Origin of the sequence: Streptomyces sp. NPDC058579, from assembly GCF_042718575.1 — a bacterium.
Classification (GTDB): domain Bacteria; phylum Actinomycetota; class Actinomycetes; order Streptomycetales; family Streptomycetaceae; genus Streptomyces.
This window is the reverse complement of sequence record NZ_JBHXPI010000023.1, coordinates 16,480-71,804: the sequence shown is the minus strand read 5'-3', so window position 1 is coordinate 71,804 and position 55,325 is coordinate 16,480. Positions and strand designations below refer to the sequence as shown.

The window sequence follows — 55,325 nt, the reverse complement described above, 5'->3', positions numbered from 1 at the left end:
TCCGTAGTCGTAATCGGTCCTTGACGGACAGTCTCTCAGTTTCTTGGTCCGTGGTCTGTCTCAGGCCCCCATTAGGCTCGGGCGTGTACGCCCAGACACCCCGAGGAGAGCCATGAGCGAGCGACTTCAGCCCGGCGACACCGCCCCCGCCTTCACCCTGCCCGACGCCGACGGCAAGGAGATCTCGCTCGCGGACCACAAGGGCCGCAAGGTCATCGTGTACTTCTACCCGGCGGCGCTCACCCCCGGCTGCACGAAGCAGGCCTGCGACTTCACGGACAACCTGGACCTGCTGGCCGGCGCGGGCTACGACGTCATCGGCGTGTCGCCCGACAAGCCGGAGAAGCTGGCGAAGTTCCGCGAACAGGAGCACCTGAAGGTCACGCTGGTCGGCGACCCGTCGAAGGAGACGCTGGAGGCGTACGGCGCGTTCGGCGAGAAGAAGCTGTACGGCAAGACGGTGACGGGCGTGATCCGCTCGACGATCGTCGTCGACGAGGACGGCAAGGTCGAACGCGCCTTCTACAACGTGAAGGCGACCGGCCACGTCGCCAAGATCATCAAGGACCTGGGCATCTGACCCCGCGCCTAAAAGGAACGGCCCGCACCCGATTTCGAAACGGTGCGGGCCGTTCCGTATTCCGGACACATTCCGAGGTGACCGTCCGATATTCGGCTCGTTACTCCGTACGAGACCACGAACAGGTGGCCGGGGCGGAGGGGTGCTGGGATGCCGGAAAGTCCGTACACGAGGGAACGGCTCGCGCATGCGGCGGGCACGTCGAGGACGCTGTCGGAGGCGCTGGGGAAGCTGGGGGTGGACCCGAGGAGCGGGACGCGCAGGTATGTGCGGGAGCGGATGAGGAGGCTGGGGGTGGACACGTCGCACTTCCAGCAGGAAGGGGTGCGGTGGACCAGGGAAATCCTGGAGGAGGCGGTGGCCGAGTCGACGAACATGTGGGACGTCCTACGGCGCCTGGGGGTGGAACTCGTCGGCGGGCAGCACACCCACATCAGCCGCCGGATCCGGGCGTACGGCATCGACACCTCGCACTTCGCGCCGCCTGCCCGGACCGAACGCATGAGAGACAACCGGCGTCGACGCACGCCGGCCGAAATCCTGACGATGGACACCTCGGCCCACCCTCTGCGCGCCCAGCGCGACCGACTCAGGAGCGCGATGCTCGAGGTCGGCGTCGAGGAGCGGTGCGCGCTCTGCGGCATCGAGGCGGTGTGGCTGGGCGAGCCGCTCCCGCTTGAGGTCGACCACGTCGGCGGCGACTGGCGCGACAACCGGATCGAGAACCTGCGGCTGCTCTGCCCCAACTGTCACTCGACGACGGACACCTACCGGGGGCGCGGCAAGAGGCGCACCGGATGACCAGTGGCATGCGGTACACCCGCGAGTGCCTGGCGGAAGCCGCAGCGCGGTGCGCCGACATCGACGAAGTCATCGCCTTCCTCGGCACCCGCCCCTACGCGAACCTCGCTCGCTACCTGATGCGGCGCTTCGCGCACCTGGGCATCGATGTCTCTCACTTCCCGCCCTTCGGCAGGCTCGCGCGGCCGAGCACCTGCGAACTTCGGGACGTGGTGGCTGCATCGTCCTCCGTCAGGGAGGTCCTGCACCGTCTGGGCCGGGCGGACAACGGCGCTCAGCGCGCCGCCCTACGACGATGGATCGCCGAAGACGGCCTGTCGACCGCCCATTTCCTCGGGCAGGCCCATCGGCGAGGCAAGGCGAGCGCGACCGCCAAGCGCCCCGAAGAGGTGCTCGTGCGGCACGACAAGAGCAACCGAACGACCACCAAGGTGCTGCGCCGCGCGCTGCGCGGGATCGGTGTGCCCGAGCAGTGCGCTCGGTGCGGCGTCGGACCTGAGTGGCTCGGCAAGCCGATGACGCTGGAGATCGACCACATCGACGGCGACTGGCGCGACGATCGACGCGAGAACCTGCGACTGCTCTGCCCCAACTGCCATGCGATCACCAGCACCTGGTGCAGGGGAGGGGCCCGGCGGAAAGGCTCCTAGCGCCCACCCGATCACCGCAGCCGCCTGTCCCGGTACGATGACAGGCGGCTAGCGGCGGTGGCGCAACGGCGACGCAGCAGACTTAGGATCTGTGGCCCGTGAAACGGCTTGAGGGTTCGAATCCCTTCCGCCGCACCAAGAAGGCCTGCGAATCGAAGGTTGATTCGCAGGCCTCTTTTCGTAAGCGGTCTCAGCCCAGCAGCTCCCGGACCACCGGCACGAGCGCCCTGAACGCCTTCCCCCGGTGGCTGATCGCGTTCTTCTGCTCCGGGGTCAGTTCGGCGCATGTCACGTCGTAGCCGGCCGGCTGGAGGATCGGGTCGTAGCCGAAGCCGTTCGTGCCGGTCGGGGTGGTGCGCAGTAGCCCGCGCAGTTGGCCCTCGACGACGCGCTCGCGGCCGTCCGGGAGGGCCAGGGCCGCCGCGCAGGCGAAGTGGGCGCCTCGGTGGGCGGTGTCGATGTCGGCGATCTGGGCCAGGAGCAGGTCCAGGTTGGCGCGGTCGTCGCCGTGGGTGCCGGACCAGCGGGCCGAGAAGATGCCGGGGGCGCCGTTCAGGACGTCGACGCACAGGCCGGAGTCGTCGGCGACCGCCGGCAGGCCCGTGGCCTGTGCGAGCGCGTGGGCTTTGAGGAGAGCGTTCTCGGCGAAGGTGACGCCGGTCTCCTTGGTGTCCGGGACCTCCGGGTACGCGTCCGCGCCGACGAGCTCGTGAGGGAGGCCTGCGTCGGCGAGGATCGCGTGGAGTTCGGTGATCTTCCCGGCGTTGCGGGTAGCGAGGATCAGACGGGTCATGCTCCCGATTATCCCGGGGTGCAGACCTTGCCGATCTCGGTGGCCGCGTCCGTGATCGGCTTGATGTCCGGGGTCGTGTCGCCGTTGTTGACGGCGGTCTTCACCGTTTCGACGCCCTTGGTGAGGTCGTCCACGGCCTTGGACAGGTCGGCGTTGTCCGTCGTGTCCTTGAGGTTGCCGAGCTCCGTGGAGATCTCGTTCAGGGCATCGTTGAGCTGCGTCGGGTCGTTGGAGGCGTTGGAGACGGCCTGCGAGAGCTTGTCGACGCTGGTGGCTATCGCGTCGGCGGTCGCGACACAGTCCATCGCCTTGTCGAGTGCTCCGCAGCCGACGAGGGTGGTGGAGGCGAGTACGGCAGCCGAGGCCACGGCGATTGCAAGACGGCGCTTCAAGACGGGTCCTCCCCAGAGATGGAAACAAGTACAGGTACGGATACAGGTGCGGACACCGGTACGGCAACGGGCGCACGGTCCATGCCGTGCGCCCGTCCATGAGGACGCCGTAGCGGGCTACAGAGTTCCTTCGAGCGCCTTGCGCTGGATCTCGGCGAGGTCGGCGCAGCCGCCGGACGCGAGGTCGAGGAGGGCGTTGAGCTCCTTGCGGTCGAAGGGCTCGGCCTCGGCGGTGCCCTGGACCTCGACGAAGCGGCCGTCGCCGGTGCAGACGACGTTCATGTCGGTGTCGGCGCGGACGTCCTCCTCGTAGCGGAGGTCGAGGAGGGGGGTGCCGTCGACGATGCCGACGGAGACGGCGGCGACGGTGCCGGTGAGCGGCTTGCGGCCGGCCTTCACCAGCTTCTTGGTCTGGGCCCAGGCGACGGCGTCGGCGAGGGCGACGTACGCGCCGGTGATGGCGGCGGTGCGGGTGCCGCCGTCGGCCTGGAGGACGTCGCAGTCGAGGACGATGGTGTTCTCGCCGAGGGCCTTGTAGTCGATGACCGCGCGCAGGGAGCGGCCGATGAGGCGGGAGATCTCGTGCGTGCGGCCGCCGATCTTGCCGCGGACGGACTCGCGGTCGCCGCGGGTGTTGGTGGCGCGCGGGAGCATCGAGTACTCGCCGGTGACCCAGCCCTCGCCGCTGCCCTTGCGCCAGCGCGGGACGCCTTCGGTGACGGAGGCGGTGCAGAAGACCTTGGTGTCGCCGAAGGAGATGAGGACGGAGCCCTCTGCGTGCTTGCTCCATCCGCGTTCGATGGTGACGGGGCGGAGCTGTTCGGGGGTACGGCCGTCGATACGAGACATGTCACGAGCGTAGCCGTCGGGGAAGGGGGCTTGGTCCCCCGCAGGGGGACAGTGGCCTGGCCCTCGCGCAGGGGCCGTACGGGATCCAGGCCCCGCGCCCCGACAGTGCCCTCGCCCTCCCCCCCTACGCGACGAAGGCCCGGTCCCCTGTCGGACCGGGCCCCCTTCGGGGTGACTCAGCGGTGAGTCGAGCGTGCGTCAGGCGTCGCTCACATCATGTCTTCGATGTCGGCGGCGATCGGGTCGGCGTCCGTGCCGATGACGACCTGGATCGCGGTGCCCATCTTGACGACGCCGTGCGCGCCGGCGGCCTTGAGCGCGGCCTCGTCGACGAGGCTCGCGTCGACGACCTCGGTGCGGAGGCGGGTGATGCAGCCCTCGACCTCTTCGATGTTGTCGATGCCGCCGAGGCCGGCGACGATCTTCTCAGCCTTGCTGGCCATGTCTTTCTCCCTGTCCGTTCCTGTTCGAAGAACGTGAGTCTCGGCGCACCGGTGGTCCGCTTTGTCACGGTAACGCACGGTTGGCCCAACTTCGCGAGCGAGTGCCCTCGTTCTGCCGAATGATGACGATCACCGGCAGCCTGCCCCAGGGGGCTCCGGGAGCCTATCGCAACTGGTCTACACCAGTGTGCAACGCGATTCGGGCCCGGATCGTTCCGGGTCAGGGAGGACGCCGATGAGTACGGACAGCCCGGCCGCCGCGCCGAAGAAGTCGATGTGGGGCGGTCTCTTCCAAGGGCTGCAGAAGATGGGGCGGAGCCTCCAGCTCCCCATCGCCGTACTGCCGGCGGCCGGCATCCTCAACCGTCTCGGCCAGCCCGACGTCTTCGGCGCCGACGGCCTGGGCTGGGACAACGTGGCCAAGGTGATGGCGGGTGCCGGTGGCGCCCTGCTCGACGGCAACCTGGGCCTGCCCCTGCTGTTCTGCATCGGCGTGGCGATCGGGCTCGCGAAGAAGGCGGACGGCTCGACGGCGCTGGCGGCGACGGTCGGCTTCCTCGTCTACTACAACGTGCTGCGTCAGTTCCCCGAGGACTGCCCGGCAGGCACGGCGGACATCAACGGCGGCTGCCTGGCGCCCGAGGAGATCTTCAGCGGGTACACGTACCAGAACCCGGGCGTCTTCGGCGGCATCGTCATCGGCTTGCTCGCGGCCTGGTTCTGGCAGCGCTACCACCGGGTGAGGCTGGTGGACTGGCTGGGCTTCTTCAACGGCCGCCGTCTCGTGCCGATCATCATGACCTTCGTCGCGATCGCCTTCGCGTCCCTGTGCCTGTGGGTCTGGCCGCCGATCGGCGACGGCCTGGAGAACTTCAGCGACTGGCTGGTGGGCCTGGGGGCCTGGGGTTCCGGCATCTTCGGTGTCGCCAACCGCGCGCTGCTCGTGATCGGTCTGCACCAGTTCCTGAACGTGCCCATCTGGTTCCAGTTCGGCACGTACACCAGGCCGGACGGCACGACGGTCCACGGCGACATCCCGATGTTCCTCGCCGGGGACCCGGAGGCCGGTCAGTTCCTGACGGGCTTCTTCCCGATCATGATGTTCGCTCTGCCGGCGGCAGCGCTGGCGATCACCCACTGCGCGCGGCCGAACCGCCGCAAGGAGGTCGGCGGCCTGATGCTGTCGGTCGCCCTGACCTCGTTCGTCACCGGTATCACCGAGCCGATCGAGTACTCGTTCCTCTTCATCGCCCCGGTCCTGTTCGCGATCCACGCCGTGCTCACGGGTGTCTCGATGGCCGTGACGTGGGCGCTCGGAGTGAAGGACGGCTTCAGCTTCTCGGCGGGTCTGATCGACTACGTCATCAACTGGAACCTGGCGACCAAACCCTGGCTGATCATTCCGATCGGCCTCGGCTTCGCGCTCGTGTACTACGTGATCTTCCGGTTCGCGATCACCAAGTTCAACCTCCCGACGCCGGGGCGCGAGCCGGAGGAACTGGCGGAGGAGATGGACAAGGACGTGACCAAGGCGTAGTCGCAGCCGGCCGCTCCCCCACGACTCGGGCCTTTCGTCCCGAGTCCTGACGCCCCGAAAGGCCCTCGGACCTCATGGTCCGGGGGCCTTTCGTCGTTCACGCCGAGCGATGGTCCGGGCACGGAGAATTCGCAGGTTCCTTATCTAAGTCTCACGTGCTAAAACTGGTCTACACCACTCATTGGTGTAGACCACGCGGTCCAGACCACCGCGTTCCACGAGACGCCGCCGTCACCCCCTTTCACTGACCTCTGGCGGCGCCTTGCCTACTGGAGGAAGTTGATGAGTACGGCCACCGCCCAGGCCGCCGCTCCCGCGAAGAAGCGCGGATCCGGCCTGTTCCAGGGCCTGCAGAAGGTAGGTCGCAGCCTGCAGCTGCCGATCGCCGTGCTGCCGGCCGCGGGTATCTTGCTCCGTCTCGGCCAGCCCGATGTCTTCGGCAAGGACGGCCTCGGATGGGACAAGGTCGCCTCCGTGTTCGCCACGGCCGGTGACGCAGTCTTCGCCAACCTGCCGCTGCTGTTCTGCATAGGCGTGGCCATCGGCTTCGCCAAGAAGGCCGACGGCTCGACCGCCCTGGCCGCCCTCGTCGGCTTCCTGGTGTACAGCAACGTCCTCAAGGCGTTCCCGGTCACCGAGGCCATCGTCAACACCACCGAGAACAACGGTGTCGACGTCGCGGCGACGTACAACAACCCCGGTGTCCTCGGCGGCATCCTGATGGGTCTGCTGTCCGCGGTGCTGTGGCAGAAGTACCACCGCACCAAGCTGGTCGACTGGCTCGGCTTCTTCAACGGCCGCCGTCTCGTCCCGATCATCATGGCCTTCGTCGGCACCCTCGTCGGCGTGATCTTCGGCCTGGTCTGGGAGCCCATCGGCAACGGCATCTCCAGCTTCGGCGAGTGGATGACCGGCCTCGGCGCCGGTGGCGCCGGCCTCTTCGGCCTCATCAACCGCGCGCTGATCCCGGTCGGCATGCACCAGTTCGTGAACACCGTCTCGTGGTTCCAGCTGGGTGACTTCACCGACGCCGCCGGCAAGGTCGTCCACGGCGACATCGGCCGCTTCTTCGCCGGTGACCCGACCGCCGGTCAGTTCATGTCCGGCTTCTTCCCGATCATGATGTTCGGCCTCCCGGCCGCCGCGCTCGCCATCGCGCACTCCGCCCGCCCGGAGCGCCGCAAGGCCGTCCTCGGCATGATGATCTCCCTCGCGCTGACCTCCTTCGTCACCGGTATCACCGAGCCGATCGAGTTCACCTTCATGTTCATCGCCCCGGTGCTGTACGTGATCCACGCGGTCCTCACCGCCATCTCGATGGCCGTGACCTGGGCGCTCGGTGTGCACGCCGGCTTCACCTTCTCGGCGGGTGCGATCGACTACCTGCTGAACTGGAACCTGGCCACGAAGCCCTGGTTGATCATTCCGATCGGTCTGGTCTTCGCCGCGATCTACTACGCGGTCTTCCGCTTCGCGATCACCAAGTTCAACCTCCCCACGCCGGGCCGCGAGTCCGACGAGGAGCTCGAGGACCTCACCAAGGCGTGAGCCTCGCCCCGCACGACGGAAAGGCCCCGGAACCGCAAGGTTCCGGGGCCTTTCCCGTACGTCCGCAGCAGCTCAGATCTCGTACACCGCTCCCGCGTACGCCAGCTCCGAAGGCCCGTCGTAGACCGCGCGGGCGTCCGCGAGGTTCTGGGCGCCGTCCGTCCACGGCGGGATGTGGGTCAGGATCAGGCGGCCCACCGAGGAGCGGGCCGCCTCCGCGCCCGCCTCGCGGCCGTTGAGGTGGAGGGCCGGGATGTCTTCCTTGCCGTGCGTGAAGGACGCCTCGCAGAGGAAGAGGTCCGCGCCCTCCGCGAGTTCGTGCAGGGCGTCGCAGGCTCCCGTGTCGCCGGAGTACGTCAGTGAGCGGCCGCCGTGCTCGATCCTGATGCCGTACGCCTCCACCGGGTGGCACACCTTCTCCGTACGTACGGAGAACGGGCCGATCTCGAAGGAGCCCGACTTCAGCGTGCGGAAGTCGAAGACCTCGCTCATCGACTTGTCCGAGGGGGTGTCGGCGTACGCCGTGGTCAGGCGCTGCTCGGCGCCCTCCGGGGCGTAGACCGGGATCGCGTCGCAGCGCCCGCCCTCGTGGCGGTAGTAGCGCGCGACGAAGTACCCGCACATGTCGATGCAGTGGTCGGCGTGCAGGTGGCTGAGGAAGATGGCGTCGAGGTCGTACAGACCGATGTGGCGCTGCAGCTCGCCCAGGGCTCCGTTGCCCATGTCGAGGAGCAGCCGGAAGCCGTCGGCCTCTACGAGGTAGCTCGAACAGGCCGAGTCCGCGGACGGGAACGACCCGGAGCAGCCGACGACGGTGAGCTTCATGGAGCGTGAACCTCCGAGGGCGGAGAGCGGCGGGGGAGGTCGTGCGATGCGTCGAGCGTAAGGCGCGACTCCGCTCGTCGCTCCTCCGCGGCGGCCCGTTGTGGGCGAACTCACGGGCTCTGTCACCGGTTCGGATGGACCTGGGGCGGGAGAGCGACGGGTACGGGCGGCCGGTAACGTCTTGGGGTATGGACACGTCCTGGTGGCCGGCGCTCGTCGCGGTCGTGGTGATCGCGCTGGTCGTGGCGCTGGCGGACGGCCGGAAGCGGTCGGCGCGGCGGCCCGGTGGCCGGACGCGCCCGTCGGCGCGGCCCTCCGGGCGTCCACCCGTTCGGCCGAAAACCCCCCGTAAGGCGCCCGGCGGAGCTCCCGGCAAGGCGCCCGCGCGGCTCCCCCGGGCGGGCGAGATCTGGTGGGCGGACGTGCCCTACGAGGACGGGCCCGGGTCGAAGGACCGGCCGTGTCTGGTGCTCGCGCTGCGCGGGGACTCCGCGCTGGTCGCCAAGATCACCAGCAAGTACCACGACGAGCGGCCGGGCGTCATCGCGCTGCCGCCGGGGTCCGTGGGGGACGCGCAGGGGCGGCCGAGCTTCCTGGAGACCGATGAGCTGCGGGAGGTCCCGGTGTGGGAGTTCCGCCGCAAGGTGGGGACGGCGGACCCGGTCGTGTGGGACCAGGTCCGCCATCTGGCGTCGTGAGCGACAGGGGCCTTACGCCCCAGGCTGAGAGACGGGCGCCTTACGCCCAGAGCTGGCCCTGGACCGTCTCGATCGCCTCTTCCGTCGTCGCCGCCGTGTACAGGCCCGTCGACAGGTACTTCCAGCCGCCGTCCGCGACCACGAAGGCGATGTCCGCGCTCTCGCCGGCCTTCAGCGCCTTCTGGCCGACGCCGATCGCGGCGTGCAGCGCCGCGCCCGTGGAGACGCCGGCGAAGATGCCCTCCTGCTGGAGGAGTTCCCGGGTGCGGGTGACCGCGTCGGCCGAGCCGACCGAGAAGCGGGTGGTGAGGACCGAGGCGTCGTACAGCTCGGGGACGAAGCCCTCGTCGAGGTTCCGCAGGCCGTAGACGAGGTCGTCGTACCGGGGTTCGGCGGCGACGATCTTGACGTCCGGCTTGTGCTCGCGCAGGTAGCGGCCGACGCCCATGAGGGTGCCGGTGGTGCCGAGGCCCGCGACGAAGTGGGTGATGGAAGGGAGGTCCGCCAGGATCTCCGGGCCCGTCGTGGCGTAGTGCGCGCCCGCGTTGTCCGGGTTGCCGTACTGGTAGAGCATCACCCAGGTGGGGTTCTCGGCCGCGATCTCCTTGGCGACCCGTACCGCCGTGTTCGACCCGCCCGCCGCCGGGGACGAGATGATCTCGGCGCCCCACATGGCGAGCAGCTGGCGCCGCTCCTCGCTGGTGTTCTCCGGCATGACGCAGACGATGCGGTAGCCCTTGAGCTTGGCCGCCATCGCCAGCGAGATGCCGGTGTTGCCGCTGGTCGGCTCCAGGATGGTGCAGCCGGGGGTGAGCCGGCCGTCCTTCTCGGCCTGCTCGACCATGTGGAGCGCGGGGCGGTCCTTGACCGAGCCGGTGGGGTTGCGGTCCTCCAGCTTGGCCCAGATGCGGACGTCGTCCGACGGGGAGAGCCGGGGCAGGCGGACCAGGGGCGTGTTGCCGACCGCCGCGAGCGGGGAGTCGTAACGCATGGTGGATCAGACCATGCCGCCGGCCACGGCCGGCAGGATCGTGACGCTGTCGCCGTCGGCCAGCTTGGTCTCGATGCCGTCGAGGAAGCGGACGTCCTCGTCGTTGAGGTAGACGTTGACGAAGCGGCGCAGCTGGCCCTTGTCCACGATGCGGTCCTCGATTCCGGCGTGGCGCTTCTCCAGGTCGGCGAAGAGCTCGGCGAGCGTCCCACCGCTGGCTTCGACGGACTTCTCGCCGTCGGTGTAGGTGCGGAGGATGGTCGGGATGCGGACCTCGATGGCCATGGCGTGGGCTCCTGTTTTCGGGAGTCGGGAGTGGCGTGAAAGGCGCGCGGCTCTGGGCCCCCGCGCGGGGTGGTGCTTCGTGGGGCGCTGGTCGGTACGAGCGCCCCCGCTCACATCGCGCTGGCGAGACGGCACAGGTCGACGTGCAGCCGCGCCACGAGCAGCGCGCTGCCCGGCGTCGTCACTTCGCTCACGTCGTGGGAAACCATGCGGTCATCGTATCGATTCCCGGTCCGGGTTCCGGAATGTGATCTCACATGGCGGACGCTTCGTGCTCGACTGGCGGACCGGGGACGTAGACGACGGTCGGCGTGCCGGTCCTCGGATGCGGGATGACCTCGGCTTCCACACCGTAGACGTCCGCGAGCAGGGCGGGGGTGAGGACCTCGGCCGGCGGGCCCTCGGCGACGACGCGGCCGCGCTCCAGGACGTACAGCCGGTCGCAGTAGGCGGCGGCGAGGTTGAGGTCGTGGAGGGCGAGGAGGTTGGTGGTGCCCAAGTCGCGGACGAGCCGGAGCACTTCGAGCTGGTAGCGGATGTCCAGGTGGTTGGTGGGCTCGTCCAGGACGAGGAGCGCCGGGTCCTGGACGAGGGCGCGGGCGACGAGGGCGCGCTGGCGTTCGCCGCCGGAGAGGGTGGGGTACGGCCGGTCGGCGAGCTCGGCGATGCCGACCCGGGCGAGGGCGGTCTCGGCGCGCGTCCGGTCGGCGGCCGTGTCGCCCTCCCAGAAGCGCTTGTGCGGGGAGCGGCCGAGGGCGACGAGTTCCTGGACGGTCAGCTCGAACTCGGTGGAGCCGTCCTGCGGGACGGTCGCGATCCGGCGGGCGCGGGCCTTGGGCCCGAGGGCGGACAGGTCGTCGCCGTCGAGGAGGATGCGGCCGGAGGTGGGGGTGAGGGTGCCGTAGACGCAGCGCAGGAGGGTGGTCTTGCCGCTGCCGTTGGGGCCGACGAGCCCGATGGTCTCGCCGGGGCGGGCGGTGAGGTCGGCGTCGTACAGCCGTGTCTCGTACGAGAGTCCCTGGACGCGCAGCTCCGTCGTACCGGGCCGGGAGGTCATACCGGGCTCCCTTCCGCGCGGTGGCGCATGAGCCAGAGGAAGAAGGGGCCGCCGATGAGCGCGGTGAGGACGCCGACCGGGATGTCCTGGGGCGCGGCGACGGTCCGGGCGGCGAGGTCGGCCAGGATCAGGGCGAGCGCGCCGCCGAGCGCGGCGACCGGCAGGAGGCGGCGGTGCGGGGCGCCGACGGCCATCCGGGCGGCGTGCGGGACCATCAGGCCGACGAAGCCGACGGCCCCGCTGACGGAGACCATGACGGCGGTGACGAGCGAGGCCAGGACGAAGACGGCGGCCCGGAAGCGGGCGGTGTCCAGGCCGAGGACGGTCGCGCCCTCCTCGCCGACGAGGAGCAGGTCGAGCGGGCGGGCGAGGGTGACGAGGAGCGCGGTGCCGAGGGCGACGACGATCGCGGGCAGGGCGAGGGAGTCCCAGCGGGCGGAGCCGAGGCCGCCGAGGGACCAGAACATCGCCTCCTGGACGTGCTCCGGCCGCCGGGACAGGACGAGGAGCAGGGTGGTCAGCGCCGACAGGATGTAGGAGACGGCGACGCCCGCGAGGACGAGCCGGGCGCCGGTCATCGTGGAGCCGCGCCGGGCCAGGGCGTAGACCAGGACGAGGGCGAACAGGGCGCCCGCGAAGGCCCCGGCGGGCATGGCGACGGTGGTGGTGACCCCGCCGCCGATGCCGAGGACCAGGACGAGGACGGCCCCGCCGGCCGCCCCGGAGGAGATCCCGAGGAGGAAGGGGTCGGCGAGCCGGTTGCGGACGAGGGCCTGCAGGACGGCGCCGACGACGGCGAGTCCGGCGCCGACGACCGCGCCGAGCAGCACGCGCGGCAGCCGGACGTCGAGCACGATCGTGCGGTACGGGGACGGGGCGGCGCGGCCGGTGAGGATCTCGACGACCTGGCCCACGGGTATCCGTACGGAGCCGAGGGCGACCCCGACGACGACGGCGACCGCGAGGGCCGCGAGGAGGCCGGTGACGACGAGACCGTACGGGAGCGGCCCCCGTACGGGGGCGGCCGCCTTCACCGGCGCCCGCCCCGTCACCGACGTCACCGGTTCGGGTGGAGCTGGGCGGAGAGCTTGTCGACGGCGGCCGGGACGCGGACGCCGAGGACCGCGTCCGAGAGGGGCATGACGGCGAAGCGCTTGTTCTTGATCGCCGGGACGTCCTTGAGGGCGGGGTCGTCCAGGAGGCGCTTCTTCTTCTGTTCGACGGTCGTGGAGCCGTAGTCGTAGATGACGATCACGTCGGGCTTGCGGGCGACGACCTGCTCCCAGGTCGCGTCGCCGAAGGTCTTGTCCAGGTCGGCGAAGACGTTGCGGCCGCCGGCCCGGGTGATCAGCTCGTTGCCGATGCCCTTGCCGCCGGCCGTGAACGCGGTCTTGTCGCCGCTGTCGTAGACGAAGACCGACACCGGGGCGACCCCCTTGAGCCGCTTCTCGGTCGCCGTGACGGTCTTCTTCGCTTCGGCGGTCCAGTCGGCGCCGCGCTCGGGGACGCCGAAGGTCCGGGCGACCTCGTCGACCTCCTGGTAGAGGTCGGCGAGGGAGGAGGCGCCGGAGGGGCAGTACTCCATGTTGAGGCGGCTCTCGATGCCCGACTTCTTCAGGTCGTCGCGGCCGCGCCCTGCCTTGGCGTCGAAGGCGCTGGCGTAACCCCCGTAGACGAAGTCGGGGTTGGCGGCGAGCAGGGCCTCCTTGGAGGGGTACTCCTTGGAGAGCACCGGCACCGCGTCGTACGCCTTCTTGTACGCGGGCAGGATCCGGTCGTCGAGGTAGGCGGTGCCGGCCAGGGACTTCTCCAGGCCGAGGGCGAGCATGACCTCGGTGACGTGCTGGTTCATGGTCACGGCCCGCTTCGGCGGCGCCTGGAAGGTCGTCTTCACACCGCAGTTGGAGACGGTGTACGGGAATCCCGGCGCGGACTTCCCCGCGGGGGCGGCCTGCTCCGCGGGGGCCGCGCAGGCGGCGAGCAGCGGGACGAGGGCTGCGGCGGGCAGCAGGGTACGGCGGTGCCGGGTGAACACGGACGTGCCTCCTCCGGGGATTTCCACGTCCCCAGTCGGTGGTGAGAGGCGGCAGGTCAGTTCCTGGCTCCCAGCGAGCGAAGTCGCTGGTCACAGTGGCGGGACCGCGCCGGATTGCACACCGGCTTCCTGGGTCCTGCCGCCCTTGATTGTCGCGTCAGTCTCTCAGACGGTCATACGACCTTCGCGGGTATCCCTCACACGTACTCCTCGACCACCTTGATGTCCTCTTCCGTCACGACGCCGTCGACGATCGTGTAGGAGCGGAACTGGAAGGGGCCCGCGCCGTCGGTGTCGGCGGTGGAGACCAGGACGTAGTGGGCGCCGGGCTCGTTCGCGTACGTGATGTCGGTGCGCGAGGGGTAGGCCTCGGTGGCGGTGTGCGAGTGGTAGATGATCACGGGCTCCTCGTCCCGGTCGTCCATCTCGCGGTAGAGCTTCAGCAGGTCGGCCGAGTCGAACTCGTAGAACGTGGGCGAGCGCGCCGCGTTCAGCATCGGGATGAACCGCTCGGGGCGGCCGCTGCCGGCGGGACCCGCGACCACGCCGCAGGCCTCGTCGGGGTGGTCCGCGCGGGAGTGTTCCACGATCTGGTCGTACAGGGCCCGGGTGATGGTCAGCATGGCGACAGGATAAGCAGACGGGCCGCCCCGTACCGAGGAGTGGTACGGAACGGCCCGAATGCCGAGACGGAGCAGGTCAGGAACGCTTCACGAAGGCCGCGCCCTGCGGGTTGCGCGCCTTCAGGATCAGGTACGAGACACCCAGGAGCAGGCCCCACAGGGGGGCGCAGTACAGCGAGATCCGCGCGTCCTTGTCGATGCCCATCATCACGATGACCATGCCGATGAAGGCGAGCGAGAAGACGCTGAACCAGATGCCGCCCGGGGCCTTGAAGGAGGACTGGGGCAGCTCGCCCCGGTCGGCCTTGAGGCGGAAGCGGATCTGGCAGACCAGGATCATGATCCAGGCCCACATGCCGGAGATGGTCGCGAAGGAGACGACGTAGTTGAACGCCTCGCCCGGCCACTGGTAGTTGATCCAGACGCCGACCATCATCAGCCCGGCCGAGAAGGACGTACCGGCCAGCGGCAGGCCGTTCTTGGTGAGCTTGGTGAAGAACTTCGGGCCCTGGCCGTTGAGCGCGAGGTCGCGCAGCATGCGGCCGGTGGAGTACATGCCCGAGTTGCAGGAGGACAGCGCGGCGGTCAGCACGACGAAGTTCACGATCGCGGCGCCGATGCCGAGGCCCATCTTCTCGAAGGCCGCGACGAACGGGGAGATGCCCGGCTGGAAGTGGGTCCACGGGACGACCGACAGGATCATGATCAGCGCGCCGACGTAGAAGACGGCGATGCGCCACGGCACGGTGTTGATGGCCTTGGGCAGGACGGTCTTCGGGTCCTTGGACTCGCCCGCCGTGACACCGACGAGCTCGACGGCGAGGAAGGCGAACATGACCATCTGCAGGGTCATCAGGGTCGAGCCGATGCCCTTGGGGAAGAAGCCGCCCTCGGACCAGAGCAGGCTGACCGAGGCGGTGTCACCGGCGTCGGAGAAGCCGATGGTGAGGACACCGGCGCAGATCAGGATCATGCCGACGATCGCGGTGACCTTGACCATCGAGAACCAGAACTCGAGCTCGCCGAAGAGCTTGACGGAGATCAGGTTCGCGAGGAACAGGACGACCGTGAAGATCAGGGCGAAGACCCATTGCGGCTGATCGAGCCAGCCGTTGGCGTTCTTGGTCCAGTACTGCATGTACGCGGAGGCCGCGGTGACTTCGGTGATGCCGGTGACGACCCAGAAGAGCCAGTACGTCCAGCCGGTCACGAAGCCCCAGAAGGGGCCGATGAACTCGCGTGCGTACTCCGAGAAGGAGCCGGACACGGGCCGGTACATGAGGAGCTCGCCGAGCGCCCGCATGATGAAGAAGATGACGAGGCCCGCGATGGCGTACGCGAGGATCAGGCTCGGTCCCGCCTTGGAGATGCCCTTGCCCGCTCCGAGGAAGAGGCCGGTGCCGATGGCGCCGCCGATCGCGATCATCTGGATCTGGCGGGCGCCGAGTGCCCGGTGGTAACCCTCGCCGTCGGCGGAGTCCGCGGCCTCATTGCCGTCGTGCTGCTTGTCGACCTGCACTGAGGTCATGTTGATGCGCCTTTCTCCACGCTGATCCCCCCGGATATGGCTGGAGTGCTACCGGCGGTCAGCCGGCCAAGCGCCCCCGGGGACATGGGTGGCGTCCCCGAGTGGTCGTGAAGATTTATCACGGGGGAAACAGTGATCGAGGTGGGGCGTTGTGGCGCACGCCACATGAAAAAGGGGTCAAAAGCCACTCAACAGGACCAGTAAGAACACTTTGGTGACGTATTCGTTATCCGGATTTGAGTGTCCGCTGAGCGAACGGCGCGCTACCGGCCGGTATCAGGCGGCGGGCATCAGGCACCTGGCATCAAGCGCCCGGCACCCGGCATCAGGCGCCCGGCACCCGGCATCAGGCGCCCGGCATCAGCGTCTCGACGAGCGACTCCTGGAGCGCGCCCAGCCAGAGGTACGCCATCACCATCGGCTTGCGCGGGTCGGAGTCGGGCAGCCGGTACAGCTCCCCGCTCTCGTCCTCGTCGGTGACCTCGAGGCGCGTACCGATCGTCAGCCGCAGGTCGTTGAGCGCGCCGAGCCAGGCCCGGGACTCGTCGGCGGTGAGCTTGAGGACGGCGCCGCCGTCCTCGTCGGTCGGGGTGAGCGCGTCGAGGGTGCGGATCACCATGAGGGTGTCCTGCCGCTTGCGGGCGCGCAGGTCGTTCTCGGTGAAGCGGCGGAAGTCGGCCGCCGCCGAGCGCAGCTCCTCGCTCTCGTCCGCGTACGCGTCGGGGAAGAGCCGCTTGAGCGCGGGGTCGCTCGGGGCCTCGCTCGGGCCCTCGGCGAAGAGCGCGGCGAGCGGGTCCTCGCCCTCGACGGGCTCGTCGCCCGGGCCGATCAGCTCCATGAGCTGGACGGCGAGGGAGCGCAGGATGGCGATCTCGACCTCGTCCAGCGCGACGGCGGCGCCGCCGCCGGGCAGGACCTCGAAGTGTCCGGCCATCAGCCGCGGTCCTGGGTGAGGGTCGCCCACAGCCCGTAGCCGTGCATCGCCTGCACGTCCCGCTCCATCTCCTCGCGCGTACCGCTGGAGACCACGGCCCGGCCCTTGTTGTGCACGTCGAGCATCAGCTTGTGCGCCTTGTCCTTGGAGTAACCGAAGTACGCCTGGAAGACGTAGGTCACATAGCTCATCAGATTGACCGGATCGTTGTGGACGAGAGTCACCCACGGCACGTCCGGCTCCACGACGGCGAAAGTCTCTTCAGCCGATTCCGTGCGTTCGATCTCAATAGGCGCGACGCTCACTTACCCCATGCTGCCACCTCGGGAGGGGGGTCGCACAAACGGGTCAGCCCTGGTGCGCTCGAACGGAGGGGGCGCGGAGCCGGCCTGCGGGCGACCCGGAGCCGGCCCCGAGCCGACCCGGAGCCGACCCCGAACTAGAAATCGTCAATCTGACGATTTCTGCGGTAGCATCGCTGACATGAACGCTGCGGACCTTGGGCTCCCGGTGGACGTGCCGTCGACCGCGCTCTTCACCGACCAGTACGAGCTGACCATGCTCCAGGCGGCCCTCCGGGCCGGCACCGCCGAACGACGCTCCGTTTTCGAGGTCTTCACCCGCCGCCTGCCCGAGGGCAGGCGCTACGGCGTGGTGGCGGGCATCGGACGGGTCCTCGACGCCGTCGAGAACTTCCGCTTCGACGCGGACGTCCTCGGCTTCCTGCGCGAGCAGGCGATCGTGGACGAGCCGACGCTCCGGTGGCTGGCCGGCTACCGCTTCTCGGGCGACATCTGGGGCTACCCCGAGGGCGAGGTGTACTTCCCCGGCTCCCCGATCCTGCGGGTCGAGGGCTCCTTCGCGGAGTGCGTGCTCCTGGAGACCGTGATCCTCTCGATCCTCAACCACGACTCGGCCATCGCGGCCGCGGCCTCCCGGATTTCGGGGGCGGCCGGCGGGCGGCGGCTCATCGAGATGGGCGCCCGGCGCACCCACGAGCTGGCCGCCGTCGCCTCCGCCCGCGCCGCCTACGTCGGCGGCTTCGACGCCACCTCGGACCTGGCCGCCGGGTTCCGTTACGGCATCCCGACCGTCGGCACCTCCGCGCACGCCTTCACCCTGCTGCACGACAGCGAGCGGGACGCGTTCCAGGCCCAGGTGGAGACCCTCGGCCGCGGTACGACGCTGCTCGTCGACACCTACGACGTGGCCGAGGCCGTCCGTACCGCCGTCGAGGTGGCAGGACCGGAGCTCGGCGCCGTGCGCATCGACTCCGGGGACCTGCTGCTCGTGGCGCACCGGGTGCGGGCGCAGCTGGACGAGCTGGGCGCGACGAACACCAAGATCGTGGTCACCTCCGACCTGGACGAGTACGCCATCGCCTCGCTGGCGGCGGCTCCGGTCGACGCGTACGGGGTCGGCACGCAGCTGGTCACCGGCAGCGGGCACCCGACCTGCTCGATGGTCTACAAGCTGGTCGCCCGCGCCCAGTCGGCCGACCCGAAGGCGCCGCTGACGGCGGTGGCGAAGAAGTCGCTCGGCGGCAAGGCCTCGGTCGGCGGCCGCAAGTGGGCGGCGCGCCGGCCGGACGCGGAGGGCGTCGCGGAGGCCGAGGTCGTCGGTACGGGCCCGGTGCCGCCGGAGCTCGCCGACCACCAGCTGCTCGTGGAGCTGGTCAAGGGCGGCGACGTGGTGGCCCGCGAGCCGCTGGAGGCGGCGCGGGCGCGGCACATCGCGGCGCGTGGCGGGCTGCCGATGTCGGCGATCCAGCTGTCGCGGGGCGAGCCGGTGCTGCCGACGGAGTACGCGTAGCCGGTACGCCCGTACGCGTGGGGAGTACGTGTAGGGAGTACGTGTAACACCCTGCGAGGCCCCCTCCCGAAGGGAGGGGGAAGTCTCTAGGCTCGAAGCCATTCCCCCCGCCCGACGCCTCGCCCGACCCCCGTCCGTAACCCAGCTCCCCTCGCCGGCCCACCGAAGGACACCCGCCATGCACCGCGCATTGATCGTCGTGGACGTTCAGAACGACTTCTGCGAGGGCGGCAGCCTCGCGGTGGCGGGGGGTGCGGATGTCGCCGCCGCCATCACCGACCTGGTCGGGGAGGCGGCGGGCGCCGCGTACCGGCACGTGGTCGCGACCCGCGACCACCACGTCGACCCGGGCGACCACTTCTCCGACGAGCCGAACTACGTGACGTCCTGGCCGGTGCACTGCGTGGCCGGGACCGAGGGCGTCGGCTTCCACCCGAACTTCGCCCCCGCGGTCGCCTCCGGCGCGATCGACGCGGTGTTCGACAAGGGGGCGTACGAGGCGGCGTACAGCGGCTTCGAGGGGCGCGACGAGAACGGGACGACCCTGGCCGAGTGGCTGCGGGCGCACGACGTGGCCGAGGTCGACGTCGTGGGCATCGCGACGGACCACTGCGTCCGGGCGACGGCGCTCGACGCGGCCCGGGAGGGGTTCCGTACGCAGGTCCTGCTCGACCTCACGGCGGGCGTCGCCAAGCCGACGACCGAGCGGGCCCTGGAGGAGCTGCGCGGGGCCGGGGTGGAGCTCACGGGCAAGCCCGTGGTCTGACATACCCCTGGTCTGGCATCCCCCCCCCAGTGCCCTACGAGGCCGTGGGCAGGCTCCGTATCGAGTGCCACAGCTCCTGGGTCGTCGTGCCCGCCGCGGAGCGCCACAGCAGGCCGTCCGGGTGGTGGAGGACGGCGGTGATCTCGTCGGGGGTCGGGGGCTCCGCGTTGCCCCGGAGGTAGACGGCGCGCAGGCCCAGGTTCCGCAGCCGGGTCAGGGCGCGGGCGCGGTTCGCCGCGTGCACCAGGAAGCGGACGGTGACCCCGTCGCCGGCCGGGCTCGGGAGCCCTATCGCGACGACCACACTGCCACCTGGCAACTTGCAGAAGCCTCCACCGGGCATGCCGAAACCACTCCCCCTGTGCGTTGGATGTCAATAAGGAACGTCAAAAGCATGGTCAGGGGCACTCAAACACGATCGGCCGCCGCCCGCTAGAGGGCGACGGCCGATCATGGTTTGACCTGCGGTAATGCTGATTACTTCGTGGACGGACCCACCTGGACGGTGATCGTCTGGCCGTTCTTCGGCTCCTTGACGACCGCGATCTTGGTGTTGGTGTCAGTTACCTTGACGCCGGCCCGCTCGGTCTCCTGGTACCAGTACGTACCCTTCCGGTCGTCGAAGACCGGGTTGCCCGCCAGCGGCTTGATCTTCGCCGGGGCGTCCGCGCTGTGCAGCGTGAAGCCGTCGGTGCGGTAGGTGCCGAAGGGCGCGTCGTGCGACTGGATGCGGTTGCGCATCAGGGTGCCGTTCGACCACTTCAGCGGCGTCGGGTGCGCGTCGACCGGGAGGACGAGGCCCTGGCCCGGGTGGACGGCCGTGTTGTTGTCCTTCTGCGAGGTGTCCCACAGCCAGATCAGCAGGCCGTTCTGGTACGGGTAGTGCTCGACCCAGCTGGCCTTGTCACCCGCGAACCCGAAGTTGTACGGGCCGACCTTGAGGGTCGCGTCGTACGACACGTACTGGCGGTTCTCCGCGAGGTAGTACTGCTCGTACTCCTTCGTGAAGCCCTTGCCGATGCGCGAGAAGCCCTTCGCCGCCCAGCCGTTGTCGCCGGCCTCGACGGTGTCCGAGAAGACCGGGGCACCGTCGGCGGTCAGCGTGATGGCGTCGGCCGCGAAGCCCTTGCCGCCCGCGCCGCCGTCCGTCTGGTAGCGGAAGCGGAGGTCGAACTTCTTGCCCGCGTAGGCGTCCAGCGGGAAGACCAGCGGCTTGTACGCGCCGGAGACGTCGGTCAGCGCCGGGGCGCCGCTCGCGTCGCGCGGCAGCGGCTTGCCGTCCACCGTGCCGTCCAGGGCGGTCCAGTTGGCGCCGCCGTCCGTCGACACCTCGGTGTAGAGGTAGTCGTAGTCCAGCTCGATGTCGTACCAGCCCTTGAGCTCAAGGGTGGCCTTCGACTTGCCGGTCAGGTCGACCGAGCGGGTCAGGGTGTTCTTGAGGTCGTCACCCATGCCGCTCCACCACTGCGTGGCGCCCTCGGCGGGCGCGACGACCTCGGTGGTGACCTGCTTCTTCGGCAGCTCGACGACGAGCGCCTGCGGGTTCTTGGTGTTGTACTCGGCCACGCCCAGCTTGTGGGTGGACTTCGTACCGCGCTGCTCGTTGCTCACCTTGGTGTAGTTGAGCCAGCCGAGCTGCAGCTTGTCCCAGGCGGTCATGTCGCCGGGCAGGTCGCCGATGGACTCCTTGCCCCGGCCGAGCCAGGAACCGGAGGACATCAGGGACCAGAAGCCGGTCGAGTTCTCGGCGCCGGGCTTGCCGGAGGTGTCGTACAGGTCCGGCAGACCGAGGTCGTGACCGTACTCGTGCGCGAAGACGCCGAGGCCGCCGTTCTCCGGCTGCATCGTGTAGTCGCCGACCCAGATGCCGGTGGAGCCGACCTGCGTGCCGCCGGACTTGTTGTTCGCCGGGCCGGTCTTGCCCGCGTCCGTGCCGTACGCGTACCAGCGGTGGGCCCACAGGGCGTCGCCGCCCTGGACGCCGCCGCCAGCCGACTCGTCCTCGCCCGCGTGGACGATCTGGAAGTGGTCGATGTAGCCGTCGGCCTCGTTGAAGTTGCCGTCGGCGTCGAAGTCGTACCGGTCCCACTGGTCGTACTGGGCGATGTCGGCCTTGATCTGGGCGTCGGTGCGGCCCTTGGCCTTCTGGTCCGCGGTCCACGCGGTGACACCGTCGCGGACGGCGTCCCAGACGTTGGCGCAGTTGCTGTTGCCGCAGTAGTTCGAGCCGTAACGGGCCTCGTTGTACTCGACCTTGACCCAGTCCGAGACGCCGCCCTCGACCGAGTACCGGCCCGAGGAGGTCTTCTCGTAGTACGTCTTCAGGGACTCCTTCGGCTGACCGGTCTTCTTGTCCTTGCCGGTGCCGAAGTACAGGTCCTGGAAGTGCTTCTGGTTGTAGTCCTTCTGCCAGGCCGTGGAGTTGTCCTTCGCACGGTCCGGCTGGGCTATCTGGTTGTGCAGCGGGCCGGGCGTGCCGCCGAACTTCGGCTTCGGGTCGGCGGTGTCGTCGTCGGCGCGGTCGACCAGCGTGGTGTTGTCCACCTTGTCGCCGAACTCGACCAGGATCGTGAAGATCTTGTCGGTCTTCTCCCGGCCCAGCTCGACGTACTTCTTGCTGTCGAGCTTGACGACCTGGGAGCCCCCGCGGCGCTCGACCTTGGACTCGCCGCTCAGCACCTGCTCCAGGGCGGCCTTGCGCTGCTGCTCCTGCTGCTTGCTGTACGGGCCCTCGAGGTCGTGGTCGACCGCGGTCTTGTCCACGCCGGCTCCCGGAGCCGGGTCGTGGCGCTCGATGGGGGCGGGTGCGCCCGGCCCCTTGTCGTCGGCCCACGAGGTGGTGAAGGTCGAGGCGGTGGCGGCGGTAGCCGCGAGCGCCACGACGACTGCGGACGTTCTGATCGCCCGTCGTCTGCTGGTCACTTGATGTTTGTCCTCCCCGGCGCCCCTCGGCCCACGGACCTGAGGTGGGGTGTCCGCAGGCGGGTACGCGCGTCACAAGTGACGACATTCGACCGGAGTTACTCCGGAAAAGACAGTCCTTGACTTGAACAGGCCAACTGCACTATGCAGAAGTCGATTTCCGTTATCCGGACGGTCACCGGGCGCACCAGAACGGGTCATTCGGGGAATCGGTGACTCCATGCGCCCCCCGTGCATCCGCACCGTGGGTTAGGTCACGCTTACTACCCGTTTCGCTCGGGCATCCATCGACGTAGAGTCGCTCGGGAGTGCGACCAGCCGATGCTTCGAGGGACGGTACCCGTCATGCCGCGTCCGAACGCCGCACAGCTCGCCTACGGTTCGGCCACCGTCGTCTTCTCGACCGTCGCCCTGCTGTTGCTGTCCCGCACCACCGAAGCGCTGGGCATCGTCGTGATCAGCGCGGCCGGGCTGCTGCTCGGCGTGCTCGTCGCGATCACACTGCCGGCCACGCACCGCCGCAGGGCCCCCGAGCCGGTGGCGCCCGCGGCCCCCCTGACGGACGAGATCCGGGTACCGGCCGTCCGCGTGGGCGCGGGGGCCGATACCCGGATCGGTTCGAGCTCGTAGCGCTCGTCGCCGCCTGGCGCTCGTCCGCTACTGCTGCACGGACACCACCACGGTCTTCGCCGCCTTGTCGTGCAGACCCTGCTTGTAGGGCTTGTCGACCAGGATCAGGATGAGCAGGAGCAGCGGCCACAGGCAGGCGCAGCAGATCAGCGCCGGCAGCCACAGCACGACGGCCCGGATCAGCGAGGCGTTCGTCGGCGGCGTGGAGCCGTCGTTGAGCATCGCGACGCGCAGCTTCATCCACTTCTTGCCGAGCGTCTGGCCCTTCTTGGCCACCATCAGGGTGTCGTAGGCGACGAACGCGACGATGGTGATCAGCTGGAAGACCAGGCCGCTGCCCGTGCTGGTCGCGGTGATCGCGTCGCCGAAGTCGTCGCTGCTGTCGGTGGCCCGGTCGTAGACGTCGAACGGGATGCCGATGATGGCGAGCGGGATGGCGATGAGCAGCCAGTCCATGATCCTCGCGAGGATGCGCTTGCCGGAGTCGGCGAGCGGCGGCATCCCGGCGAGCGGATCCGCACCGCCGTAACCGCCTCCGCCGCCGTAGGGCTGACCGTACGGCGGGGGCGGCGGCGGAGCGTTGTCGTACGGCGACCCCCCGGGCGGGGGTCCCGGCGGCGGGCCACCGGGGGGCGGGCCGCCCGGTGGCGGGCCTTCGGGGGGAGGCGGCTCGCTCCCGTAAGGGGACCCCGCCGACGGCGGCGTGGGCTCCTGCGGCTCCTTGGGCCTCTTGAGGAACGGGTCGTCCTCGGGCCGCTCACCGGGCGTCGGCTGATCGTTGCTCATGTGGGCAGTGCATCCCGGGCGGCGGGCGCCCGCAAGGATTCGCAGCCCGTTCGAGGGACCGCCGGGCGGGTGCCGTAGGGCCTCTCGCCTGGATCAGGCCGGATCAGGGAGCGGGGTCTGGTGCCGTGCATCGCAAGGCGGAGGAGGGAGTCAACGCGGAGCGTTGGCGACCGACGACAACGCGGCGAGGCACGGTGCCAGGGCCCGCGAGCCCGGCATGATCCAGACGAGAGGCCCTAACCCGCCACGAAGGTGCGGGCCGCCTTGTCGTGCCAGCACTGGCGCCATGGGCGGTCGAAGACGCACCAGAGGACGTTGAGGACGCCGAGCACCAGGAGCCCGAGGACGCTGTAGACGAGCCAGCGGCGCAGGGCCGCGCCGAAGGTCGGCGGCTCGTGCGCCTCGATGTCCCGTACCTGGAGACCGCAGAGCTTCTTGCCGAGCGTACGGCCCCACTTGGCGGTGGGCAGCGCCTCGTACAGGACGCCGAGGACGAAGAAGGCGCCGAGCGCGATCCCGAAGTTGAGGGAGGTCGTGCCGTCCAGGAGCCAGACCTGGACGGTGACGCCGGACTGCTTCGCCGCCTCGATCTTGGCCTCGATGTGGTCGAGCGCGGTCGTGACGAAGGGGAACGCCGCCGCGCCCGCCAGCGCGCCGAGCACGAGGGTGTCGACGAACCGGGCGACGAGGCGCTTCCCGAGCCCGGCGGGCCGCGCGGCCGCCTGGGCCCGGGCCGCCTGCAGGAACATGTCCTCGACGGGCGGCTTCCAGGGCACCACGGGCGGCTCGCCCACGCCGGAGGCCGCCGGAGCGGGGGTGGGCGCGGGCTGCGCGAGCTGCTGCACCTGCTGCGGCCACGAAGCGGCCCCACCACCGGGCCCGGTCGCGACAGGGGCGACGGGGGCGGGGGTGACGGGGGCCGGCGTCGGGGCGGGTGCGGGCGTCGGCGCGGGGGCCGGTGCCGGCACCGGTGAGGGGACGTGCGGGAGCGGGGCCGCGGGAGCCGCCTGCACGGCCTGCGGGGTCTGTGCGGCGTGCGGGCTGGGCGCGGCCTGGGGGCCCTGCGCGGGCGGGGAAGCCTGCGCGCGGATGGTCATCGTGCCCTCGGGGACCGGAGCGCCCGGCCTGCGTACGCCGGGGAGCGCTCCGCCCGTCGGGTCGGGGGACTGCGAGGCCGGGGTCACCGGCATCCCGCCGAGCCGGGCCTGCGGCCCGGGGTCGGCCGCCAGGCGGGGGTCCCGCGCACCGGGGACAGGAGCGGCGGACGGACCCGCGGACGGGCCGGGCGTCGCCGACGGCTCGGGCGCGCCCCAGGAGACCTTCTGGTCGCGGTCGCCGCCGAAGCCCGTCTGCCGGGAGGCGTCCGCCTGCCACGCGGAGGCCGGCTCGGGCTCGGACGCGGCGAGCTCCTCGTCGAAGAAGACGGGTCCCGTCTCCTCCACGGCGGGCACCACGGGCGCGGGCGACGGGTTCGGCACCAGCGCCGGACCCGCGGGCGCGGTCGAGACCGGCGCGCCCGGCGGGAGTTCGCCGTCCTTGGGCGCGGGCCGACTCGTCCCGGGTACCCAGGCGCCCCCGTTCCAGTACCGGATGTATCCGGGAATGGAGGGGTCCGGGTAGTACCCGGCGTGCGGGACCTCCCCGCCGGCTCCAGGAGGAGTAGCCACTGCCCCGACTCCGTTCCGTGACGACGCTTCTACGACTGAGGGCCGTCGGCCCAAGGAGGACAGTAACGAAGAACGGCGCCGCAAGAAGAAAGAGGCCACGAGAAACCCGCCTTCGAGCGACATACCCACAGAACCCGCGACTCACCGTCACGTTCAGGCCGACGATCCCCCCGCCGAGAGCCCCCGCCCGGCCGCTCCGCGAACCCTCGCCGAGCCCCCTCGAGAACCCCCTCCGTGAACCCTCGCCGAGCCCCCTCCGACGGCCCCCGAAAAATCTCCAGAAAAACTTTCCCGAAGTCGCGTAATGACCGGCGGCCACCCCGCTCTCTCCCTGTGCGGGCCCACCCGGGGCCCCACACCGGAGAGGACGTACCGCCATGCAGAACACCGAGAACACCGTCGTCGAGCGCGAGCTGGAGCTGAACCTTGTGCTCTCCCCCGAGCGCTCCATCCCCGTCCCGGCCCGCCTCGCCTTCCGCACCGACGACCCGTACGCCGTCCACATCACCTTCCACGTCGGTTCGGAGTACCCGGTCAACTGGACCTTCGCCCGCGAACTGCTCGTCGAGGGCATCTTCCGGGCCTGCGGCCACGGGGACGTCCGGATCTGGCCCACGAAGGTCGACGGCCGCAACGTCGTCCTGATGGCGCTCTCCTCCCCCGACGGCGACGCGCTCCTTGAGGCGCCCTCCGCGCAGGTGTCCGCCTGGCTGGAGCGGACCCTGCGCGCCGTCCCGCCGGGCACCGAGTCCGAGCAGCTCGGCATCGACGACGGGCTGGCCGAACTGCTCGCCACCACCTCGGTCGCCGACGACCTGTGGCTGCGGGACCCGTGGCCTTCGGACGAGTCGCAGGAGGGTGAGGCGTGAGCGGGGGCGCTACGCGATCAGAAGAGCTTTCCGGGGTTCAGGATCCCGAGCGGGTCGAAGGTCTTCTTGATGCCCTGCTGCATCTCCACCCCCACCGGCCCCAACTCCCGCGCCAGCCACTCCTTCTTCAGTACCCCCACACCGTGCTCACCGGTGATCGTGCCGCCCAGCTCAAGGCCGAGCGCCATGATCTCGTCGAAGGACTCCCGCGCCCGGCGCGACTCGTCCTCGTCGGCGTGGTCGAAGCAGACGACGGGGTGGGTGTTGCCGTCGCCCGCGTGCGCGCAGACGCCGATCGTCAGGTCGTACTTGGCGGCGATAGCGGCCGTGCCGTCGAGCATGGCGGCCAGCTTGGTGCGCGGTACGCACACGTCGTCGATCATCGTCGCGGGCTTGACCGTCTCGAGCGCGGTGAGCGACAGGCGGCGGGCCTGGAGGAGCAGTTCGGACTCGGCGGCGTCCTCCGCCGGTACGACCTGGGTGGCCCCGGCCGCCGAGCACAGCTCCCCGACGGCGGCGAGATCGGCAGCCGGGTCCGGGGTGTCGAAGGCGCACAGGAGCAGCGCCTCGGTGGTGTCAGGCAGCCCCATGTTCGCCAGCTTGTTGACGGCGCGGATGGTGGTTCCGTCCATCAGCTCCAGCAGGGACGGCGTATGGCCGCGCTCCATGATCGCGCAGACGGCCTCGCAGGCGGCCGCCGAAGAGGGGAACTCGGCGGCCAGCGCGAGCTGTCGCGGCGGTCGCGGACGCAGCGCGAGGGTCGCCCCGACAACGATGCCGAGACTGCCCTCGGAGCCGACGAAGAGCCTGGTCAGGTCATATCCGGCGACGCCCTTGGCGGTGCGCCGGCCGGTGGAGAGCAGCCGCCCGTCGGCGAGGACCACGTCCAGGCCGAGGACGTACTCCGCCGTCACCCCGTACTTCACACAGCAGAGACCGCCGGACGCGGTGCCGATGTTGCCGCCGATCGTGCACATCTCCCAGCTGGAGGGGTCCGGCGGGTAATAGAGGCCGTGTTCGTCGACGGCCCGGGACAGGACGGCGTTGACGACGCCCGGTTCGACGACGGCGATCCGGTCGACCGGGCTGATCTCCAGGATCCGGTCCATCTTGACCAGGGACAGCACGATGCAGCCGTCGGAGGCGTTCGCGGCGCCGGACAGGCCGGTGCGCGCGCCCTGCGGGACGACCGGGACGCGCAGCGCGGTCGCCGTGCGCATGACGTGCTGGACCTGCTCGACGGTGCGCGGGAGCACCACGACGGCGGGGTCGCCGGCCGCGCAGAAGCTCGCCATGTCGTTCGCGTAGGAAGCGGTGACGTCCGGGTCGGTGATCAGCGCCTCGGCGGGAAGGCCCGCGCGCAGGTCCGCGTGGAGCCGCGTCAGAAGATCGTCCATGCGTCCAGCGTGGCACTCGGGGCCATCGGTGTGAACCCGCCGCCGCGGACCTTCGTGTGCTCTTCGTACAGGGGGCGCGCGGGCGCACAGTGAGCGGCATGAAGACGGAGAACGTGTCGCGGTCGGTCCTGGCCGCCGGGGTGGGCGCGGTGTTCGCGGCGACGGCACTGCTCTACGCCCCCGATCTGGCACCCGGTCTGTTCGGCGGGGGTCCGCAGCGCCCGCCGGGCCCCGCGGACCGCGCGGTGCTCGCGGCGAACGCGGGGGCGCAGGCCTCCCTGCCCGACCTGGCGGCGCTGATCGGCGACCGGGAGAAGTGGCTGAAGGACCATCCGGCGGACGAGGAGTCATGGGCCGTCCTTGGGACGGCGTACGCGGAGCGGGGCGCGCGGCTCGCCGACCCGGCGTACTTCCCGCGCGCCGAACAGGCCCTGAAGCGCTCTCTCGAGGTCCGGCCCGCGGCGCGCGGGAACCTCGACGCGCAGTTGGGGCTCGGCGCCCTGGCGAACGCGCGGGGCGACTGGCGGACGGCCCGCACCTGGGGCGAGGCGGTCCGCAAGGAGGACCCGAAGCGCTGGCCGGCGTACCCGGTGCTGATCGACGCGTACAACGGGCTCGGCGACTACAAGGCCGCGCAGAAGGCCCTGGCGACCCTGGAGGAGCTGCACTCGGGCGCGGCGGTGAGCGCGCGGACGGCGCAGATGTACCGCAACCGGGGCTGGCGCGAGGACGCCTCGGTGGCGGCGGACAACGCGGTCGCGCAGGCCGAGCCCCCCGCGGACAAGGCGGCGGCGGTCGCGCGCCTCGGTGACCTGGCGTGGGAGCGGGGCGAGCCGGCGGAGGCGGTGGAGCAGTACGGGAAGGCGCTGCGGCTCGTACCGGAGCACGGCCCGTCGCTCGCCGGGCGGGCCCGCGCGCTCGCGGCACTCGACCGCACGGACGAGGCGGTGGTCGACCACCGCGCGGCCCTGACCCTGCTGCCGCGCGCCGAGTACGTCCTGGAGGCGGGCGAGTTCTACGAGTCGCTGGGCCTGGACGGTGACGCGCGGAGCCAGTACGAGCTGCTGCGGACGCGGACGTGGGTGGGCGCGGAGGTGGTCCTCGGCCTCTTCGAGGCGGACCACGGCGACCCGGCGGCGGCGGTACGGCGGCTGAGGGCGGAGTGGGCGCGCGGGCACCGGTCGGTGCAGGTGGCGGACGCGCTGGGGTGGGCGCTGTTCCGGTCGGGGGAGCCGAAGGAGGCCCTCGAGTACGCGAAGAAGGCGACGGACGAGGGGCTGCGCAGCGCGCTCTTCTCGTACCACCGGGGCGAGATCGAGCGGGCGGTGGAGGCGTACGGCCCGGCCCGCCGCCACCTGGCGGAGGCCCTGCGCATCAACCCGGACTTCTCGCCGCTGCTTGCCCCGAAGGCCCGCGAGGCGGTGAAGGCCCTCGGCGACCCGCCGGACGAACTGCCGAAGGAGCTCCGTCCGGAGCCGGAGCCGGTGGCCGAACCGCCCAGGACGGCGAAGGCCGTGAAGGCCGAGGCGAGGGCGGATGCGAAGGCGGACGGGACGGCCGACGGGACGGCCGACGGGACGGCCGACCGGACGGCCGACGCGCAGGCCGACTCCCCGGCGCCGGCGCCCCGGGAGACCCCGGAGCCCCGGCAGCCGAGGTAGTCACACGGTTGTGGGCAGTCGTACCTCCCCCGAAGAACGACTGCCCACGGACTGGGGGGCGCGGGCTACAGGTTGCCGCGCTTCTCCTGCTCGCGCTCGATCGCCTCGAAGAGGGCCTTGAAGTTGCCCTTGCCGAAGCCCATGGAGCCGTGGCGCTCGATCATCTCGAAGAAGACGGTCGGGCGGTCCTGGACCGGCTTGGTGAAGATCTGCAGCAGGTAGCCGTCCTCGTCGCGGTCGACGAGGATCTTCAGCTCGCGCAGGGTCTCCACGGGCACGCGGGTCTCGCCCGCCCACTCGCCGAGGGTGTCGTAGTACGAGTCCGGGGTGTCGAGGAAGGCCACGCCCGCGGCCCGCATCGAGCGCACGGTGGCGACGATGTCGTTCGTGGCGAGCGCGATGTGCTGGACGCCCGCGCCGCCGTAGAACTCCAGGTACTCGTCGATCTGCGACTTCTTCTTCGCGATCGCCGGCTCGTTGATCGGGAACTTCACCTTGAGGGTGCCGTCCGCGACGACCTTGGACATCAGCGCCGAGTACTCGGTCGCGATGTCGTCGCCCACGAACTCCTTCATGTTCGTGAAGCCCATGACCTTGTTGTAGAAGCCGACCCAGTCGTTCATCTTCCCGAGCTCGACGTTGCCGACGCAGTGGTCGATGGCCTGGAAGGTGCGCTTGGCCGGCGGCTCGACGATCGGCTTGGCGGCGACGAAGCCCGGCAGGTAGGGGCCGTCGTAGCCGGAGCGCTCGACGAGGGTGTGGCGGGTCTTGCCGTACGTGGCGATGGCCGCGAGGACGACGGTGCCGTGCTCGTCCTTGACCTCGTGCGGCTCGGTGAGGCCGGTGGCGCCGTGCTCGACGGCGTAGGCGTACGCGGCACGGGCGTCGGGCACCTCGATCGCCAGGTCGACGACGCCGTCGCCGTGCTCGGCGACGTGGTCGGCGAGGAAGCGGCCCCGGTCGGTGGAGACCTTGATGACGGAGGTGAACACGAAGCGGGCGGCGCCGTTCGTCAGGACGTAACTCGCGGTCTCGCGGCTGCCGTTCTCCGGTCCGGAGTAGGCGACGAGCTTCATGCCGAAGGCGGTGGAGTAGTAGTGCGCGGCCTGCTTGGCGTTGCCTACGGCGAAGACGACCGCGTCCATTCCCTTCACGGGGAAGGGGTCGGCCTGCCGCGCCGTGGAGGGGGTGTGATCGATGGTCTCAGTCATAGGGGCAGAGTCCCGCCGATCGGCAAGCTGCGCAATGGTTCGCCTGAGGGGTGGGCAATATGCATAGTCGCAGGCCACCATGAGCGGAAGACTTGTACAGGATGACCATGAGGAGGTCGCCGTGGCGATCGATCATCTGGACGGCCGGTTGATCGTGCTCCTGGCACGTGAGCCGAGGATCGGGGTCCTGGAGGCCTCGCGCCGGCTCGGGGTGGCGCGCGGCACCGTGCAGGCCCGGATGGACCGCCTCCAGGCCAACGGGGTGATCCGCGGTTTCGGCCCGCAGGTGGACCCGGCGGCGCTGGGGTATCCGGTGACGGCGTTCGCGACCCTGGAGATCAAGCAAGGCCAGGGAGCGGACGTACGGGGGCACCTGGCGACCGTCCCCGAGGTGCTCGAACTGCACACGACGACCGGCCACGGCGACATGCTCTGCCGCCTCGTCGCCCGCTCCAACGCGGACCTCCAGCGGGTGATCGACCGGGTCGTCGGCTTCGAGGGGATCGTGCGGGCGTCGACGGCGATCGTGATGGAGAACCCGGTGCCGCTGCGGATCATCCCGCTGGTGGAGCAGGCGGCGGAGGACGGCGCGGAGTAGCGCGCACCGGTAGCGCGCACCAGCGCCGCGGGAGAGTTCCAAAGAAGTGGTTGCAAAAAATCCTTGCAACCACTTCTTTGCATGTCTACGCTCATGCCATGCCCGAGCCTGAGAAGCAGCCCGCGAAGCAGCCGGAAGAGCCGTCAGCGCCGCAGAAGCCGTCGGCGCCGCAGCCCGAGAAGCTCGCGGTCCGTTCCCTCGACCCCCGCTCCCTGCGGGGCCTCGCCCACCCCCTGCGCATCCAGCTGCTGCGCAGCCTGCGCCAGCACGGCCCCGCCACCGCCTCCCAACTGGCCGAGCGGCTGGGCGAGTCCAGCGGCGCGACCAGTTACCACCTGCGCCAGCTCGCCGCCCACGGCTTCGTCGAGGACGACCCGACGCGGGGCAAGGGCAGGGAGCGATGGTGGAAGTCGGCCCAGCAGGGCACGACGTTCGACGAGTCGCTGTACCGGAACCGGGACCCCGAGGTGCAGGGAGCGGTGGCGGTCTACCTGCACGAGATCGCGACCATCCACACCCAGGAGCTGAACACCTACCTCGGCACCCGCCACGAGTGGGACGAGAGCTGGCTCGGCGCCTCCGACATGAGCGACTTCACGCTGCGCCTGCCGCCGGCCGTGCTGCGCGAACTCGACGACAAGCTCCACGCACTCATCGAGAGCTACCGCACCTCCCCCGCGGCCGAGGACCCGGAAGCCCGCCGCGTACGCGTGCATCTGCACGCCTTCCCGCAGTCCGAGAACTGACACCAGCGGCCACGCAACGCACCCACCACAGCCGGAAGGGATCACGAACTCATGCACGCCGACGTCCACCTCCTGCTCCACGATCTCCGAGCCGCCGAACTCCGCGCTGCCGCCGAACTCCACACCGCCGCATCCGCCTCCACCGAGGGGCACTCCCTCCCCCGCACCCCGGTCCGCGCACAACTGGGCTGGACCCTGGTCGAGTTGGGCCTCCGGCTCGCCGTCCCCGGAACCGGCAGGCCCGCCACCACCTGCACGGCCACCCTCGCCGCATGAGCGGTCAGGGGAAACACGTACGAGCGCCCGGCTTACCGCCACCGTCCGACCCCTCACCGAACCGCACCCCCCTGGCCACCGTCCTGGCCGCCAACGCCGTCTCCGTGACCGGCAATTCGCTCACGCTCATCGGCGTCCCGTGGTTCGCGCTCGACACCACGGGCAGCCCGGGCAAGGCGGGTCTGGTCGCGTTCTGCGCGGCGGTCCCCGTCGTCGTCTCCGCGATCGTCGGCGGGCCGGTCATCGACCGGATCGGGCGCCGGCGGATCAGCGTCGCCTCCGACCTCGTCTGCGCGCTCGCGCTCGCCGCGATCCCGCTCCTGCACCGCGCGGGGCTCCTCGAGTTCTGGATGCTGTGCGCGCTGATGGCCGTGACCGGCCTCTTCCACGCGCCCGGCGAGACCGCCCGCTCCGTCCTCGTCCCCGACCTCGCCCGGCTCGCCGGAACCCCGCTCGCGCGCGCCGCGAGCCTCTACGACGCCGTCTCCCGGGGCGCCCGGATGACGGGCGCGGCGCTGGCCGGAGTACTCGTCGCGGTCCTGGGCGCCGACTCCGTCCTGTACCTCGACGCCGTCACGTTCGGGCTCTCCGCCCTGCTGATCCTCGTCGGCCTGCGGGGCGTGGGGGCGGCCGCGCCCCTGCCCGACCCGCCTCCCTTCTCCCTCTCCGGCTACCGCGCCGACCTCCGGGAGGGCTACACCTTCGTCCTGCGCTCCCGCCTGATCCTCGGCATCGTCGTCATGGTGATGGTCACCAACGGCCTGAACCAGGGCTGGAGTTCGGTGCTCCTGCCGGTGCACGCCCGGGAGAACCTCGGGGGCCCGGCCGCGCTCGGCCTGATGGTCGCCGTCTTCGGCGGCTGCGCGCTGCTCGGCGCGCTCACGTACGGGGCGGTCGGGCACCGCTTCCCGCGCCGCGCGCTCTTCACGGCCGGCTTCCTGCTGTGCGGCGCGCCGCCGTACGTCACGGCCGCCCTGACCGACACCACGGCGCCGCTGCTCGTCGTCCTGGCGGCGGGCGGGTTCGGGGCGGGTGTGCTCAACCCGATCCTGGCTACGGTGAAGTACGAGGTCGTCCCGGACGAGCTGCGCAGCCGGGTCTCCGGGGTGAGCACGGCCGGGGTGCTCCTGGCCACGCCGCTCGGCGGCCTGGCCGCGGGGCAGCTGGTCGAGGGGGTCGGGCTCACGGCGGCCCTGTTCGCCTTCGGCGGGGTCTACTTCCTGGCCACGCTCGCCCCGATGGTCTTCCCGTCCTGGCGCACGATGGACGCGCCGACCGAGTCAGGGCGGGTCAGCAGCTCGGCACCTTCGCGTCCTGCCCCTGCTCCAGCGCCCGGAGCGAGTTCACGGCCTCGCTGAGCGTGGTGACGGGGATCAGCCGCATCCCCTTCGGCAGCTCGGCCTGCGCGTCGGAGCACTCCGCCTTCGGTACGAGGAAGACGCTCGCGCCGTCGCGCGCGGCGGCCTGGGTCTTCAGGGAGACCCCGCCGACGGCGCCGACGGCACCGTCCGGGTCGATCGTCCCCGTACCGGCGATGGTCCGCCCGCCGGTGAGCTCGCCGGCGGCCCGGCCGTCGAGCTTGTCGACGATCCCGAGGGAGAACATGAACCCGGCGCTCGGCCCGCCGATGTCGGCGAGGTGGAGGGTGACCTTCACGTCCTTCGGGTCGAGCTTCAGATAGCCGAGGGCGGCCACGGTGGCGGCGTCCTGCGACTCCTTCATCGTGCCGAGGTTGTGCTTCTCGACCTCGGCGTCCGACTTGCCGGGCGGGTAGACGGAGTCGCGCGGCAGCACGGCCTGGTCGGTACGGAACCAGGCGTCGGCGATGTCGGCGAAGTCGTTGTCCACGCTCGGCCCGGTGGCCACGATGGTCGTCATCAGGAGCTTGCCCTCGGTCTCCTGGACGGGTGCGCCGCTGATCGTGATCACCGGCCGCCCGTCGACCGCGCCGAGCACGTCGGCGGTGGTACCGGGCGAGGCGATGGCGAACGGCAACGGCGCGAGCCCGACGACGGCGAAGAGCGCGGCGACGGGCAGGGCGCAGAGCGCGAGCGCACGGTGACGCGAGAGACTGGAGAGCACGCCCCCAATCTACTGGTCGCCCCACTGGTCGCCCCCGACCGGCAACCGCCCCCCGAAGAACCCCCGCACCTGACGCCGCACCGCACGCACGGCGACCCCCGCCTCGATCGCACCGATCGCACCGACCGCACCGACCGCACCGACCAGCCGGACCGCCCGCGCCCTACCGCAACGCGTCGGCGACTTCCCTGGCCGCGTCGACGACCCTCGGGCCGACGCGCTCCGGGACGGCGTCCGCGAGCATGACGACGCCGACGCTGCCCTCGATGCCGGTGATGCCGACCAGTGGCGCCGCCGCCCCGCTCGCGCCCGCCTCCAGCTCGCCGTGGGTGAGCGTGAAGCCGGGCTCGATGAGGTTGCCCTGGCGGGCCGCGAGGATGGCGCGGCCGGCCGCGCCCCGGTCGAGCGGGTGGCGGAAACCGGCCCGGTAGGCCACGTGGTAGTCGGTCCAGGTGGGTTCGACGACGGCGACCGCCAGCGCATCCGCCCCGTCGACGAGGGTGAGGTGGGCGGTGGCGCCTATGTCCTCGGCCAGCGAACGCAGCGCGGGCAGCGCTGCCTCGCGTACGAGCGGATGGACCTGGCGGCCGAGCCGCAGCACGCCGAGGCCCACCCGGGCACGGCCGCCCAGGTCGCGTCGGACGAGGGCGTGCTGTTCGAGTGTGGCGAGCAGACGGTAGACGACGGTCCTGTTGACCCCGAGTCGGTTGGACAACTCGGTGACGGTCAGGCCGTGGTCGGTGTCGGCGAGCAGCTTGAGGACCCTGAGGCCCCGGTCGAGCGTCTGGGAGGTTTCCGCGGTCACGACGCCCTCTCCTTCGGAGTGAGTGACGGCGGACCTTCAAACGAGAGCTGCGGCACCGGTCCCGCGGCGACGCACGTCAGAGGCCGCCGGCAGGCCATGCGCACCGGCTGCGCTCCGCGGCGGCGCTGCCACGGGGCGTTTGCATTTCGGGGACAGTAGCGAGCCACTCCGCTCAGCGGAAGACCTCGTCCAGAATCCGGGCGCGTGCGCCCCGATAGGACGGGTTCGGGGGGTACGTCGGTCCGTCGGGGGACTTCGGCGGACAAGATCGGCTTTGTCGTGCGAGCGTTTCAGGCCAAGGAAAGGGGTGCGCACTGCTCGTACGTACGAACAAAACGCATCGAGACGCGGGCGTACGGAACGCAAGGACGGCACTTCACCGCATCCGGGTCGCCCACTCCTGCACCTTCTTGATCCGCTCGCGGAGCTGCCCGGCCGTGGCCTCGGCGCTAGGCGGTCCGCCGCAGACGCGCCGCAGCTCGGTGTGGATGACGCCGTGGGGCTTGCCGCTCTGGTGGACGTACGCGCCGACCATGGTGTTGAGCTGTTTCCTCAGCTCGAGGAGCTCCTTGTGGGAAACGACGGGTCGCCGTTCGGCGGGGAGCTCGAGCAGGTCGGCCTCGGTGTCGGGCTTCTTGCGGCTGTGCGCGATCTGCCGGGCCTGCCGCTTCTGCAGCAGCAGCTGCACCTGGTCCGGCTCCAGCAGGCCCGGGATGCCGAGGTAGTCCTGCTCCTCCTCGCTGCCCGGGTGGGCCTGCATGCCGAACTCGGCGCCGTCGTAGAGGACGCGGTCGAAGACGGCGTCCGACTCGAGCGCCTCGAAGGGCAGCGAGTCCTGCTCGCCGGTGTCCTCGTCCTGCTGCTTCTCGGCCTCCGCCATCTCCTTCTCGGACTCGGCGTACGGGTCCTCCTCGCCGTCCTTCTTCGGCTTGTCGAGGACGTGGTCGCGCTCGACCTCCATCTCGTTGGCGAAGCCGAGGAGGTTGGGGATGGTGGGAAGGAACACGGAGGCGGTCTCGCCGCGCCTGCGGGAACGTACGAAACGTCCGACGGCCTGGGCGAAGAAGAGCGGCGTGGAGATCGTCGTGGCATAGACGCCGACGGCGAGACGAGGAACGTCGACGCCCTCGGACACCATGCGGACGGCGACCATCCAGCGGTCGTTGTTCTCGCTGAACTCGTCGATCCGTTTGGAGGCGGCGGCTTCGTCGGAGAGGACGATCGTGGCCTTCGTACCGGTGATCTCGCGGATCAGCTTGGCGTAGGCGCGGGCGGAGTCCTGGTCGGAGGCGATGACGAGCCCGCCGGCGTCGGGAATGCCCTTCCTGACTTCCGTCAGCCGCTGATCGGCGGCGCGCAGGACGTTCGGCATCCAGTCGCCGCGCGGGTCGAGGGCGGTGCGCCAGGCCTGGGAGATGGCGTCCTTGGTCATGGGCTCGCCGAGGCGGGCGGCGATCTCGTCACCGGCCTTGGTGCGCCACCGCATGTTGCCGCTGTAGGAAAGGAAAATAACGGGCCGCACGACCCCGTCACCCAGGGCGTTCCCATACCCGTAGGTGTAGTCGGCGGAGGACCGCCGGATGCCGTCGTTCCCCTCCTCGTACGTGACGAAGGGGATGGGGTTGGTGTCGGACCGGAAGGGCGTACCGGTCAGGGCGAGGCGGCGGGTCGCCGGGTCGAAGGCCTCGAGGCAGGCCTCGCCCCAGGACTTGGAGTCACCGGCGTGGTGGATCTCGTCGAGGATGACGAGGGTCTTGCGCTGCTCGCAGCGGTTGCGGTGGAGCATGGGGCGCACGCCGACACCCGCGTAGGTGATGGCGACGCCGTGGTACTCCTTGCTGAGCGGCCCGGCGCTGTAGTCGGGGTCGAGCTTGATCCCTATCCGCGCGGCGGCGGCGGCCCACTGCTTCTTCAGGTGCTCGGTGGGGGCGACGACCGTGACCTGCTGCACGACGTGGTGGTGCAGCAGCCAGGACGCGAGGGTCAGCGCGAAGGTGGTCTTTCCGGCGCCGGGCGTCGCGACCGCGAGGAAGTCGCGGGGCTGCTCCTGGATGTACTTCTCCATCGCGCCCTGCTGCCAGGCTCGCAGCTTGTTGGCGGTACCCCAGGGGGCCCGGCCGGGGAAGGCGGGAGAGAGGTGATGGGAGGAGGTGGCGGTGGTAGTCACGGTCTCCGGTTCGACGCTCGTCCAGATATGACAACCGGGCCACCTTACCGGTGGGGCCGACACGACCGGGGCCGGACGAGGCCGTGACCTCGCCGGGTGCGGCGAGCGTCACAACCCCGTCTCAGCGGGCGAACACCGGCAGCTGCGCGGCGATCTCGGGGACGTCAGCGGCTTTCCGGCACCCGCAACCGGGTCGCCACCCACGCCCCCACCACCGCCACTCCCGCCATGGGCAGGAAGACGGCGGCGAAGGCGGCAGGGTGGGAGCCCGCGCTTCCGGCGGAGGCGGCCGCGTGCCCCACCGCTCCCCCGCCCAGCGCGGCGAACGCCGCGCCGCCCGCCGCGAGCAGCAGGACGTTGGACAGGCCGTCCGAGATCTGGAGCGCCGCCGAGTTCGCGCCCGCCTCCTCCGGTGCGGAGAGCTTCAGGAGCAGCACGCTCGTCGAGGAGATCACCAGGCCCATGCCCAGGCAGCCCCAGGCCCAGGCGAGGGCGACGATCCAGGCGGGCACCCAGGGCACCAGCACGCTGGGCGCGGCGGCGATCGCGGCGGCGACGAGCAGCATCCCGGCCACCACCAACCGCTCCCGGTACGGCTCCGTCCACGGCCGGGACTGGACCCACGACCCGAGCGCCCAGGTCCCGCCGCCGACCGCGAGCGAGAGGCCGGCGAGGGTGGGGCTGAGGCCGCGCTGGGTGACGAGCATGAGCGGTACGAAGGACTCGGCGGCGATGAACGACCCCGCCGCGATCCCCCGCAGCAGCACCACGGACGGCAGGCCCCGGGCCGCCCGGTAGGTCCCGCGCGGCAGCAGCCCGAGCACGGCGGGCACGAGCAGTGCCACGCCCGCCGCGGCCGGGAGCAGCGAGAGCCAGCGCAGCTCCTGCCCGGCGAACTGCAGGAGCCCGGCCCCGGCGGAGATGCCGAGCGCGAGCCGGATGCGGCGCCGGTCGTACGGAGGGAGGGGCGCGGCGGGATCGGCGGGCCCGGAGGCGGTACGACGTATGGCAGGCAGAGCAAGAGCGAGCGGAAAAACAACGAGTACGGGAATCCCGACGAACACCCACCGCCACCCGAGGTGCTCGGTGATGGTCCCGGAGGCGAGCGGCCCGACGACGGAGGGGACGACCCAGCTCGCGGCGAAGGCGGCCATGATGGCGGGCCGCAGCTCCTCGCGGTACGCCCGGCTCACCACCACGTACAAGGCCACGATCACAAGGCCGCCACCGAGCCCCTGCACGGCCCGCCCGAGGATGAACAGCCACATCGTGCCGGCGGTCCCGGAGAGCACGAGCCCGGCGGCGAAGGAGCTGATGCCGACGGTGAGCGGCGCGAGGGGCCCGCTGCGGTCGGACCACTGCCCGGACAGGACCATGGCGAAGAGGCTGGTGGTGAAGTACGCGGAGAAGGCGAAGGCGTACAGCGGGATGCCGTGCAGCTCGCGCGCCGCGACCGGCATGGCGGTCCCGACGGCGGTCGCCTCGAAAGCGATGAGCAGCACGACGGAGACGATGCCGACGCTGAGCGCCCGATGCTCCCGATCAAGCACGGACCCGCCGCCCGGGCTGGGGACGGCGGTGACGGGCGCGACGTCTGCGTCGCGGGGTTCGAGGGCGCTCATACCCCCAGAGTAAGAGGCATAGCCCGGGATGACCCCTGTCCGGAGTCGCAGGGCGACTGGTCCCATGGACGTACGACCATGAACGCGCCATGACAGTCATGTTGCACGACCCCGGAACCCCTTGAGCCCCTCCACCCGCCCTGCCTACGGTCGTACTCGTGCACAACACGACCGTGTGCCCGAGTGGTTGAGGGGCTCGCCTGCAAAGCGAGTTACGTCGGTTCGATTCCGATCACGGTCTCCACTGGATCGTCACCACCCCGTCCGGGCCGTGCCAGAGTCCTGGCCATGACCGACACGGACAGAAGACGCCGCCTGGGCGCCTTCGCCGGAGCCGGCGCCTCCTGCGCCCTGCTTCCGGGCATCACGCCGAACGGCGACACGGCGGACGTGGGCCTCTCCGTGCTCCTGGCCGGCCTGGTGATCGCCACGCTGACCCAGCTGATCTACGTAGGCCCCTCGGAATCCGTCCCCCTCTCTCCCCCTGCCGGCCTTCGCGGCAGCCGGCTTCGCCCAGGACGCCCTGATCTCGTGGCTCCTGCCCTGGCTGGGCGCCGAGAGCGGCATGATCGACGTGACCGGCCTCGGCACGACCCTCCTGGCAGCCCTGATCACCCGCACCTCGATCCTGTCCCTGTGGGAACCTCGCGCACAACGGAGGACCCCATCGCGGACTGACGCCCGGCCACACGGTCAGGAGGACAGCGTGTCCGGGACGCTGAGTACGTCCTCGCATCCGAGGAGTTCGTGCGTGTTCCGGGCGAGCGATGCGAGCAAGCGCCCCGTCAACAGCTCACCACTGGCTTTGCCGAGCCCCTCGTCGTGCACCGAGACCTCCAGGGGCAGTTGTTCCCCCTGCCCCTTGGCCGTACCGGGCAGGGTGCACGGGAGGACAGCAGTCAGGCCGGGCCTGAGAGACATCGACTGCACATACACGTCGTCCGCAACCTTGCGCCACTCCGCGGCTTCCTCTCCCGTGCTCACCCAGTCCATCGTCACGAGAGACCACTTGACGGTGCCGATGACGGGCGGCTGGTACTCATCTCCGGAAGGTTTCATCAGACAAGCCTGGTACGTGACACGCCGGAGATCATCGCCGCCGGGCGTCCATTCCTCAGCGGTCTTGAGCAAATCCGCCTTGATCCGGTCCGGATCGTTGCTGTCGAAACGAGCCTCACTCCCGAGGTGAGCGCGGACAGCCTCGACGTTGTCAACGCCGAAGAGCCTTTCGCAACGCGTCAACGCTGCCTGGGCAGTCTCGTCCCAGCCACTCCCATCCGACCCGCCGCCCGAACACGCCCCCACCGACAACGCCACGCCCAACAGCAAGGAGACTCGACGGGTCGATCGCCCGTTGCCTGGCATCGTCACGACACCTTCGTCTTGCCGCTCACCGCGAGCACGCCCCTGTTGTAGGAGTCTTCGGCGTCTCGGAACAGCTCGCGCCTCTCTGCCATCGGCATTCCAGTCGATTCCACGTAGTTGACCAGCGGCACCATGGCGCTGCTCTGCCCGGACAGCTGGGTGGCCAACACAGCGTCCATCGCCGCATCGTCGTTCTTGTACTCGTTGTCCTGGAGGTACTGCAACGTGTCCGTGGCGTACGTCGTGTTGACGCCAGAAGCCGCGCTGTCCATCACGATGGGCACGACCGTCATGGCTACCAGTCCCGCGGCCGGTCCGAGTACGACGGCCGAACCCACGCCCACGACCGTGGCGATGCCCCCGCTCACCGCGGTCTTGCGCCACTCCGCCTGCTTCTCGAGTTCCAGGTTGCGCTTGGTCTCGTCGCTCTTGAAATCGTCCGAGATCTGGATGACGCGGGATTCGTCGAGGATTCCATGGACCTTCGTGGCGTTGTGAGCGAACGCGATGGCGTCGTCGTGTTTGTCGCTCAGCGCCTTGATGCCGCTCGCCTCGAACACCTGCTGCGCGGCGGACAGGCTCTTGTAGGCGTCCTCGTCCCCGGCCACGGCCGCCATGAACTTCAGCGTCGTCGCCTGCCCGAAGTCCGTGCGCGGGCTCTTGTCGCTGCTGCCGGGGAACAGCGCGTCCCGATCCACGACTTCCGCGGTCCCGCCGAAGTTGTGCATGGAGTAGTTCAGGTCGTCGATGTACGCAGCACCCATCCGGCCCAGGCTGTCGATCATCGGCTTGTGGCGTTCCCGAAGCTCCGAGTCGCCGCCATAGGTGTCCATGACGTCGTTCATGAGCGCCGCCGAATCCGCGTCCCTGCGAAGGACCGGGTTCGGGTCGTCCCACGCGTGCCCCGTCGTGGCCGCTTCCAGGGCGTGCCCCAGAGCGTCCGGCAGGTATTCCGCGGCCTTCTTCGCATCATCGGGGCGATGCCCGGTAATGTCCGGGAACGACTCGTACTTCTCGTCGGTGAAGTACTCCAGATAGCTACGGGTCTGCTGCCCCTCCGCCTTCGGATCGAGGTCCAGCGTCCCCCCGACCGTCCCGTCCTTGTCGTACGACGTCGGTTCCGCGGAGAAGAACTGCTTCGCGGCCTCCGGGCTGTGCCCGAGCGCCTCCAGTACGGCCACCACGGGGTCATGGCCCGCGCCGTTGATCCCCGAGGGGTTGAACGGGTTCTTCTGCCAGCCGCCCGCGGTCCCTCCGCCGGCGAACATGTGCGGGTCCTTCGCGTGCAGTTGGGTGACATGCTCCGCGATCGGGGTGAGGAACTTCGGGTCGTAGTCGCCGTAGCGCAGGATGCCGCCGAGCAACTGGTAGCCGAATGGCCCGTTGTAGTCGTTCCTGGCGAGCGGGATCCGCTCCGTACCGAGCCGGCGCATCTCCGTGGACCAGCTCTCGGTCCACTTGTCGCCGCTCTGGGTGACCGCGGCGAGGTTCAGGCCCAGGTTTCGCTGCAGCGCCTGCACATCGGCGAGGCGCTCCTTGTCGAGCTCCGCGTACCTGTACGTGTCCGAGGAGAGCTGCCCGAAGAACTCCAGCGCACCCTTGGGCCCGAGGCCGTTGTAGAAGGTCCGCGAGAAGTCCTTGGAGGCGTGGTTGTCCTTGAGGAGCTCGTTCAGGCGCTCCAGCTCCGCGTGGGAGAGATCGCGGCCCTTCTTGGCGAGTTCGAGCGCGCGGTGCGCCTCTTCGGCGTCCAGGCTGCCGTACTCGGGGGCGCTGAAGTTGTGCTTGTCCGTGGTGATGTTGGCCTTCAGGGCGTTGGAGCAGGCCACGTCCGCGTCGTCGCACGTCTCGACGACGGCGGCGATCCGGCGCCGCATCGCGTCGATCGCGGCGCGCTCCTGGTCCACCAGGACGTGGACGTCGGGGTTCCGCGCATCGACCCGTTCCCTGGTCCCCAGGACCGACTGCCTGGACTCGACCCTCCCGTCCGCCGCCACGAAGAGGCCCTGCGCCGGCGCCTCCGTGTCCACGATCCTCTTGAGTTCGTCCTGCGCCTTCCTGAAGGCCTCGTACGCGTCGTCGAGGATCCTGTGGATGCCGCCCGCCGCCTTCGCCGCGTCCTCGAACTCCTTGGCCGTCTTCGCCACGAACGGCTTGGTGACCTCGGCGTTCAGGCCGCGCCAGTAGTCGTCCTTGGCCTTCGCGGCCATGGTCGTACGGGCGTCCTCGGCCAGCTTGTCCAGCTTGCCCTTCATCTCCGACCAGTCGTCGGCCGCGGCCTTCATCTTCGCGAGCGGGGCCCGGTAGACGTAGTCGAACGTCAGCACGCCGGCCCGCCCTACTTCAGGTACTCGCTGATCGCGGACGTCGACAAGGAAGCTCTGATGTCCTCGTCGTCCTTGGCGTGCTGGGCCGCGCTGTAGTCCAGGTGGTTGGAGATGTGGGCGCAGGCGTCCAGGAGCGTGCTCAGCTGGGAGTGCCAGGTCTCCTGGACCGTCGTCAGCGCGGCGCCCGTGCGGAAGCCCGTGCTCGACATGCCGGTCGCGGCGGCCTCGGTGGTCGTGCGGGCGTGGTTGCCGTCCTTCACGAGCCGGCCGTGCAGCGCGTACGCCGCGCCGCCGATCGCCCCCAGCCTGTCCTGGTTGACGCTCAGGTCCGCGGGGCCACCGCCGCCGCCCTCGGACGGCAGCTGGTTGAGTCGCGTACGCGCGTCACGGTCCGCCGCGGCCCGCTTCAGCCCGCTCCACTCGTCCTCGAACGACACAGCTCCCCCTCGCGGCAACACCGACACGGAACGCCACCCTAGCCACAAGGGCAATCACCCTCCGTGTCCAGCGGCGCGTTCCGGCCAGCCCGTCGCGCCTACGCCGGAGGAGCCCCCACCGCCGCCTGCGGGCGGATCGGGAGGCGGTTGATCGGGCGGCCCGTGGCCGCGCGGACCGCGGAGGCGACCGCTGCCGGGGAGGTGACGACCGGGACCGCGCTTGCCGCCTTCGCGCCGAAGGGGGCCACCACGTCGCGTTCCTCGACGAGCTTGACGAGGCGGATGTCCGGGGCGTCCAGGGACGTCGGCAGGGCGTAGCCCGTGAAGTCCGGGTGGCGCAGGAGGCCGCGGGCCGTGCGGAGGTTCTCCGTGAGGGCCGCGCCCACGCCTTGCGTGACGCCCGCTTCGATACGGGCCGACAGCTGGGCCGGGTTCAGGACGCGGCCCACGTCCTGGGCCACCGCCATCTCCACCACCCGTACCGAACCCAGCTCGATGTCCACGTCCACCACCGCGCGGATCGCGCAGAACGCCAGGCCCACGAACGCGTCGCCCTGGCCCGACTCGTCCAGGGGCTCCGTCGGGTGCGGGCGGCACTGGGCCGTGGCCCACAGTTCCTTGCCGTCCATCGCCTCGGTCACCGTGGTCGACAGGACACCGTCGTACGACGTGATCTTGCCGTCCGTGATCTGGAGCAGCTCCGTCGACATGCCGAATTTGTGGGCCAGGGGCTGGAGCAGCTGCGTGCGGACCATCTTTGCCGCGCGTTCCACCGCTCCGCCCGACACCCACGTGTGGCGGCCGTGCGTCGCCGGGCCCGCCGGCGGCTGGTCCGTGTCCACCGACGCGATATGGACCTCCTCCAGGCCCAGCGTCTCCTGGACGATCTGGCGCGCGAGCGTCGCGAAGCCCGAACCCGTGTCCACGGCCGCGCAGATGACCGTCGCGACGCCGTCGTGGACCTTCACCGTCGCCGTCGAGACCTCGTCCGCGCCCTCCGCGCCGAGCATGTGGACCATGCCGATCGCGTAGCCCACGCCCCGGCGCACCGCGCCCGGTTCGCCCGCGCCCTCAGGGCCGCCCGGCAGCAGCCAGTCCTCCTCCGGGGTGTCCATCGGGAGGGACGGGAGGGGGAAGTCGCGGACCGCCGCGAGGAGTTCCGCCACCGGGGCCGGGCACGTCACCGTCTGGCCCGTCGGGAGGATGTCGCCCGTCGCCAGCACGTTGCGCAGCCGTACGTCCACCGGGTCCAGGCCCAGCTTCGCCGCCAGCTTGTCCATCTGCGCCTCGTACGCCGCGCACACCTGCATCGCGCCCTCGCCCCGCACATGGCCGGACGGCGGGTTGTTCGTACGGACCGCCCAGCCCTCGATGAAGGCGTGCGGCACGACGTACGGGCCGCAGGCGAACGACACCGCGGCCGCCAGCGACTCCGAGGACGCGTCCGCGTAGGCGCCGGCGTCGAGCAGGATCTGCGCCTCCACCTTCACCAGGCGGCCCTCCGCGTCCGCGTGGTGGCGGTAGCGCAGCAACGTCGGGTGGCGGTGGGCGTGGCCGAGGAAGGACTCCTCGCGCGTCGCCGTGAGCTTGACCGGGCAGCCCGTACGGAGGGCGAGGAGGCCCAGCGGGATCTGGAAGCCCGGGTCCTCACGGTCGCCCGTCGCCCCCGGGACACCGGTCACGACCACCTTGACCTGGTCGGGCGCCAGGCCGAAGCAGGCCGCCGCCAGGTCCCGGTCGGTGTGCGGGTCGGTGGAGGCCGTGTAGAGCTCGACCCCGCCGTCGGGGCGCGGCACGGCGAGGCCGGCCTCCGCGCCGATGGGGGCCGGGTCCTGCCGCCCGATCCGGTACAGGCCCTCGACCACGACCTCGCCGGTCGCGTCCGCGTTGCCGAACCGCAGCGGGATGTGCCGGATCAGGTTCCCGTCCGGGTGCAGCGCCTCGGCCGCGAACGCCTTCTCCGGGTCGGTGACCGGGTCCAGCACCTCGTACTCGACCGCGATCGCCGCCGCCGCGAGCCGCGCCGTGTCCGGGTGGTCCGCGGCCACGGCCGCGATCGCCTCACCGTGGTGGCGGACCAGGTCGGAGGCGAAGACCGGACGGTCGGCGACCGTCCTGCCGTACGTCGCCTCGCCCGGCACGTCCGCGTGCGTCACCACGGCCCGTACGCCCGGCAGGTCCGCCGCCGCGCTCGTGTCGATCGACACGATCCGGGCGTGCGGGTGCGGCGAGCGCAGGATCGCCGCCCACAGCAGGCCCTCGGCCCACAGGTCGGAGGCGTACGGGAAGGTGCCCTCGGCCTTCGCCCGCGCGTCGGCCGACGGCAGGGAGGTGCCCAGGCCGTGCGGGGCCGCCTCCTCCGGTTCGAGGTCGAGGGAGTCGACCACCGTGGGGTTGGGTGGCGCGGTGGTCGCGTCGCTGCTCACGCCATGCCTCCGTCGTGCGGGTGGGGAATCTGGTGCGGGATGCGCGCCTCTTCGGCCGCCGCGGCCGACGCCGCCGCCTGCGCGTCGCGCTCGGCGACGACCTCGCTCACGGCGTCGAGCACGCCCCGGTAGCCCGAGCACCGGCAGAGGTTGCCGCAGAGCGCCTGGCGGGTCTCCAGCTCGGTCGGAGCGTGGTTCCCCTCGAGGAGGTCGTGGACGGTCATGGCCATGCCCGGCACGCAGTAGCCGCACTGGACGGCCCCGCAGCGCGCCAGGGCCCGCTGCACGTCCGACGGTTCGCCGTCGGTGGCCAGGCCCTCGACCGTACGCACCTCACTGCCGGCCGCCGTCGCCGCCGGCACCAGGCAGGAGGCGACGAGCCGGCCGTCGACCTGCACGTTGCACGCCCCGCACTCGCCCTGCGAGCAGCCGTCCTTGGCACCCGCGAGGCCGAGCCGCTCCCTCAGGACGTAGAGCAGCGACTCGCCGATCCACGACTCCGTCACCGGACGGTCGGCGCCGTTCACACGCAAGGTGTACGAGATGTGCGGGTGCTCGTCGCTGTCCGCGCTGCTGCCCGTGGAGGCGGCCACAACCTCGGGGGCGTCGGCAACGGGCTCTTCCACGGCGGGAAGCGGCTCCTCGACCGGAAGCTCCTCCGCCGACGGCTCCTCGACCGGCTCTTCCGCAACCTCCGGCTCGTGCACCGCCCACGGCGCCGGAGCGCCGCCCGGCAGGGTCGCCGGGGCGCTGCTCGCGTACTGCGCCAGCATCGACGTCGTGTACTCGCCCGACTCCTCGGACGCGTCCGCGCCCTCGGTCACGACCGGAATCGTCCACTGACCGGTCGATGCGGAGCCGGAATCGGCCGGCCGCGCCTCGTCCGTGAAGTTCCACTGTCCCGTCGCGTGCGGGTCGGGCTCCCCCGCCTCCGGGAACGTCCACTCGGCCGTCGTCTGCGCGTCCGGCTGCTCGACGTGCTCCGCCGCCGCCGGCGTCTGCACCACCCACTGGCCCGTCGCCGCCGGGTCCGTCCCCGCGGCCGGGGTGAGCGGTGTCAGGGGCACGATCATCGGCGGTACGTAGCTGTGGCCCGGGGCCTCCAGCGGGACGCCGTCGAGCATGAACTCCGGGGGCAGGTGGACGAAGGCCGTGGCGTCGCCGTCGTACCCCTCGCTCTGCGGGATCGGCTCCCAGCCGCCCGCGTTCCCGTACCGGCCCGCGTTCGCGTGCCCGCCCGCGTTCTGGTTCTCGTTCGGTTCGTTGCTCACGACAGCGCCCTCCCCAGTGCCCGTCGAGCCAGCGCGGCGACCGTGCGCCGCAGGTGCAGTACGGCAGGTGGCAGCTGCTCATCGCCCGGCGGGTCCGGGATGCAGGCCGCCGCCACGTACTCGCCGAAGGCCGTCAGCGCCTCCGGGGCGAGGCCCCGGTCGCCGTCCCAGTCCACCAGCGAGGCGATCCAGTGCTCGGCCTCCAGCGGCCGCAGCGGCATCGGGGCGATCGCGCCGACGGCGCAGCGCACGCCGCGCCGCGCCGGGTCGAGGACCACGGCGACGGAGGCGGTGGCGCGGGCCGGGCCGGTGCGTCCGGTGGCCTTGAGGAAGACCTGCGGGGCGTGCAGGAGGGGTACGCGGACGAACGCGACCAGCTCGCCGGGGGCCAGCAGGTCGCGGCCCGCCAGCAGGTGGGAGATCGGGATCTCGCGCGTGCCGAGCGGGCCCATGACGACGAGGTCGGCCTCCAGGGCCGCCAGGACGGGCAGCGAGTCGCCCGTGGGCGCAGCCGTGACGACGTTGCCGCCGAGCGTGCCCGCGTTGCGGATCTGGGGCGGCCCGGCGGCGCGCGCGGCGGCCGCGAGGGCGGGGATCAGGGCGGCGAAGTCGGGGCGGCCCATCCGGGAGTGGGTGAGGCCCGCGCCGAGGAGGGCGTGGCCGTCCTGGTACTGCCAGCCGCGGATCTCGTTGATCCGGCCGAGGCCGACCAGGCCGGCCGGCCTGAGCTGCCCCTTGTTGACGGCGGCCATCAGGTCCGTGCCGCCCGCGACCGGTACGGCGGCGGGCATGGCGGTGAGCGCCGCCACGGCCTCGTCGAGCGAGGCCGGCAACGTCACGGACTGCGCCGTCTGTGGTGCGTGCGTGGTCAACCCGCTGCCCCTTCCCGGTGTCCCCGGCGGTCCCCGACTCGTCCCCGGCTGTCGCGCCTGTGTGGCCGTACCGTACGTGCTCACAGGCTGGACGTGGCAACTCTGGCACATCTTCCGAGCCGTCCGACGCGAGGGTCCGCGAAGGACGGTTCCGTCCAGGAAGCCCCACCGGAGACGGTAACTTCCGTTTTGCCGCTCTTGGGTGACGTGGGGACGCGAGGTGCCTCACACGTTCGGGGGCGCCCCCTCGATCGGCCTGCCAAGGACTCCGGGGCGCCGCTGCCACGGGAGGGGTCCGGCGGGCGGCCGGTAGTCGACGCCGAGGGCGTCCAGGCGCCGGTAGTGGGCGGTCATCCGGCGCTCGAACGCGGCGAAGTCCCGCTCGTCCGGCGCGGGCAGGGCGGACCAGGCGACCTCGGCGAAGGCGGCGAGGCGCGGGAAGGTCTGGTAGTCGACGCGGGAGCGGTTCTCCATGACCTCGGTCCACACGTTGGCCTGGGTGCCCAGGACGTGGGCGGCGGCCTCGGGGCTCAGGCCCGGCGGGACGGGCTCGAAGCGGTAGACGTCCTCCAGGGTCCGTACGTAACCGATGGGCATCGGCTCGTCCTCGCCCGGTGCCTGACGGTGGTCCAGATACACCTGCTGCTCGGGGCACATGACGACGTCGTGGCCGGCCTCCGCGGCGGTGACGCCGCCCGCGTACCCGCGCCAGGAGGAGACGGCGGCGCCGGGCGCCAGGCCGCCCTCCAGGATCTCGTCCCAGCCGATGAGGCGGCGGCCCCGGTCGGCGAGCCAGCGGTCGAAGTGGCGGATGAACCAGGACTGGAGCTCGTGCTCGTCGGCGAGGCCCAGCTCCTTGATGCGGGCCTGGGCCGTCGGGGACTCCTTCCACTGGTCCTTGGGGCACTCGTCGCCGCCGACGTGGACGAAGGTGGACGGGAAGAGGTCGAGGACCTCCTCGAAGACGCCCTCGTAGAAGCGCAGGGTGGTGTCGGTGGGGGCGAGGACGTTCGGGTTGACGCCCCAGGTGTCCCAGACGGTGAGCGCGCTCGTGTCGACGACGTCGGTGTTGCCGAGTTCGGGGTAGGCGGCGATCGCGGCCTGGGAGTGGCCCGGAATGTCGATCTCGGGGACGACGGTGATGTGCCGCTCGGCGGCGTACGCGACGATCTCGCGGATGTCGTCCTGGGTGTAGAACCCGCCGTGCGGCGTCTCGTTCCAGAGCGGCGAGGCCCGGTGCCCCCACTTCGTACGGGCCCGCCAGGCGCCGACCTCGGTGAGGCGCGGGTGGCGCTTGATCTCGACGCGCCAGCCCTGGTCGTCGGTGAGGTGGAAGTGGAAGACGTTCAGCTTGTGCGCGGCGATGAGGTCGAGCTGCCGCAGGACGTCGTCCTTGGGCATGAAGTACCGCGACACGTCGAGCATGAGCCCGCGCCAGTGGAACCGGGGCGCGTCGGTGACGACTTGGGCGGCCACGGCCGCGACGGTGCCGGGGCGCGGGGCCTTCCGGAAGGCGTCGGGGCCGAGGAGCTGACGCAGCGTCTGGGCGCCCCAGAAGACCCCGGCCGGGTCGCCGCCCGTGATCTCGGCGCCGTCCGCCGTCACGGTCAGCCGGTACGCCTCCGGGCCCAGCGTGCCGTCGACGCGCAGCCGGATGTCGTTGTGGCCTTCCTCGGGCGCGGGCGGCAGCGGCAGGCCGAACGCGGCACCGAGGGTGGCGCGCAGCCAGCGCTCCGTCGACTCGGTGCCGGGCGCCGCCGTGAGGGTCGTACGGGAATCCAGCACGAGGCTGCCACTGCCCGGGCCGCCCTCGACCTTCGAGGGCGCGGGGATGAGTTCCTTGTCGGCCATATCGGTCATGACGTCAGTCCTTCACCGCCCCGCCCAGTCCGGAGACCAGACGGCGCTGTACGAGTACGAAGAAGACGAGCACCGGGATCGTCATCACGGTCGATCCCGCCATGATGCCTCCCCAGTCGTTCTCGTCCGGCTTGAAGAAGACGAGCAGCGCCATCGGGAGGGTCGACTGCGAGGTGTCGCTGATGAGGAACGACTTCGCGAACAGGAAGTCGTTCCAGGTCGAGATGAACGAGAAGACGCTCGTCGCCACGAGACCAGGGAAGACCAGCGGGAAGAGGATCTGCCAGAGGAAGCGGGTGCGGCTCGCGCCGTCGATCGCGGCCTGCTCCTCCAGCGCCTCGGGCACCGCCTTGACGAAGCCTCGGAGCATCCAGATCGCGAACGGCAGCGAGAAGGCGATGTGCGGCAGGATCAGCGAGCCCAGGGTGTTGAGCTGACCGAAGTCCCGCATCAGGAAGAAGAGCGGGATGGTCAGCGCCTCGATCGGCACCATCTGGGCGACGAGGAACATGATCAGCAGCGTGGTCCGGAAGCGGAACCGGAACCGGGTGACCGCGGTCGCCGCGAGGAAGGCGATGAGCGCGGAGGCGAGGACCACCGCGCAGGCGACCGTCAGCGAGTTGAGGAAGTACCGGCCGAAGTCCTGCTGTTCGAAGACGCGCCGGAAGGAGTCGAGGGACGGGGAGAGGGTCCACGGCCGCGGCTCGGTCGACTGGATCTCGCCGGCGGGCTTGAAGGCCGAGAGGACCATCCAGTACAGCGGGAAGGCGACCACGGCGGCGACGAGGAGGGCGGTGGCCTCGGCGGCGAGCCGCCCGGGCCGCCTGGGCCGCCCTATGCGAAGGGTGCTCACAGTTCTTCTCCCTGACGGCGCAGCAGACGGAGGTACACCAGCGTCACCGCGAGCAGGATCAGCAGCATGACGACGCCGATCGCCGAGCCCAGGCTGTACTGGGAGGACGCGAAGGCCTTCTGGTACGCGTACACGTTGAGGACGAGGTTCTGGCCGGCGATGCCGCCGCCGTTCGTCATGACGTAGATCTGGGTGAAGACCTTGAAGTCCCAGATGATCGACTGGATCGTGACGACGACCAGGATCGGCCGGAGCATCGGCGCCGTCACCGAACGCCAGATCCGCCACTGCGAGGCGCCGTCGAGCGCCGCGGCCTCCAGGACCTCGCTCGGGATCGCCTTGATGCCCGCGTAGACGGTGACCATCACGAACGGGAACGAGCACCAGACGACCTCGAAGAGGACCAGGGCGAAGGCGCTGTAGCGCCCGTACGTCCAGGAGAAGTCGCCGAGCCCGAGCAGCCGGTTGACCGGGCCGAAGTCGGGGTCGAAGAGGAAGACCCAGACGGTGGAGCCGGTGACGGCGGGGGTGGCCCAGGCGCCGAGCGCGGCGAGCATGAGCGCGAGGCGGGGCAGGGCCCGTACGCGGGTCAGGAGCACCGCGAGCGCGCAGCCCACCGCGAGGGTGGTGACGACGCAGGCGGCGGCGAACAGGACCGTGGCGAGGAGGACCTGCCAGAACTGCGGGTCGGCGAAGAGGGTGGCGTAGTTGCCGAAGCCCCGGAAGGAGGTGGGCTCGCCGCCGCTGACCTGGGCCTGGGTGTACTCCAGGAAGGAGATGAGCCCGAGCTGGTAGATGGGGTAGAGCAGGAGCCCGCCGAGGACGACGAGGGCGGGGAGCAGATAGAGCCAGGGCGTCCAGCCGGACCCGCCCCGGGGGTGACGGGGGCGGCGGGGCGGGCGGGCGGCGGCCGCGCCCGTCCCCTCCCCCGCCCCGGCGGTCTTCGTGGTGGTCAGGGTCATGTCGGTCAGCCCGCGGCCGCGAACGCCGCGTCCATCTTCTTCGCGGCGTCGTCGGAGGCCGCCTTCACGTCCTTACGGCCGCTGACGATCTCCTGGAACATCGTCGGCAGCACCAGCGAGGCGTCGATCTGGCCCCAGCCGGGCGAGGCGGGCACGAACTTCGTACCGGCGCCGAGGGTGTCGATGAAGGGCTTCACGAAGGGCTGCTTCTCGGCGGCCTTCGTCCGGACGTCGGTGTAGGTCGGCAGGAAGCCCATCGCGTCGAAGAGCTTGCCCTGCGTCTCCTTGCCGGTGAGGGACTTCATCAGGTCGACGGCGAGGGTGCGGTGCGAACTGCTCTTCATCAGGCCGATGTTGTTGCCGCCCGCGAAGGCCGGGGCGATCGAGCCGGGGGTCAGGCCCGGCAGCGGGACGACGGCGTACTTGCCCTTGACGGCGCCGGCCTCGACGGCCGCGTGGCTGAAGTCGCCTCCGATGGCCATGGCGGCCTTGCCGGAGGCGAAGGCGGTGACGGTGGCGTTGCCGCCCATCTGGGCGCACTTGGCGGCCGGGCAGTTGTCGTCGCCGAAGAGGGAGGTGTAGGCGGTGATGCCGGTGCGGGCGGCCTCGCTGTTGATGGCGGAGGTGTACGACGCGCCGTTCCGGGTGGCGAGTTCGCCGCCGTTGGCCCAGATGAACGGCATGGCGCCGTAGGTGTAGGCGCCGCCGACGGCTATGCCGTACAGCTCGGGCTTGGCCTTGTGGACCTTCTTCGCGGTCGCGATCAGCTCGGCCTGGGTCTTGGGGGCGGAGAGGCCGAGGTCCTTGAAGACGTCGGTGCGGTAGTAGAGCGCGCGGACGCCGACGAAGAGGGGCGCGCCGTAGACCTTGCCGTCGACGGTGACGGAGGCCTTGGCGGTGGCGTCGGTGTCCTTGGCCTGGTCCCAGGCGCCGAACTCGGCGCTGATGTCGGCGAGTCCGCCGTCCTTCACGTAGCCGGCGGTGTCGGTGTTGCCGTACTCGATGAGGTCGGGCGCGGACTTCGGGTCGTTGAAGGCGGCCTTGACGCGCTGGGCGCGGGTCTCGACGGGGATGTACTCGACCTCCACCTTCGCGCCCTTGTTCCGCTGCTCGAAGGCGGCGACGGCGTCGTCGACGACCTTCTTCTTGGGCGCGTTGTCGACCTCCTGGAAGAGCCAGACGCGCAGGGTGCCGCTCTTCTCGTCGGTCGCGGCCTTGCCGTCGGAGGTCTGCGGGGCGCAGGCGGTGGCGGCGAGTCCGGCGAGGACGAGGGCGGTGACGGTGGCGGTGATGGGGGTCCCCCCTGCTCGAGCGAAGCCGAGAGCTTGGGGGAGGGCAGGAAGCTTCATGGCGGGTCCCCTCCGAGGGTGTTGCACCATACGCAACGGGCGTTTCGTTCTGCACAACACGCGTGAGGTTAGGGGCGGACCAACTCCCGGACAAGTGGTCTCAACCACTCTGTGACCGGCCGACGCACCCCGTGCAACGCACCGCCGCGGCGCGACCTCCGACGCCCGGACACGCGAACGGCCCCCGGCACACGCACCGAAGTGCGCGCACCGGGGGCCGTCCCGACGGCGAGACAGGTCCCGGGCGTCCCCAGGCGCCCCTGGGACCGTCTCCGAGGACCGTCCTACCTACTACTACTTCTTGTCCTTGCCGCCCTTGTCCTTGTCGCCACCACCGGCGCCCATGGATTCGTAGATCTCCTTGCACATGGGACAGACCGGGTACTTCTTGGGGTCACGCCCCGGAACCCAGACCTTCCCGCACAGCGCCACCACGGGAGTGCCGTCGAGGGCGCTCGCCATGATCTTGTCCTTCTGGACGTAGTGGGCGTAGCGCTCGTGGTCGCCGTCACCGTGGGACACCTGCGGCGTCGGCTCGACGAGGGTTCCCGTTCCTGCCCCGCGCTCGGGCTCGAGAGTGCTCATGGGAACCAAGGGTACTGAAGACCCGACGGGTCAGTTGAGCGAAGGGTCGTCCGGGTACGTCGCCACGATCGCGAGGTCGCTTCGCTGGCGGCGGAGGACCTCGCGCCAGAGGGATTCGGGGCGGGGGGAGGAGACGTCGCCGGGTTCGGACTCGACCACGTACCAGGCGCCGTCGCCCAGCTCCGTCTCCAGTTGGCCCGGGCCCCAGCCCGCGTAGCCGGCGAAGATCCGCAGGGAGCCGAGGGCCGGGCCGAGGAGTTCGGGCGGGGTCTCCAGGTCGACCAGGCCGATCGCGCCGAAGACCCGGCGCCAGCCCAGCGGGCCCTCGTCGCCGGGGATCACCGCCACGCCGAGCGCCGCGTCCAGAGAGACGGGCCCGCCCTGGAAGACCACGCCCGGCTCGCCCGCGAGGTCGGCCCACGGGGCGAGGATGTCGCCGACCGTTATGGGTGTCGGTCTGTTGAGGACCACGCCGAGGGAGCCCTCGTCGTCGTGGTCGAGGAGGAGCACCACCGCGCGGTCGAAGTTGGGGTCGGCCAGGGCGGGAGTGGCGACGAGCAGCCGTCCTGTGAGCGAGGACACCTCGGTCATGCGACACATGATCCCGCATCTTCCGGGTTCGCGGGGGCCGAAGGGCGGACTGTGGACAGACCGGCGAGCCTCGCAGTTCAGAGGGTCGCCGACGGCCTCGTACGGACACAAACGGACGGTGACGCTCCGCAAGATCGCGTGCGCGGAACGTGTTGTGCCGTATTCATTACATCTGTGAGGCCCCCTTGGGCTTCCAAGACGGGGGTACACGAGCCTTACCCTTTTCCCTGGCCCCTTGCCCGACCTCTCCGGAACGCGAGATTCATGACCGGCACAGACGATGTACTGCTTGTCCACGGCGGAACCCCGCTGGAGGGCGAGATCCGCGTCCGCGGCGCGAAGAACCTCGTGCCCAAGGCGATGGTCGCCGCCCTGCTCGGCAGCGGGCCGAGCCGGCTGCGCAATGTGCCCGACATCCGTGACGTCCGCGTGGTCCGCGGACTCCTCCAGCTGCACGGGGTGACGGTCCGCCCCGGCGAGGAGCCGGGCGAGCTGGTCCTCGACCCGACGCACGTCGAGTCCGCCAACGTGGCTGACATCGATGCCCACGCCGGTTCGTCGCGCATCCCGATCCTCTTCTGCGGCCCGCTGCTGCACCGCCTCGGCCACGCCTTCATCCCGGGCCTGGGCGGCTGCGACATCGGCGGCCGGCCGATCGACTTCCACTTCGACGTGCTGCGCCAGTTCGGCGCGACGATCGAGAAGCGGGACGACGGTCAGTACCTGGAGGCCCCGCAGCGGCTGCGCGGCACCAAGATCCGGCTGCCGTACCCGTCGGTCGGCTCGACCGAGCAGGTGCTGCTGACCGCCGTCCTGGCGGAGGGCGTCACCGAGCTCTCCAACGCGGCCGTGGAGCCCGAGATCGAGGACCTGATCTGCGTCCTGCAGAAGATGGGCGCGATCATCTCCGTGGACACCGACCGGACGATCCGGATCACCGGTGTGGACCGTCTCGACGGTTACAACCACCGCGCGCTCCCGGACCGCCTGGAGGCGGCGTCCTGGGCGTCGGCGGCGCTGGCGACCGAGGGCAACATCTACGTGCGCGGCGCGCAGCAGCGCTCGATGATGACGTTCCTCAACACCTACCGCAGGGTGGGTGGCGCCTTCGAGATCGACGACGAGGGCATCCGCTTCTGGCACCCGGGCGGCTCGCTCAACGCGATCGCCCTGGAGACGGACGTGCACCCCGGTTTCCAGACCGACTGGCAGCAGCCGCTGGTGGTGGCCCTGACGCAGGCCGCCGGCCTCTCCATCGTCCACGAGACGGTGTACGAGTCCCGGCTCGGCTTCACCTCGGCGCTGAACCAGATGGGCGCGCACATCCAGCTGTACCGCGAGTGCCTGGGCGGATCGGACTGCCGCTTCGGCCAGCGCAACTTCCTGCACTCGGCGGTCGTGTCGGGCCCGACGAAGCTCCAGGGCGCCGACCTGGTCATCCCGGACCTCCGCGGCGGCTTCTCGTACCTGATCGCGGCGCTGGCGGCCCAGGGCACGTCCCGGGTCCACGGCATCGACCTGATCAACCGCGGCTACGAGAACTTCATGGAGAAGCTCGTCGAGCTGGGCGCGAAGGTCGAGCTCCCGGGCAGCGCGCTCGTGTGATGCGGCACGAAGCGGGCTCCTCGCGCCCGACCGCTCCCTGCTGGGGGTCCGGGGGTTATCCCCCGGGTAGACACAGCATGGAGAAGCTCGTCGAGCTGGGCGCCAAGGTCGAGCTCCCGGGCAGCGCGCTCGTGTAGCGCGCGTACGACGGCAAACAGAAGGGCGGCCACCCCCCCGGGGGGGGGCCGGCGCGGGGTGGCGTGAGGGGCGGGGCCGGGGCCCTGGGGGGGGAGGTGGCC

Annotated in this window: 53 protein-coding genes, 2 tRNA genes and 1 riboswitch; of the genes, 18 read left to right on the top strand and 37 right to left on the bottom strand. The window is 70.8% G+C overall.

Annotated elements, in window-relative coordinates; all coding sequences use genetic code 11:
- Positions 1-112 precede the first annotated feature (112 nt).
- The 4 genes from bcp to ACFWRO_RS23930 all read left to right on the top strand — a co-directional run bounded on the left by bcp (position 113) and on the right by ACFWRO_RS23930 (position 2,169).
- Entirely contained in the window at positions 113-580 is a 468-nt protein-coding gene (gene bcp, locus ACFWRO_RS23945) for a thioredoxin-dependent thiol peroxidase (protein WP_384513098.1), read from the top strand.
- Between the two features lie 150 nt (positions 581-730).
- On the top strand, positions 731-1,381 hold the full coding sequence (locus ACFWRO_RS23940) for an HNH endonuclease (protein WP_384513097.1): 651 nt from the start codon (positions 731-733) through the stop codon (positions 1,379-1,381).
- Positions 1,378-2,031 (top strand): HNH endonuclease, encoded by a 654-nt coding sequence (locus ACFWRO_RS23935; RefSeq protein WP_384513096.1) that lies wholly within the window; start codon positions 1,378-1,380, stop codon positions 2,029-2,031. Before ACFWRO_RS23940 ends, ACFWRO_RS23935 begins: the two co-directional genes overlap by 4 nt.
- A 51-nt stretch (positions 2,032-2,082) precedes the next feature.
- Positions 2,083-2,169, top strand: a tRNA-Leu gene (locus ACFWRO_RS23930).
- Positions 2,170-2,221: 52 nt separating this feature from the next.
- Here ACFWRO_RS23930 and rdgB read toward each other — a convergent pair.
- The 4 genes from rdgB to ACFWRO_RS23910 form a co-directional block, all read right to left on the bottom strand.
- Entirely contained in the window at positions 2,222-2,824 is a 603-nt protein-coding gene (gene rdgB, locus ACFWRO_RS23925; RefSeq protein WP_384513095.1) for an RdgB/HAM1 family non-canonical purine NTP pyrophosphatase, read from the bottom strand.
- A gap of 8 nt (positions 2,825-2,832) precedes the next feature.
- Positions 2,833-3,216: a hypothetical protein gene (locus ACFWRO_RS23920; RefSeq protein WP_384513094.1), complete on the bottom strand. Its 384-nt coding sequence runs from the start codon at positions 3,214-3,216 to the stop codon at positions 2,833-2,835.
- Between the two features lie 117 nt (positions 3,217-3,333).
- Entirely contained in the window at positions 3,334-4,065 is a 732-nt protein-coding gene (gene rph, locus ACFWRO_RS23915; protein ID WP_384513093.1) for a ribonuclease PH, read from the bottom strand.
- 209 nt (positions 4,066-4,274) lie between these two features.
- A complete protein-coding gene (locus tag ACFWRO_RS23910) occupies positions 4,275-4,508 on the bottom strand; it encodes a PTS glucose/sucrose transporter subunit IIB (RefSeq protein WP_030222228.1) in 234 nt (77 codons plus the stop codon).
- Positions 4,509-4,743: 235 nt separating this feature from the next.
- Between ACFWRO_RS23910 and ACFWRO_RS23905 the strand changes: the two genes are divergently transcribed.
- Positions 4,744-6,045 (top strand): PTS transporter subunit EIIC, encoded by a 1,302-nt coding sequence (locus ACFWRO_RS23905; RefSeq protein ID WP_384513092.1) that lies wholly within the window; start codon positions 4,744-4,746, stop codon positions 6,043-6,045.
- 282 nt (positions 6,046-6,327) lie between these two features.
- A complete protein-coding gene (locus ACFWRO_RS23900) occupies positions 6,328-7,593 on the top strand; it encodes a PTS transporter subunit EIIC (RefSeq protein WP_384513091.1) in 1,266 nt (421 codons plus the stop codon).
- 72 nt (positions 7,594-7,665) lie between these two features.
- On the opposite strand, the gene ACFWRO_RS23895 is transcribed toward ACFWRO_RS23900, so the two are convergent.
- Positions 7,666-8,418: an MBL fold metallo-hydrolase gene (locus tag ACFWRO_RS23895; protein ID WP_384513090.1), complete on the bottom strand. Its 753-nt coding sequence runs from the start codon at positions 8,416-8,418 to the stop codon at positions 7,666-7,668.
- 188 nt (positions 8,419-8,606) lie between these two features.
- Here ACFWRO_RS23895 and ACFWRO_RS23890 point away from each other — a divergent pair, with 188 nt between their 5' ends.
- Complete coding sequence (locus ACFWRO_RS23890; protein ID WP_384513089.1) at positions 8,607-9,116, top strand: type II toxin-antitoxin system PemK/MazF family toxin; 510 nt, start codon at positions 8,607-8,609, stop codon at positions 9,114-9,116.
- Between the two features lie 40 nt (positions 9,117-9,156).
- On the opposite strand, the gene ACFWRO_RS23885 is transcribed toward ACFWRO_RS23890, so the two are convergent.
- The 10 genes from ACFWRO_RS23885 to clpS all read right to left on the bottom strand — a co-directional run bounded on the left by ACFWRO_RS23885 (position 9,157) and on the right by clpS (position 16,874).
- Positions 9,157-10,107 (bottom strand): PLP-dependent cysteine synthase family protein, encoded by a 951-nt coding sequence (locus ACFWRO_RS23885; protein WP_384513088.1) that lies wholly within the window; start codon positions 10,105-10,107, stop codon positions 9,157-9,159.
- A 6-nt stretch (positions 10,108-10,113) separates the two neighbouring features.
- Positions 10,114-10,392: a MoaD/ThiS family protein gene (locus ACFWRO_RS23880; protein WP_384513087.1), complete on the bottom strand. Its 279-nt coding sequence runs from the start codon at positions 10,390-10,392 to the stop codon at positions 10,114-10,116.
- Positions 10,393-10,502: 110 nt separating this feature from the next.
- The gene (locus ACFWRO_RS23875; RefSeq protein WP_361962636.1) at positions 10,503-10,601 is read right to left on the bottom strand and encodes a putative leader peptide; all 99 of its coding nucleotides are present in this window, start codon (positions 10,599-10,601) and stop codon (positions 10,503-10,505) included.
- 44 nt (positions 10,602-10,645) lie between these two features.
- Positions 10,646-11,449 carry an ABC transporter ATP-binding protein gene (locus ACFWRO_RS23870; protein ID WP_384513086.1) on the bottom strand — a complete coding sequence of 268 codons (804 nt, stop codon included), beginning with the start codon at positions 11,447-11,449 and terminating at the stop codon, positions 10,646-10,648.
- The gene (locus tag ACFWRO_RS23865; RefSeq protein WP_384513129.1) at positions 11,446-12,501 is read right to left on the bottom strand and encodes a FecCD family ABC transporter permease; all 1,056 of its coding nucleotides are present in this window, start codon (positions 12,499-12,501) and stop codon (positions 11,446-11,448) included. The genes ACFWRO_RS23870 and ACFWRO_RS23865 overlap by 4 nt, the downstream gene beginning before the upstream one ends.
- 5 nt (positions 12,502-12,506) lie before the next feature.
- Positions 12,507-13,484 (bottom strand): ABC transporter substrate-binding protein, encoded by a 978-nt coding sequence (locus ACFWRO_RS23860; RefSeq protein ID WP_384513085.1) that lies wholly within the window; start codon positions 13,482-13,484, stop codon positions 12,507-12,509.
- A 36-nt stretch (positions 13,485-13,520) separates the two neighbouring features.
- Positions 13,521-13,685: riboswitch (cobalamin riboswitch) on the bottom strand.
- Positions 13,682-14,107, bottom strand: a complete 426-nt coding sequence (locus ACFWRO_RS23855; protein ID WP_384513084.1) for a Mov34/MPN/PAD-1 family protein — start codon at positions 14,105-14,107, stop codon at positions 13,682-13,684. Its footprint overlaps the riboswitch before it by 4 nt.
- 76 nt (positions 14,108-14,183) lie before the next feature.
- Complete coding sequence (locus ACFWRO_RS23850) at positions 14,184-15,635, bottom strand: amino acid permease (RefSeq protein WP_384513083.1); 1,452 nt, start codon at positions 15,633-15,635, stop codon at positions 14,184-14,186.
- 346 nt (positions 15,636-15,981) lie between these two features.
- Positions 15,982-16,569: a DUF2017 domain-containing protein gene (locus ACFWRO_RS23845; protein WP_384513082.1), complete on the bottom strand. Its 588-nt coding sequence runs from the start codon at positions 16,567-16,569 to the stop codon at positions 15,982-15,984.
- Positions 16,569-16,874: an ATP-dependent Clp protease adapter ClpS gene (gene clpS / locus ACFWRO_RS23840; protein WP_352187447.1), complete on the bottom strand. Its 306-nt coding sequence runs from the start codon at positions 16,872-16,874 to the stop codon at positions 16,569-16,571. Before clpS ends, ACFWRO_RS23845 begins: the two co-directional genes overlap by 1 nt.
- A 178-nt stretch (positions 16,875-17,052) precedes the next feature.
- On the opposite strand from clpS, the gene ACFWRO_RS23835 reads away from it, so the two are divergent.
- Positions 17,053-18,381, top strand: a complete 1,329-nt coding sequence (locus ACFWRO_RS23835; protein ID WP_384513081.1) for a nicotinate phosphoribosyltransferase — start codon at positions 17,053-17,055, stop codon at positions 18,379-18,381.
- A gap of 178 nt (positions 18,382-18,559) precedes the next feature.
- Positions 18,560-19,147, top strand: coding sequence for an isochorismatase family protein (locus ACFWRO_RS23830; RefSeq protein WP_384513080.1), 588 nt, complete (start codon positions 18,560-18,562; stop codon positions 19,145-19,147).
- 34 nt (positions 19,148-19,181) lie between these two features.
- Here ACFWRO_RS23830 and ACFWRO_RS23825 read toward each other — a convergent pair whose 3' ends face one another.
- Complete coding sequence (locus ACFWRO_RS23825) at positions 19,182-19,490, bottom strand: hypothetical protein (RefSeq protein ID WP_384513079.1); 309 nt, start codon at positions 19,488-19,490, stop codon at positions 19,182-19,184.
- Positions 19,491-19,624: 134 nt separating this feature from the next.
- A complete protein-coding gene (locus ACFWRO_RS23820) occupies positions 19,625-22,069 on the bottom strand; it encodes an immune inhibitor A domain-containing protein (protein ID WP_384513078.1) in 2,445 nt (814 codons plus the stop codon).
- A gap of 345 nt (positions 22,070-22,414) precedes the next feature.
- Here ACFWRO_RS23820 and ACFWRO_RS23815 point away from each other — a divergent pair, with 345 nt between their 5' ends.
- Complete coding sequence (locus ACFWRO_RS23815) at positions 22,415-22,699, top strand: hypothetical protein (protein WP_384513077.1); 285 nt, start codon at positions 22,415-22,417, stop codon at positions 22,697-22,699.
- 27 nt (positions 22,700-22,726) lie between these two features.
- Here the strand turns inward: ACFWRO_RS23815 and ACFWRO_RS23810 are convergent, their stop codons facing one another.
- Positions 22,727-23,485: an RDD family protein gene (locus ACFWRO_RS23810; protein WP_384513076.1), complete on the bottom strand. Its 759-nt coding sequence runs from the start codon at positions 23,483-23,485 to the stop codon at positions 22,727-22,729.
- A 236-nt stretch (positions 23,486-23,721) separates the two neighbouring features.
- Positions 23,722-25,152, bottom strand: coding sequence for an RDD family protein (locus ACFWRO_RS23805; RefSeq protein ID WP_384513075.1), 1,431 nt, complete (start codon positions 25,150-25,152; stop codon positions 23,722-23,724).
- A 377-nt stretch (positions 25,153-25,529) separates the two neighbouring features.
- Between ACFWRO_RS23805 and ACFWRO_RS23800 the strand changes: the two genes are divergently transcribed.
- On the top strand, positions 25,530-26,021 hold the full coding sequence (locus ACFWRO_RS23800; RefSeq protein WP_384513074.1) for an SsgA family sporulation/cell division regulator: 492 nt from the start codon (positions 25,530-25,532) through the stop codon (positions 26,019-26,021).
- A 17-nt stretch (positions 26,022-26,038) separates the two neighbouring features.
- Here the strand turns inward: ACFWRO_RS23800 and ACFWRO_RS23795 are convergent, their stop codons facing one another.
- Positions 26,039-27,418 (bottom strand): FAD-binding oxidoreductase, encoded by a 1,380-nt coding sequence (locus ACFWRO_RS23795; protein WP_384513073.1) that lies wholly within the window; start codon positions 27,416-27,418, stop codon positions 26,039-26,041.
- A 98-nt stretch (positions 27,419-27,516) separates the two neighbouring features.
- Between ACFWRO_RS23795 and ACFWRO_RS23790 the strand changes: the two genes are divergently transcribed.
- Positions 27,517-29,079, top strand: coding sequence for a tetratricopeptide repeat protein (locus ACFWRO_RS23790; protein WP_384513072.1), 1,563 nt, complete (start codon positions 27,517-27,519; stop codon positions 29,077-29,079).
- 65 nt (positions 29,080-29,144) lie between these two features.
- Here ACFWRO_RS23790 and hppD read toward each other — a convergent pair whose 3' ends face one another.
- On the bottom strand, positions 29,145-30,290 hold the full coding sequence (gene hppD / locus ACFWRO_RS23785) for a 4-hydroxyphenylpyruvate dioxygenase (protein WP_384513071.1): 1,146 nt from the start codon (positions 30,288-30,290) through the stop codon (positions 29,145-29,147).
- 121 nt (positions 30,291-30,411) lie between these two features.
- Here hppD and ACFWRO_RS23780 point away from each other — a divergent pair, with 121 nt between their 5' ends.
- The 4 genes from ACFWRO_RS23780 to ACFWRO_RS23765 all read left to right on the top strand — a co-directional run bounded on the left by ACFWRO_RS23780 (position 30,412) and on the right by ACFWRO_RS23765 (position 33,268).
- Positions 30,412-30,888, top strand: coding sequence for an Lrp/AsnC family transcriptional regulator (locus ACFWRO_RS23780; protein ID WP_362011812.1), 477 nt, complete (start codon positions 30,412-30,414; stop codon positions 30,886-30,888).
- A gap of 98 nt (positions 30,889-30,986) precedes the next feature.
- The gene (locus ACFWRO_RS23775; protein ID WP_384513070.1) at positions 30,987-31,634 is read left to right on the top strand and encodes an ArsR/SmtB family transcription factor; all 648 of its coding nucleotides are present in this window, start codon (positions 30,987-30,989) and stop codon (positions 31,632-31,634) included.
- Between the two features lie 51 nt (positions 31,635-31,685).
- Positions 31,686-31,910 carry a hypothetical protein gene (locus ACFWRO_RS23770; protein WP_384513069.1) on the top strand — a complete coding sequence of 75 codons (225 nt, stop codon included), beginning with the start codon at positions 31,686-31,688 and terminating at the stop codon, positions 31,908-31,910.
- A complete protein-coding gene (locus tag ACFWRO_RS23765) occupies positions 31,907-33,268 on the top strand; it encodes an MFS transporter (RefSeq protein WP_384513068.1) in 1,362 nt (453 codons plus the stop codon). Before ACFWRO_RS23770 ends, ACFWRO_RS23765 begins: the two co-directional genes overlap by 4 nt.
- On the opposite strand, the gene ACFWRO_RS23760 is transcribed toward ACFWRO_RS23765, so the two are convergent.
- From ACFWRO_RS23760 to ACFWRO_RS23745, 4 genes are all read right to left on the bottom strand, one after another.
- The gene (locus ACFWRO_RS23760; protein WP_384513067.1) at positions 33,201-33,992 is read right to left on the bottom strand and encodes a S16 family serine protease; all 792 of its coding nucleotides are present in this window, start codon (positions 33,990-33,992) and stop codon (positions 33,201-33,203) included. The two genes, ACFWRO_RS23765 and ACFWRO_RS23760, sit on opposite strands and share 68 nt — an antisense overlap.
- A 163-nt stretch (positions 33,993-34,155) precedes the next feature.
- Positions 34,156-34,797 (bottom strand): IclR family transcriptional regulator, encoded by a 642-nt coding sequence (locus tag ACFWRO_RS23755; RefSeq protein ID WP_384513066.1) that lies wholly within the window; start codon positions 34,795-34,797, stop codon positions 34,156-34,158.
- Positions 34,798-35,173: 376 nt separating this feature from the next.
- A complete protein-coding gene (locus ACFWRO_RS23750) occupies positions 35,174-36,964 on the bottom strand; it encodes a DEAD/DEAH box helicase (RefSeq protein ID WP_384513065.1) in 1,791 nt (596 codons plus the stop codon).
- 164 nt (positions 36,965-37,128) lie between these two features.
- Positions 37,129-38,586, bottom strand: coding sequence for an MFS transporter (locus tag ACFWRO_RS23745; RefSeq protein WP_384513064.1), 1,458 nt, complete (start codon positions 38,584-38,586; stop codon positions 37,129-37,131).
- Between the two features lie 169 nt (positions 38,587-38,755).
- On the opposite strand from ACFWRO_RS23745, the gene ACFWRO_RS23740 reads away from it, so the two are divergent.
- Positions 38,756-38,830: transfer RNA gene (locus ACFWRO_RS23740), tRNA-Cys, on the top strand.
- Between the two features lie 449 nt (positions 38,831-39,279).
- Here ACFWRO_RS23740 and ACFWRO_RS23735 read toward each other — a convergent pair.
- The 12 genes from ACFWRO_RS23735 to ACFWRO_RS23680 form a co-directional block, all read right to left on the bottom strand.
- Positions 39,280-39,951 (bottom strand): hypothetical protein, encoded by a 672-nt coding sequence (locus tag ACFWRO_RS23735; RefSeq protein WP_384513063.1) that lies wholly within the window; start codon positions 39,949-39,951, stop codon positions 39,280-39,282.
- 2 nt (positions 39,952-39,953) lie between these two features.
- Positions 39,954-42,275 carry a hypothetical protein gene (locus tag ACFWRO_RS23730; RefSeq protein WP_384513062.1) on the bottom strand — a complete coding sequence of 774 codons (2,322 nt, stop codon included), beginning with the start codon at positions 42,273-42,275 and terminating at the stop codon, positions 39,954-39,956.
- 11 nt (positions 42,276-42,286) lie between these two features.
- Positions 42,287-42,712, bottom strand: a complete 426-nt coding sequence (locus ACFWRO_RS23725) for a hypothetical protein (RefSeq protein ID WP_384513061.1) — start codon at positions 42,710-42,712, stop codon at positions 42,287-42,289.
- A gap of 98 nt (positions 42,713-42,810) precedes the next feature.
- Positions 42,811-45,138, bottom strand: coding sequence for a xanthine dehydrogenase family protein molybdopterin-binding subunit (locus tag ACFWRO_RS23720; RefSeq protein ID WP_384513060.1), 2,328 nt, complete (start codon positions 45,136-45,138; stop codon positions 42,811-42,813).
- Positions 45,135-46,409, bottom strand: a complete 1,275-nt coding sequence (locus tag ACFWRO_RS23715) for a 2Fe-2S iron-sulfur cluster-binding protein (protein WP_384513059.1) — start codon at positions 46,407-46,409, stop codon at positions 45,135-45,137. The genes ACFWRO_RS23720 and ACFWRO_RS23715 overlap by 4 nt, the downstream gene beginning before the upstream one ends.
- Entirely contained in the window at positions 46,406-47,281 is an 876-nt protein-coding gene (locus ACFWRO_RS23710; protein ID WP_384513058.1) for an FAD binding domain-containing protein, read from the bottom strand. Before ACFWRO_RS23710 ends, ACFWRO_RS23715 begins: the two co-directional genes overlap by 4 nt.
- 225 nt (positions 47,282-47,506) lie before the next feature.
- On the bottom strand, positions 47,507-49,141 hold the full coding sequence (locus tag ACFWRO_RS23705) for a beta-N-acetylhexosaminidase (RefSeq protein ID WP_384513057.1): 1,635 nt from the start codon (positions 49,139-49,141) through the stop codon (positions 47,507-47,509).
- A 4-nt stretch (positions 49,142-49,145) separates the two neighbouring features.
- A complete protein-coding gene (locus ACFWRO_RS23700; RefSeq protein ID WP_384513056.1) occupies positions 49,146-49,994 on the bottom strand; it encodes a carbohydrate ABC transporter permease in 849 nt (282 codons plus the stop codon).
- The gene (locus ACFWRO_RS23695) at positions 49,991-50,956 is read right to left on the bottom strand and encodes a carbohydrate ABC transporter permease (protein ID WP_384513055.1); all 966 of its coding nucleotides are present in this window, start codon (positions 50,954-50,956) and stop codon (positions 49,991-49,993) included. Before ACFWRO_RS23695 ends, ACFWRO_RS23700 begins: the two co-directional genes overlap by 4 nt.
- A gap of 5 nt (positions 50,957-50,961) precedes the next feature.
- Positions 50,962-52,305, bottom strand: a complete 1,344-nt coding sequence (locus ACFWRO_RS23690) for an extracellular solute-binding protein (RefSeq protein ID WP_384513054.1) — start codon at positions 52,303-52,305, stop codon at positions 50,962-50,964.
- 294 nt (positions 52,306-52,599) lie between these two features.
- Positions 52,600-52,890, bottom strand: a complete 291-nt coding sequence (locus ACFWRO_RS23685) for a DUF3039 domain-containing protein (protein WP_318106551.1) — start codon at positions 52,888-52,890, stop codon at positions 52,600-52,602.
- A 30-nt stretch (positions 52,891-52,920) separates the two neighbouring features.
- On the bottom strand, positions 52,921-53,481 hold the full coding sequence (locus ACFWRO_RS23680) for a YqgE/AlgH family protein (protein ID WP_384513053.1): 561 nt from the start codon (positions 53,479-53,481) through the stop codon (positions 52,921-52,923).
- 264 nt (positions 53,482-53,745) lie between these two features.
- On the opposite strand from ACFWRO_RS23680, the gene murA reads away from it, so the two are divergent.
- Positions 53,746-55,086 carry a UDP-N-acetylglucosamine 1-carboxyvinyltransferase gene (gene murA / locus ACFWRO_RS23675; RefSeq protein ID WP_384513052.1) on the top strand — a complete coding sequence of 447 codons (1,341 nt, stop codon included), beginning with the start codon at positions 53,746-53,748 and terminating at the stop codon, positions 55,084-55,086.
- Positions 55,087-55,325 lie beyond the last annotated feature (239 nt).

Excerpts from the sequence above, each read along its gene's own strand:
- hppD (WP_384513071.1), bottom strand. The coding sequence starts at position 30,290 with ATGACTGAGACCATCGATCACACCCCCTCCACGGCGCGGCAGGCCGAC.
- ACFWRO_RS23680 (WP_384513053.1), bottom strand. The coding sequence starts at position 53,481 with ATGACCGAGGTGTCCTCGCTCACAGGACGGCTGCTCGTCGCCACTCCC.
- ACFWRO_RS23880 (WP_384513087.1), bottom strand. The coding sequence starts at position 10,392 with ATGGCCATCGAGGTCCGCATCCCGACCATCCTCCGCACCTACACCGAC.
- ACFWRO_RS23855 (WP_384513084.1), bottom strand. The coding sequence starts at position 14,107 with ATGCTGACCATCACCCGGGCCCTGTACGACCAGATCGTGGAACACTCC.
- ACFWRO_RS23910 (WP_030222228.1), bottom strand. The coding sequence starts at position 4,508 with ATGGCCAGCAAGGCTGAGAAGATCGTCGCCGGCCTCGGCGGCATCGAC.
- ACFWRO_RS23795 (WP_384513073.1), bottom strand. The coding sequence starts at position 27,418 with ATGGACGATCTTCTGACGCGGCTCCACGCGGACCTGCGCGCGGGCCTT.
- ACFWRO_RS23690 (WP_384513054.1), bottom strand. The coding sequence starts at position 52,305 with ATGAAGCTTCCTGCCCTCCCCCAAGCTCTCGGCTTCGCTCGAGCAGGG.
- rdgB (WP_384513095.1), bottom strand. The coding sequence starts at position 2,824 with ATGACCCGTCTGATCCTCGCTACCCGCAACGCCGGGAAGATCACCGAA.
- ACFWRO_RS23835 (WP_384513081.1), top strand. The coding sequence starts at position 17,053 with ATGAACGCTGCGGACCTTGGGCTCCCGGTGGACGTGCCGTCGACCGCG.
- murA (WP_384513052.1), top strand. The coding sequence starts at position 53,746 with ATGACCGGCACAGACGATGTACTGCTTGTCCACGGCGGAACCCCGCTG.
- rph (WP_384513093.1), bottom strand. The coding sequence starts at position 4,065 with ATGTCTCGTATCGACGGCCGTACCCCCGAACAGCTCCGCCCCGTCACC.
- ACFWRO_RS23810 (WP_384513076.1), bottom strand. The coding sequence starts at position 23,485 with ATGAGCAACGATCAGCCGACGCCCGGTGAGCGGCCCGAGGACGACCCG.
- ACFWRO_RS23685 (WP_318106551.1), bottom strand. The coding sequence starts at position 52,890 with ATGAGCACTCTCGAGCCCGAGCGCGGGGCAGGAACGGGAACCCTCGTC.
- ACFWRO_RS23705 (WP_384513057.1), bottom strand. The coding sequence starts at position 49,141 with ATGACCGATATGGCCGACAAGGAACTCATCCCCGCGCCCTCGAAGGTC.
- ACFWRO_RS23845 (WP_384513082.1), bottom strand. The coding sequence starts at position 16,569 with ATGGCCGGACACTTCGAGGTCCTGCCCGGCGGCGGCGCCGCCGTCGCG.
- ACFWRO_RS23825 (WP_384513079.1), bottom strand. The coding sequence starts at position 19,490 with ATGCCCGGTGGAGGCTTCTGCAAGTTGCCAGGTGGCAGTGTGGTCGTC.
- ACFWRO_RS23800 (WP_384513074.1), top strand. The coding sequence starts at position 25,530 with ATGCAGAACACCGAGAACACCGTCGTCGAGCGCGAGCTGGAGCTGAAC.
- ACFWRO_RS23875 (WP_361962636.1), bottom strand. The coding sequence starts at position 10,601 with ATGGTTTCCCACGACGTGAGCGAAGTGACGACGCCGGGCAGCGCGCTG.
- ACFWRO_RS23850 (WP_384513083.1), bottom strand. The coding sequence starts at position 15,635 with ATGACCTCAGTGCAGGTCGACAAGCAGCACGACGGCAATGAGGCCGCG.
- bcp (WP_384513098.1), top strand. The coding sequence starts at position 113 with ATGAGCGAGCGACTTCAGCCCGGCGACACCGCCCCCGCCTTCACCCTG.
- ACFWRO_RS23745 (WP_384513064.1), bottom strand. The coding sequence starts at position 38,586 with ATGAGCGCCCTCGAACCCCGCGACGCAGACGTCGCGCCCGTCACCGCC.
- ACFWRO_RS23775 (WP_384513070.1), top strand. The coding sequence starts at position 30,987 with ATGCCCGAGCCTGAGAAGCAGCCCGCGAAGCAGCCGGAAGAGCCGTCA.
- ACFWRO_RS23735 (WP_384513063.1), bottom strand. The coding sequence starts at position 39,951 with ATGCCAGGCAACGGGCGATCGACCCGTCGAGTCTCCTTGCTGTTGGGC.
- ACFWRO_RS23695 (WP_384513055.1), bottom strand. The coding sequence starts at position 50,956 with ATGACCCTGACCACCACGAAGACCGCCGGGGCGGGGGAGGGGACGGGC.
- ACFWRO_RS23765 (WP_384513068.1), top strand. The coding sequence starts at position 31,907 with ATGAGCGGTCAGGGGAAACACGTACGAGCGCCCGGCTTACCGCCACCG.
- ACFWRO_RS23815 (WP_384513077.1), top strand. The coding sequence starts at position 22,415 with ATGCCGCGTCCGAACGCCGCACAGCTCGCCTACGGTTCGGCCACCGTC.
- ACFWRO_RS23940 (WP_384513097.1), top strand. The coding sequence starts at position 731 with ATGCCGGAAAGTCCGTACACGAGGGAACGGCTCGCGCATGCGGCGGGC.
- ACFWRO_RS23900 (WP_384513091.1), top strand. The coding sequence starts at position 6,328 with ATGAGTACGGCCACCGCCCAGGCCGCCGCTCCCGCGAAGAAGCGCGGA.
- ACFWRO_RS23770 (WP_384513069.1), top strand. The coding sequence starts at position 31,686 with ATGCACGCCGACGTCCACCTCCTGCTCCACGATCTCCGAGCCGCCGAA.
- ACFWRO_RS23830 (WP_384513080.1), top strand. The coding sequence starts at position 18,560 with ATGCACCGCGCATTGATCGTCGTGGACGTTCAGAACGACTTCTGCGAG.
- ACFWRO_RS23935 (WP_384513096.1), top strand. The coding sequence starts at position 1,378 with ATGACCAGTGGCATGCGGTACACCCGCGAGTGCCTGGCGGAAGCCGCA.
- ACFWRO_RS23890 (WP_384513089.1), top strand. The coding sequence starts at position 8,607 with ATGGACACGTCCTGGTGGCCGGCGCTCGTCGCGGTCGTGGTGATCGCG.
- ACFWRO_RS23885 (WP_384513088.1), bottom strand. The coding sequence starts at position 10,107 with ATGCGTTACGACTCCCCGCTCGCGGCGGTCGGCAACACGCCCCTGGTC.
- ACFWRO_RS23870 (WP_384513086.1), bottom strand. The coding sequence starts at position 11,449 with ATGACCTCCCGGCCCGGTACGACGGAGCTGCGCGTCCAGGGACTCTCG.
- ACFWRO_RS23905 (WP_384513092.1), top strand. The coding sequence starts at position 4,744 with ATGAGTACGGACAGCCCGGCCGCCGCGCCGAAGAAGTCGATGTGGGGC.
- ACFWRO_RS23895 (WP_384513090.1), bottom strand. The coding sequence starts at position 8,418 with ATGAAGCTCACCGTCGTCGGCTGCTCCGGGTCGTTCCCGTCCGCGGAC.
- ACFWRO_RS23790 (WP_384513072.1), top strand. The coding sequence starts at position 27,517 with ATGAAGACGGAGAACGTGTCGCGGTCGGTCCTGGCCGCCGGGGTGGGC.